This window comes from Streptomyces sp. NPDC004610 (assembly GCF_040609715.1).
GTDB lineage: Bacteria > Actinomycetota > Actinomycetes > Streptomycetales > Streptomycetaceae > Streptomyces.
In genome coordinates this window covers 1-48,547 of the sequence record NZ_JBEXLA010000053.1, presented here as the reverse complement: position 1 = coordinate 48,547, position 48,547 = coordinate 1, and the positions used below count along the sequence as shown (strand labels likewise).

At 71.2% G+C, this 48,547-nt stretch carries 35 protein-coding genes; 22 read left to right on the top strand and 13 right to left on the bottom strand.

Annotation, left to right across the window (positions count from 1 at the left end):
* The first annotated feature begins 240 nt into the window (after positions 1–240).
* The 5 genes from ABZX40_RS38260 to ABZX40_RS38240 all read left to right on the top strand — a co-directional run bounded on the left by ABZX40_RS38260 (position 241) and on the right by ABZX40_RS38240 (position 7,306).
* Positions 241–534: a DUF503 domain-containing protein gene (locus ABZX40_RS38260; protein ID WP_355749689.1), complete on the top strand. Its 294-nt coding sequence runs from the start codon at positions 241–243 to the stop codon at positions 532–534.
* Between the two features lie 72 nt (positions 535–606).
* Positions 607–1,053, top strand: a complete 447-nt coding sequence (gene rbfA / locus ABZX40_RS38255; RefSeq protein ID WP_355749692.1) for a 30S ribosome-binding factor RbfA — start codon at positions 607–609, stop codon at positions 1,051–1,053.
* Positions 1,050–1,955 carry a tRNA pseudouridine(55) synthase TruB gene (gene truB / locus ABZX40_RS38250; protein ID WP_355749695.1) on the top strand — a complete coding sequence of 302 codons (906 nt, stop codon included), beginning with the start codon at positions 1,050–1,052 and terminating at the stop codon, positions 1,953–1,955. Before rbfA ends, truB begins: the two co-directional genes overlap by 4 nt.
* Before the next feature lie 254 nt (positions 1,956–2,209).
* The gene (locus tag ABZX40_RS38245; protein ID WP_355749698.1) at positions 2,210–6,220 is read left to right on the top strand and encodes a hypothetical protein; all 4,011 of its coding nucleotides are present in this window, start codon (positions 2,210–2,212) and stop codon (positions 6,218–6,220) included.
* 129 nt (positions 6,221–6,349) lie between these two features.
* A complete protein-coding gene (locus tag ABZX40_RS38240; RefSeq protein WP_355749701.1) occupies positions 6,350–7,306 on the top strand; it encodes a bifunctional riboflavin kinase/FAD synthetase in 957 nt (318 codons plus the stop codon).
* A 65-nt stretch (positions 7,307–7,371) separates the two neighbouring features.
* Here ABZX40_RS38240 and ABZX40_RS38235 read toward each other — a convergent pair whose 3' ends face one another.
* The 3 genes from ABZX40_RS38235 to eccE form a co-directional block, all read right to left on the bottom strand.
* Positions 7,372–10,488 (bottom strand): SCO5717 family growth-regulating ATPase, encoded by a 3,117-nt coding sequence (locus tag ABZX40_RS38235; RefSeq protein ID WP_355749704.1) that lies wholly within the window; start codon positions 10,486–10,488, stop codon positions 7,372–7,374.
* 279 nt (positions 10,489–10,767) lie between these two features.
* Positions 10,768–11,595 carry a hypothetical protein gene (locus ABZX40_RS38230; protein ID WP_355749707.1) on the bottom strand — a complete coding sequence of 276 codons (828 nt, stop codon included), beginning with the start codon at positions 11,593–11,595 and terminating at the stop codon, positions 10,768–10,770.
* Positions 11,595–12,941: a type VII secretion protein EccE gene (gene eccE, locus ABZX40_RS38225; protein WP_355749709.1), complete on the bottom strand. Its 1,347-nt coding sequence runs from the start codon at positions 12,939–12,941 to the stop codon at positions 11,595–11,597. The genes ABZX40_RS38230 and eccE overlap by 1 nt, the downstream gene beginning before the upstream one ends.
* Positions 12,942–13,182: 241 nt before the next feature.
* Here eccE and eccB point away from each other — a divergent pair, with 241 nt between their 5' ends.
* Entirely contained in the window at positions 13,183–14,712 is a 1,530-nt protein-coding gene (eccB, locus tag ABZX40_RS38220) for a type VII secretion protein EccB (protein WP_355749712.1), read from the top strand.
* A gap of 179 nt (positions 14,713–14,891) precedes the next feature.
* Entirely contained in the window at positions 14,892–16,064 is a 1,173-nt protein-coding gene (gene mycP / locus ABZX40_RS38215) for a type VII secretion-associated serine protease mycosin (protein ID WP_355749780.1), read from the top strand.
* Between the two features lie 76 nt (positions 16,065–16,140).
* On the opposite strand, the gene ABZX40_RS38210 is transcribed toward mycP, so the two are convergent.
* The 6 genes from ABZX40_RS38210 to ABZX40_RS38185 all read right to left on the bottom strand — a co-directional run bounded on the left by ABZX40_RS38210 (position 16,141) and on the right by ABZX40_RS38185 (position 23,670).
* Positions 16,141–16,671, bottom strand: coding sequence for a hypothetical protein (locus ABZX40_RS38210; protein ID WP_355749715.1), 531 nt, complete (start codon positions 16,669–16,671; stop codon positions 16,141–16,143).
* Between the two features lie 32 nt (positions 16,672–16,703).
* The gene (locus tag ABZX40_RS38205) at positions 16,704–19,010 is read right to left on the bottom strand and encodes a DUF6571 family protein (protein ID WP_355749718.1); all 2,307 of its coding nucleotides are present in this window, start codon (positions 19,008–19,010) and stop codon (positions 16,704–16,706) included.
* A gap of 157 nt (positions 19,011–19,167) precedes the next feature.
* Complete coding sequence (locus tag ABZX40_RS38200; RefSeq protein ID WP_355749721.1) at positions 19,168–19,701, bottom strand: hypothetical protein; 534 nt, start codon at positions 19,699–19,701, stop codon at positions 19,168–19,170.
* 359 nt (positions 19,702–20,060) lie between these two features.
* Positions 20,061–20,507, bottom strand: coding sequence for a hypothetical protein (locus ABZX40_RS38195; protein WP_355749724.1), 447 nt, complete (start codon positions 20,505–20,507; stop codon positions 20,061–20,063).
* 371 nt (positions 20,508–20,878) lie between these two features.
* On the bottom strand, positions 20,879–23,185 hold the full coding sequence (locus tag ABZX40_RS38190; protein WP_355749727.1) for a DUF6571 family protein: 2,307 nt from the start codon (positions 23,183–23,185) through the stop codon (positions 20,879–20,881).
* A gap of 14 nt (positions 23,186–23,199) precedes the next feature.
* Positions 23,200–23,670 (bottom strand): hypothetical protein, encoded by a 471-nt coding sequence (locus tag ABZX40_RS38185; protein ID WP_355749730.1) that lies wholly within the window; start codon positions 23,668–23,670, stop codon positions 23,200–23,202.
* A 426-nt stretch (positions 23,671–24,096) separates the two neighbouring features.
* Between ABZX40_RS38185 and ABZX40_RS38180 the strand changes: the two genes are divergently transcribed.
* From ABZX40_RS38180 to ABZX40_RS38160, 5 genes are all read left to right on the top strand, one after another.
* Positions 24,097–24,534, top strand: a complete 438-nt coding sequence (locus ABZX40_RS38180) for a hypothetical protein (protein ID WP_355749733.1) — start codon at positions 24,097–24,099, stop codon at positions 24,532–24,534.
* Between the two features lie 2 nt (positions 24,535–24,536).
* Positions 24,537–26,360, top strand: a complete 1,824-nt coding sequence (locus ABZX40_RS38175) for a hypothetical protein (protein WP_355749735.1) — start codon at positions 24,537–24,539, stop codon at positions 26,358–26,360.
* 102 nt (positions 26,361–26,462) lie between these two features.
* A complete protein-coding gene (locus tag ABZX40_RS38170) occupies positions 26,463–27,662 on the top strand; it encodes a S8 family serine peptidase (protein WP_355749782.1) in 1,200 nt (399 codons plus the stop codon).
* A gap of 60 nt (positions 27,663–27,722) precedes the next feature.
* Positions 27,723–28,070, top strand: coding sequence for a WXG100 family type VII secretion target (locus ABZX40_RS38165; RefSeq protein WP_355749738.1), 348 nt, complete (start codon positions 27,723–27,725; stop codon positions 28,068–28,070).
* A gap of 63 nt (positions 28,071–28,133) precedes the next feature.
* The gene (locus ABZX40_RS38160) at positions 28,134–28,430 is read left to right on the top strand and encodes a WXG100 family type VII secretion target (RefSeq protein WP_355749741.1); all 297 of its coding nucleotides are present in this window, start codon (positions 28,134–28,136) and stop codon (positions 28,428–28,430) included.
* 360 nt (positions 28,431–28,790) lie between these two features.
* Here the strand turns inward: ABZX40_RS38160 and eccCa are convergent, their stop codons facing one another.
* The gene (gene eccCa, locus ABZX40_RS38155; protein WP_355749744.1) at positions 28,791–32,762 is read right to left on the bottom strand and encodes a type VII secretion protein EccCa; all 3,972 of its coding nucleotides are present in this window, start codon (positions 32,760–32,762) and stop codon (positions 28,791–28,793) included.
* Positions 32,763–33,332: 570 nt separating this feature from the next.
* Between eccCa and eccD the strand changes: the two genes are divergently transcribed.
* Together eccD and ABZX40_RS38145 are read left to right on the top strand one after the other, a co-directional pair.
* Positions 33,333–34,841, top strand: a complete 1,509-nt coding sequence (eccD, locus tag ABZX40_RS38150; protein WP_355749785.1) for a type VII secretion integral membrane protein EccD — start codon at positions 33,333–33,335, stop codon at positions 34,839–34,841.
* Between the two features lie 445 nt (positions 34,842–35,286).
* The gene (locus ABZX40_RS38145; protein WP_355749747.1) at positions 35,287–36,798 is read left to right on the top strand and encodes a PQQ-binding-like beta-propeller repeat protein; all 1,512 of its coding nucleotides are present in this window, start codon (positions 35,287–35,289) and stop codon (positions 36,796–36,798) included.
* Between the two features lie 149 nt (positions 36,799–36,947).
* Here ABZX40_RS38145 and ABZX40_RS38140 read toward each other — a convergent pair whose 3' ends face one another.
* The gene (locus ABZX40_RS38140; protein WP_355749750.1) at positions 36,948–37,250 is read right to left on the bottom strand and encodes a DUF397 domain-containing protein; all 303 of its coding nucleotides are present in this window, start codon (positions 37,248–37,250) and stop codon (positions 36,948–36,950) included.
* Between the two features lie 329 nt (positions 37,251–37,579).
* Here ABZX40_RS38140 and rpsO point away from each other — a divergent pair, with 329 nt between their 5' ends.
* The 5 genes from rpsO to ABZX40_RS38115 all read left to right on the top strand — a co-directional run bounded on the left by rpsO (position 37,580) and on the right by ABZX40_RS38115 (position 43,206).
* A complete protein-coding gene (rpsO, locus tag ABZX40_RS38135; RefSeq protein WP_355749753.1) occupies positions 37,580–37,870 on the top strand; it encodes a 30S ribosomal protein S15 in 291 nt (96 codons plus the stop codon).
* 437 nt (positions 37,871–38,307) lie between these two features.
* The gene (locus ABZX40_RS38130) at positions 38,308–40,533 is read left to right on the top strand and encodes a polyribonucleotide nucleotidyltransferase (protein ID WP_355749756.1); all 2,226 of its coding nucleotides are present in this window, start codon (positions 38,308–38,310) and stop codon (positions 40,531–40,533) included.
* Positions 40,530–41,909 carry a pitrilysin family protein gene (locus tag ABZX40_RS38125; protein ID WP_355749759.1) on the top strand — a complete coding sequence of 460 codons (1,380 nt, stop codon included), beginning with the start codon at positions 40,530–40,532 and terminating at the stop codon, positions 41,907–41,909. The genes ABZX40_RS38130 and ABZX40_RS38125 overlap by 4 nt, the downstream gene beginning before the upstream one ends.
* Positions 41,910–41,978: 69 nt before the next feature.
* Positions 41,979–42,731, top strand: coding sequence for a 4-hydroxy-tetrahydrodipicolinate reductase (dapB, locus tag ABZX40_RS38120; RefSeq protein ID WP_355749762.1), 753 nt, complete (start codon positions 41,979–41,981; stop codon positions 42,729–42,731).
* A 22-nt stretch (positions 42,732–42,753) separates the two neighbouring features.
* Complete coding sequence (locus ABZX40_RS38115) at positions 42,754–43,206, top strand: hypothetical protein (protein WP_355749765.1); 453 nt, start codon at positions 42,754–42,756, stop codon at positions 43,204–43,206.
* A gap of 162 nt (positions 43,207–43,368) precedes the next feature.
* Here the strand turns inward: ABZX40_RS38115 and ABZX40_RS38110 are convergent, their stop codons facing one another.
* Positions 43,369–43,926 (bottom strand): hypothetical protein, encoded by a 558-nt coding sequence (locus ABZX40_RS38110; RefSeq protein WP_355749768.1) that lies wholly within the window; start codon positions 43,924–43,926, stop codon positions 43,369–43,371.
* Between the two features lie 148 nt (positions 43,927–44,074).
* The gene (locus ABZX40_RS38105) at positions 44,075–44,314 is read right to left on the bottom strand and encodes a hypothetical protein (RefSeq protein WP_355749771.1); all 240 of its coding nucleotides are present in this window, start codon (positions 44,312–44,314) and stop codon (positions 44,075–44,077) included.
* 327 nt (positions 44,315–44,641) lie between these two features.
* Here ABZX40_RS38105 and thyX point away from each other — a divergent pair, with 327 nt between their 5' ends.
* The 3 genes from thyX (at position 44,642) to ABZX40_RS38090 (ending at position 48,424) form a co-directional block, all read left to right on the top strand.
* On the top strand, positions 44,642–45,445 hold the full coding sequence (gene thyX / locus ABZX40_RS38100) for an FAD-dependent thymidylate synthase (protein ID WP_355749774.1): 804 nt from the start codon (positions 44,642–44,644) through the stop codon (positions 45,443–45,445).
* Positions 45,446–45,658: 213 nt separating this feature from the next.
* Positions 45,659–46,558 carry a 4-hydroxy-tetrahydrodipicolinate synthase gene (dapA, locus tag ABZX40_RS38095; RefSeq protein WP_355749777.1) on the top strand — a complete coding sequence of 300 codons (900 nt, stop codon included), beginning with the start codon at positions 45,659–45,661 and terminating at the stop codon, positions 46,556–46,558.
* Between the two features lie 180 nt (positions 46,559–46,738).
* Positions 46,739–48,424, top strand: coding sequence for a ribonuclease J (locus ABZX40_RS38090; protein ID WP_355749778.1), 1,686 nt, complete (start codon positions 46,739–46,741; stop codon positions 48,422–48,424).
* Positions 48,425–48,547: the final 123 nt, after the last annotated feature.

Here is a 48,547-nt window from a genome sequence, read left to right as displayed (position 1 = left end):
CCTGTGGGGGGGGCCGGCGGGGACTCCTGTCCCGTCGGCCAGCCCGCTTTAGGGGCGCTGGGGGTACCCCCTCTGGGGGAGGAACTGCGCGACCAGCCACCACGAAACCCGCACATACAAACCGTCCGACAGGAACTGCCGGGGCGCAGCCCCAGGCAAAACCCCATAGAGCCGGCGGCAGCCACCCGGTACCGTTCAAAGCCGATACCGATCCCGACCCGGCGGGTGAACCGGCAACACATGTACGTGGGGACTCTTGTCTTCGATCTGCTCCTCGGCGACGTCCACTCGCTGAAGGAGAAACGCTCCCTGGTCCGCCCCATCGTCGCCGAACTGCACCGCAAGTACGCGGTCAGCGCGGCCGAGACCGGCCATCAGGACCTGCACCGCAGGGCCGAGATCGGGCTCGCGGTGGTCTCCGGCGACCCGGCGCACCTCACCGACGTACTGGACCGCTGTGAGCGGCTGGTCGCGGCGCGGCCCGAGGTGGAACTGCTCTCGGTTCGACGCAGGCTCCACAGCGACGAAGACTGAGACGCGGGCACCCGCGCCGCACCCCGGCGCACACCGAAACACCGAGAAGAAAGCACTTAAGGAGACGGACCAGTGGCCGACAACGCGCGTGCCAAGAGGCTGGCGGACCTCATCCGAGAGGTGGTGGCGCAGAAGCTCCAGCGCGGAATCAAGGACCCGCGGCTCGGCTCGCACGTCACCATCACGGACACCCGGGTCACGGGTGACCTCAGGGAGGCGACCGTCTTCTACACCGTGTACGGCGACGACGAGGAGCGGGCCGAGGCCGCCGCCGGTCTGGAGAGCGCCAAGGGCATCCTGCGCTCCGAGGTCGGCAAGGCCGCGGGCGTGAAGTTCACCCCGACCCTGGCCTTCGTCGCCGACGCCCTGCCGGACAACGCGAAGACCATCGAGGATCTGCTCGACAAGGCCCGCCAGTCCGACGAGAAGGTGCGCCAGGCGTCCTCCGGCGCCACCTACGCCGGAGAGGCCGACCCGTACAAGAAGCCCGGTGACGACGAGGACGACGCCGCCGAATGACGCACAAGCCCACCCCGCCCGACGGCCTGGTCATCGTCGACAAGCCGTCGGGCTTCACCTCGCACGACGTGGTCGCCAAGATGCGCGGCATCGCCCGCACCCGCCGCGTCGGCCACGCCGGCACCCTCGACCCGATGGCGACGGGCGTCCTCGTCCTCGGCATCGAGCGCGCCACCAAGCTCCTCGGGCACCTCGCGCTGACCGAGAAGGAGTACCTGGGCACGATCCGCCTGGGCCAGAGCACCGTCACCGACGACGCCGAGGGCGAGATCACGGGGTCGGTGGACGCCTCGAAGGTCACCCGCGACGCCGTCGACGCCGGGGTCGCCGCGCTGACCGGCGCCATCATGCAGGTGCCGTCCAAGGTCAGCGCCATCAAGATCGACGGGGTGCGGTCCTACAAGCGGGCCCGCGAGGGCGAGGACTTCGAGATCCCCGCCCGGCCCGTCACCGTCTCCTCCTTCGGGGTGTACGACGTCCGGGAGGCGGTCGCCGCCGACGGCACCCCCGTCCTCGACCTGGTCGTCTCCGTCGTCTGCTCCTCCGGCACCTATATCCGGGCCCTCGCCCGCGATCTGGGCGCCGGGCTGGGCGTCGGCGGCCATCTGACCGCGCTGCGCCGGACCCGGGTCGGCCCCTACAAGCTCGATGCCGCGCGCACCCTGGACCAGCTCCAGCAGGAGCTGTCCGTGATGCCGGTCGCCGAGGCCGCCGCCGCCGCGTTCCCCCGCTGGGACGTCGATCAGCGCCGGGCCCGGCTGCTCGCCAACGGGGTCCGGCTGGAACTGCCCGAGGAGTACGCGGGCGCCGGTGCGGTCGCCGTGTTCGGGCCGGACGGGGGGCTGCTCGCCCTGGTGGAGGACCAGAAGGGCAAGGCCAAGAGCCTGGCGGTCTTCGTCTGACCTGGTCGGATTCCCGGGAAGTGCCCGTGGAGCGGCGGTCACGGGGTCGTGCCTGTCCGCCGCTCCACGGGGTCCCCCCTCGGTTCCCCCACCCCTAGGGATATCCAGCCGACGCGCCCTGTTCACCCGTTCAGTCGGGCGCTTGGAGTGAACCGAGGGAGTGCAAGGGGGCGCGTTCAGGACACGCCGTGTCGCCCCGATCACCGCCCGCCTACCGTCGTACACAGGTACGTCGCGGGTGGGGAGGTTCGACGGTGGCGGAACAGGCCGGTCGTTCCCGGCCCGGCGGGGCCCTCGGCGCGGCGGACGGACCCGCGCTCGTCCATCTCCACGATCTCGCCGGACGCCCCCGGGGCCTCGGCTTCCTCGCCGACCACCACGGCACCCTGATCACCAGCCACGAGACCGTCGACGGCCTCGGCCGTCTGGTGCTGCGCGCCGCCGGGGACCGCGCCTGCACGGTCACCGCCGACGACATCACCCCCCTGCCCGGCCGCGATCTGGCCCTCGTCCGCACCGACGGCCTCGGCGTCGACCCCCTGCCGATCGGGGTACGGGACCGGATCGGGTCCGGCACCTATGTGCGGCTGGCCGCCGGCTGCTGGCGCGAGGCCCGGGTCCTCGGCACCACCGAGGCCACCTACACCGCCACCGACCGCTTCCACCTCCTGGACGACGCCCTGGAGCTGGCCATCGGCACGGCCGGGCGGGACGCGCTCCGGCTCGGCGGCGGAGCGGCGGGCGGCCCCGTCCTCGACACCGCCACCGGCACGGTCATCGGCGTCATCGGCACCGCCCTGCGCTCCGGGCTGCGGGACAGCGGCTTCGCCGTGCCGCTGCGCCCGGCCGCCGACGGCCCCCTCGCCGACCTCCTCGCCCGCAACGCCGCCACGGTCCCCGCCTACGGCGCCGACCTCAATCTCGCCGGGGTCCTGGAGCTGACCGCCACCTCCGTCGGCTGCGACGCCCCGGCCGACACCCTCGCCGGACGCCCCACCGTCGTCCCCGTCGAACGGGCCGCCGTCGCCGCCGGGTTCACCGCGTTCACCGACGGCGGCGCCGATGTCCTCGCCCTGGTCGGCCCGCCCGGCAGCGGCCGGACCACCGAACTCGCCGCCCTCGCCGCCCGCCGGGGCAGCGGACGCGCACCCGCCCCGACCCTCTGGCTGCGCGGCGCCGACCTCCAGAACTGGGACGCCTCGGTCGCCGACGCCGCCGACCGCGCGTTCGCCCGCGCCGCCCGGATCGTCGCCGCCTCCCGCCCCGAACTCCCCGGACAACTCGGCGATCTCACCCCGGCCCGGCTCGCCCGCCTCGCCCGCGCCGCCGGACGCCCGCTGCTGATCCTGCTCGACGGACCCGAGGAGATGCCGCCGGTCCTCGCCCACCGGCTCGGCGAGTGGACCGAGGGCACGGCCCGCTGGCTGCGCGAGAGCGGCGCCCGGATGGTCGTCGGCTGCCGCGCGGAGTACTGGGAGACGGCGGGGGAGGGCTTCGCCGCCGGGATCGCGCCGGGCGTCGGCCACCATGGCGAGGGCTTCGCCTTCGCCGCCGGGATCGCGCCGGGCACCGGTCGCCATGGCGAGGGTTTCGCCTTCGGCGTCGCGCCGGACACCGGGCACGGAGTCGGGGCGGCGCACGACCCGCGTGGCGGCGCTGAGGGCGATGGCTTTCCGGGCGGTACCGGCTACGGACTCGGGGCGGCCGACGACCTGCGCGGCGGCGTCCCGGGCGACGGCGTCCCGGGCGGCACCGGCTACGGACCCGGGGCGGTCCACGACCCGCGTGGCGGCGCTGCGGGCGGCGGCTTTCCGGGCGCCACCGGCCACGGACCCGGGGCGGCCCGCGACCCGCGCGGCGGCGTCCCGGGCGTCGGGTTTCCGGGCGCCACCGGTCACGGACCCGGCGCGGCCCGCGACCCACGCGACGGCGCCCCAGGCAACGGCTTCCCCGGCGACGGCATCCCCGGCGACGGCATCCCGGGCCGCACCAGCCACCCGCCCGACGCGGTCCACGCCCCCGGCGCCGCCGTCGTCGAACTCCCCGCCCTCGTCCCGCTCGGCGACCTCACCGCGTCCGAGGCCCGTGAGGCCCGGTCGCGCTACGGCATCCCCGAGGGTGCCCTGGCCCCCGCCGACGCCCGCCACCCCCTCACCCTCCGGCTGCTCTCCGAGGTCCGCGCCGCCCTGCCGGACGCCCCCGAACCCCGCTCCCTCGACCGCTACGACGTCCTCGCCGCCCATCTCGACCTGATGTGCCTGCGCATCGCCGTACGGATCGCCGCCGAGAACGGAGTCGCGGGCCGGGCGGTGCGACGGCTCGCCACCAAGGTCGCCGGGCAGGTCCACGAGGCCGCCCGGGGCAGCCTGGGCCCCGGACAGGGCGAGCTGGACCGGGCCGCCTTCGAAGCGGTGTTCCCCTGGGGCCCCGCGCCCCGCCGCCTCGCCGCCGCCACCGGCTGGGCCTCCGCCGTACTCGCCGAAGGACTCCTCGTCCCGGCCGGCGCCGGATACCGCTTCGCGCACGAGGAACTCGCCGACTGGATCCAGGGCATGCACCTCGACCTGGACGAGGCCCTGCGCGCCCTGGTCCACCGCCACCGCAAGCAGGCCGTCGAACCCGGCCCCTTCCCCGTCCCGCACCACCGCATCGGCCCCGTCGTCCAGTCCCTCCTGCTCCTCGCCCGCCAGCAGGGCACCTACCAACTCGCCCTGAAACTGGAGGAACTGGTGGGCGCGCTGGACGCCGACCCCGACTCCTGGTGGGCGGTCCGGCTGCTCGGCGAGGTCCTCCGCCAGGTCCCCGACGCCACCCCGTACGTCCCCGTCCTGCGGCTGCTCGCCGACCGGATCGCGCTCTGGCGCGGCTACGGGCGGCCGGTCCCGGCCGAGTTCGGCCCCGGTCTGTGGACCGGGCTCGCGGTGCCCGGCCCCGAGCGGCTCGATCTGCTGCGGCGGCTGGTCCTCGCCGACCCGGCCCCCGAGGAGAGCGACGGGCGGCCCCGCTTCCTGGACGCCGTCGCCGCCCTGCTCGCCGCCGACCCCGCCGCCGTGCAGCCGCTGCTCATCCGGTGGTTCGACGACGAGCGGGCGCTGCCCGCGACCCCGCACGCCACCGTGGCGATGGCCGCGCAGGCCCTGCTGCACACCCACCGGCGCCGCGCCCTGGACGATCTCACCGAGGCCCTCGCCGACCGGGCGCACCCGCGCGCCGGTGAACTGCTGGCCGTCCTCGCCGAGGAGGAGCCGTCCGCGAGCTGCCGGGCCGTCGACCGCTGGGCCCACGACCCCCGCCCCGACCGCCACGAAACGGCCATGGTCCACGGACTGCGCACCGGCCCCCACGCCCGCACCGACGCCGACCGCGATCTGCTGCGCCACGCGGCCCTGCGCGTGCTCGCCGGGCCCGCCGACGCCCCGCTGCACGGCGCCGCCCTCGGCATCCTGGTCCGCGACCCGCGCAGCCGCGCCCGGCATCTGCCGAAGGCCCTCGCCCGGTTCGGCGCCGGGGACCCCCGGCTGCCCGCGCAGGCCCTGCTGGCCGCCCTGAACACCCACCCCGAACCCGTCCTGGACGCCTTCCGCACCCGGCTGGCCTCCGGCGGCGGCCCGCTCGCCCCGGACGGCGGCGCCGGGGAGGCCCTGCGCACCCTGCTCGACGCCACCCCCGCCGCGCTGGCCCGCCGGGTCGCGGTCCTGATCGGCGAGGCGGTGGAACGGCGACCCGAGTGCGCCGGGGTGGTCGCCCACTGGGCCGACACCCGCCTGGAAGCCCCCGAGCAGGGCCGTACGGTGGTGTTTCCGCTGGTCACCGAGTTGCTGGAGGGCGGCTGCGAGCGGGCTCGGGGGGCGCTGGCCGGGGTCCTGGGCGGCGGTGGGGCCGCCTCCGGCCGACCCCTGCGGGGCGAGCTGCGCGAACTGCTGCTGGCGCGGGAGCGGGAGCCGGAGGTGCTGGACGCGCTGCTGCGGGGGGTGGTGGCGGGATGGGAGGGGGCGGGGTCGGGGGCGGGCGGTGGAACCGAGGATCAGCCGGCCGACCGTGAGCTGGCGCGGACGGTGCGGCGGATCGGGCTGCTGCTGGTGCGGACACCGGAGGGCGCGGCCTGCTTCGACCGGGGCCTGGTCGACCTCGGACGGCATGTCCCCGGCTTCGCCGCGCAGGTCGCGGGATGGCTGACCCGGACGCCGGGGGAGTGGGCGGCGATGGTCGGGCCCAGCACCCGCCGGATGATCGGCAGCCTGGCCGGGGTGCGGGTACCCGCCTGACGCGCCGGGGCGGCGTGCGCCCGGTCACAGCGTGGACGCCGATGCGGGGCGGGGCCATCGGGCATGGCACCCTTAGACCGGCATAAGAAGCGTCCGTTAACGCAGACACGGGTTCGAGGAGCGGTCACAGTGCAACGCTGGCGTGGCTTGGAGGACATCCCCCAGGACTGGGGGCGCAGCGTCGTCACCATCGGCTCCTACGACGGAGTGCACCGCGGCCACCAGCTGATCATCCGGCACGCCGTGGAGCACGCCCGCAAGCTGGGCGTCCCGTCCGTCGTCGTCACCTTCGACCCGCACCCCAGCGAGGTCGTCCGCCCCGGCAGCCATCCCCCGCTGCTCTCCCCCCACCACCGCCGGGCCGAACTGATGGCCGAGCTGGGGGTCGACGCGCTGCTGATCCTGCCCTTCACCGCCGAGTTCTCGAAGCTGTCGCCCGCCGACTTCATCGTGAAGGTCCTGGTCGACAAGTTGCACGCCCGCGCGGTGGTCGAGGGCCCCAACTTCCGCTTCGGCCACAAGGCCAAGGGCAATGTGGAGTTCCTCGCCGAGCAGGGCGAGGTGTACGACTTCGAGGTCGAGGTCGTCGAACTGTCCCTGTCGGGCGAGACGGGCGGCGGACAGCCGTTCTCGTCCACCCTCACCCGGGGCCTGATCGCCACCGGCGATGTGGCCGGCGCCGCCGAGATCCTCGGGCGCCCGCACCGCGTCGAGGGCGTGGTCGTCCGCGGCGCCCAGCGGGGCCGCGAGCTGGGCTACCCGACGGCCAACCTCGAAACCCTCCCGCACACCGCGATCCCGGCCGACGGCGTCTACGCGGGCTGGCTGCACGCCCAGGGCGAGGCGATGCCAGCCGCGATCTCGGTCGGCACCAACCCCCAGTTCGACGGCACCGAGCGCACGGTGGAGGCGTACGCCATCGACCGGGTGGGGCTGGATCTGTACGGGCTGCATGTCGCCGTCGACTTCCTGGCGTTCGTCCGCGGCCAGGCGCGGTTCGAGTCGCTGGACGGGCTGCTGGAGCAGATGGCGGTGGATGTGAAGAAGTGCCGGGAGTGGGTGGCGGAGGCGGAGGCCAAGGGCTGAGCTTCAAGGAGAAAACGGCGGCCGGTGCCTGGTGGGCACCGGCCGCCGTTCGCGTTCTCGGCCGACTACTGCGCGGGGGGCTGCTGCGGCTGTTCGGGGGGCTGTGCTTCCGGGGGGATGGGCCGCCCGTCGTGCGGGGGCTGGGGCTGGTGCTGGGGTTGCGGCGGGGTGCCCGGCTGGGCCGGATGGGCGGGGGTCGCCGGAGGCTGGCCGTAGGGCTGGGGGGACTGCTGGCCGTAGGGCTGGGCGTACGGCTGCGAGGGCTGGCCGGGGTAGCCGTAGGCGCCGGGCTGACCGGGGGGTACGGGCGGCTGTCCGGGCTGACCCGGCTGACCCGGCTGGACGAAGGCGCCCGGGACGCCCTGGGGCTGGCCCGGCACGGGTGCCTGGCCAGGGTACGGGTACGGGTACGGCTGGCCCTGCGCCGGAGGCTGCGGCTGCGGCTGTGAGTGGGGTTGTGCCGGGATCTGGGACTGGGGGTGGGGCTGGGGCTGGGGCTGACCGGCGTACGGCTGCCCGGCGTACGGCTGACCCGGATACCCCGGGCCCGGCATCGGCTGGCCCGGCATGGCCGCACCCGGCATGGGCGGCGCGGCCACCGGGGGCGGATTGCCGTCGTTCGTCCACAGCCCATGCATCTGCTGATGCCGGACGAAGTCCTCCGCGACCATCGCCGCCAGATGGAAGTACGACTCGCGCACCTTGGGCCGCATCATGTCGAGGTCGACCTCGGCACCGGCGGAGAGATGCTCGTCGAAGGGCACCACGACCACCCCGCGGCAGCGCGTCTCGAAGTGCGCCACGATGTCCTCGACCTTGATCATCTTCCCGGTCTCCCGGACCCCGGAGATGACGGTGATCGAACGGGACACCAGATCCTGGTACCCGTGCGCCGACAGCCAGTCCAGGGTCGTACTCGCGCTGGACGCCCCGTCCACGGACGGCGTGGAGATGATGATGAGCTGGTCGGCGAGGTCCAGCACCCCGCGCATGGCGCTGTAGAGCAGACCGGTGCCGGAGTCGGTGAGGATGATCGGGTACTGGTTGCCCAGGATGTCGATCGCGCGCCGGTAGTCCTCGTCGTTGAAGGTCGTCGAGACGGCCGGGTCCACATCGTTGGCGATGATCTCCAGCCCCGAGGGGGCCTGCGAGGTGAACCGCCGGATGTCCATGTACGAGTTGAGATACGGGATCGCCTGGACCAGGTCCCGGATGGTCGCCCCGGTCTCGCGCCGCACCCGGCGGCCGAGCGTGCCCGCGTCCGGGTTGGCGTCGATGGCCAGGATCTTGTCCTGCCGCTCGGTGGCGAGCGTGGAGCCCAGCGCGGTGGTGGTCGTGGTCTTGCCGACCCCGCCCTTGAGACTGATCACGGCGATGCGGTAGCAGGACAGCACCGGGGTGCGGATCAGCTGGAGCTTGTGCTGCCGCTCCGCCTCCTCCTTCTTGCCGCCCAGCTTGAAACGCGAACCGCCGCCGACGGGGCGGCTGCTCTTCGCCTTCTGCCGCCTGTTGTTGAGCAGCCGGTCGGACGACAGCTCCACGGCGGCCGTGTAACCGAGCGGCGCGGCACCGGGGTTGGTCGGCTGCCGGTGATCGTGCTGGAGGGGCTGCGGCCAGGCGGCACCGGTGCGGGGGTCGATGGGGGGTTGGGGGTGGGGGTGTGGGTTGGGCTGGGGTTGGGCGTGGGGGTGGCCCTGGTCCGGTGTCTGAGGCTGATCCGGTGTCTGGGGCTGGATCGGGAACTGGGGCTGGCCCGGTGCCGGTGCCTGTGGCTGCGCCTGGCCGTGCGGGTCCTGGCCGGGCTGGTGAGGCGCCTGGGGCTGCTGGGGCTGCCGCGGCGGTTGCGGGAAGCCGTAGCCGCCCTGGGGGTTGGGGGTGGCGGGAGGCTGCGGGAAGCCGTAACCGCCTTGCGGGTCGGGGACGGCGGGAGGCTGCGGGAAGCCGTAACCGCCTTGGGCGTCGGGGCCGGTCGGCGCGGGAGCCTCCGGCTGGGGCTGCGGCTGCGGCTGCGCCGGGGGCTGCGGGAACCCATAACCGCCCGGAGGGTTCGGCGGCTGCGGGAACCCGTACCCGGCCGCGGCCTGCGGCTGCGCCGGTTGGGGCGGCGGGGCCGGCTGGTACGGCTGCACGGGCCACTGGGCGGCGGCCGGGGGCGCCGAGGGCTGGTACGAGGGCGGCAGCGGGGGTACGCCGGTCGGCGGGGCCGGTGGGGGAGTCCAGGCCGGGGTCTCCGGCTGGGGCGGGACGGGGGGTGCCGGGGGAGTGGGGGAGGGGTCGGTGCTCTCGGCGTCGGCGGGAGGCTGTTCCGGTGCGGTGAGGGGGGTGGGGTCGGGAGCCTCCGAGGTGTCGTCGGAGACATCGGCCTCGCCGGTCGCCGTGTCGTCGGCCTCCCCGGACGCCTCGGGTGCGTCGGCCTCGTCGTCACCCGGCTCGGCGGCGGCCTCCTCGGCGGCCTCGCCCGCGACCTCACCGGAGACCTCGTCCTCACCGTCGTCCGACGAGGGCGCCTCGGCAGCCGTCTCCCCGGCGTCCGCGGTCTCCGGCGGTGCCGTCAGTTCCGCGATCTCGCGCTTCAGCGCCACCGCGGAGAACTTCATCGTGGCGTTGCTCTCCAGATCCCCGTTCTCCGGCTCGGATGCGGCCGTCGACATCCAGGCGGGCGGAAGCCCACTCGGGTGCGGGGCCTGCGGCTCGAACCCGCTGCCCTCCGGAAGCCGCGGTACATCTGCGGCGGGCGGGGGCGGCACCGTGAACGGCGTACCCGCACCGGGCGTGTGCGAGGGCGGGGTTGCCGGGGTCACGGGCGTGGCCGCCGACGGCTCGGGCTCTCCGGCGTCAGCGCCCCCTGAGGAGCCATCGGCATCAGAGGCAACAACGGCATCAGCGGCACCGGCAGACCCAATGGCCGCACCAGCGCCAGCACCAGCGCCAGCACCACCACCGTCACTCGCACCAGTACCCGCACCCGAACCCGCGACGGCACCCGTGCCCGAACCCGCGATCGAACCCGAACCCGAACCCGCGCCAGCCCCCGCCGCCCCGGACGCGTTCTGCGTGTACCAAGCGGGCGGGGCGTAATCGATGGTGAACTCGCCCGTCATCTCCACGGAGGCATCCGTATCGGGCTGGTCATCGTCGGGCGACGCCCAGCCCCCGCGGATCCCGTCCCGATCGCTGCTCACAGTTCCTCCTGGTGTGGTCGAGCACCCTCATACCGTGCGGGGGCGACCCTTGCTCTCGTCCGCCGTCGTCGTCCGCATCACCGCGCAGTCCCCCCGGGTCACTCCCGGAACTCGCGTCACCCGAAGAGGGGTGCTAGCGATGTGCCCACCCCAGCCTAATCATGAAAAGGACGGCCACGGCAGGCCCGCCCGCCTCCGGGCACACGTCCGTGACGAACGGGCGCCCTTCCGCGCGCGCTCTCCCCGGCCCCGGACCCCGGACCGCGCCCAGGGTCCGCCTCAGTCCATCCGCCGGGCCACACCCAGCAACCCGACCTCCGCGTCGGTGGGTTGGGTCATCACATACTGCCGGTCCCGCTCGGTGCACCACAGGGTCACGCCGTCGGCGAGGGTCGGCAGCGACTCGTACTCGGGGCGGGGGAGGCCGATCACCCGGCCGATCTCGCCCGCCTCGTCCGGCGACACCCGCTGCACCCCGACCAGCCGCGCCTGCCGCATCAACCGGGGTGCCACCGGGCTGAGATACGGCAGCAGCGTCAGAACCGACTGCCAGGGTGCCGACACCACCCGGCCGCGCGGCGGGCGCATTCCGCAGTCCCGGATCACCAGCACCGGCCCGCCCGCCGAGGCGCCCAGCGGCGGCACCCGGCCCACCTCGTGCACCGTCATCCCGGACTGGCCGCCGCCGACCGCCTGCACCACCTGCGCCCAGTGCCCCGGACGCCCGGTCTCCACGGCCACCCGCGCGCCGGTGGCCGCCGCCCGCAGCGCCAGCACCTGGGCCGTCCACAGGCCCCCGATGAGCAGGATGTCGTAGGGGGTGGGGCGGTTGACCCCGAGGACGGCCGGGTGCCCCTCGGCGTTGACCCCGACGACCACGCCGTCGTCCCCGATGGGCAGGGACAGCGCGTCGAGCTGGTCGGCCGGGAGGGCGTGCCGCGGATGGCGGGGCCCGAGCAGCCCGAAGCCGGTGCGCAGCCGCTCGGCGAGGCCGGGGCCCTGCGGACGCGCGCCGTCGGAAGCGACGGAGGGCGGCACGGCCGACGAGCCAGGTGTTCCCGGTGCCGCCGTACGGAAGGGCGGCGTGGACGAACCCGTCATGGCCATCAGCGGGCACCTCCGAGCGGCAGGGTGGCGAGGACGCCGGGGAGCTGTTCGCGGTCCAGCCGGGCGAGACCCGTGCGCACTTGGCGGGCGGCGCGCTCCAGATCGCGGCGGGAGGTGGCCAGTTCGCTGCTGCTGCGGCCGGTGATCCGGACATGCCCGGTGACCGTGACATCGCCCTGGCCGCCGCTCGCCAGGGTCAGACTGAAGGTCGTCGCCAGCGCGGGGACGGCCGTCAACTGGGCCACCAGCTGGGGCAGTCCGATGCCGTCGCCGCCGAGCGGGGGCCAGCGGCGCACCCAGTACGTGGTGTGCCGCCGGTTGTCGCAGCGCCAGCTGCGGCTGGACTCCTCCGTGCGCCGCCGGGGCGCGTCGGCCTGCCCGGCCTGGGCGGTGACCATGGGGTTGGCGCAGGCCGAGGTGGCGACGGCGGAGCTGATCTCCTCCTCCGTCAGCACATTGACCCGGAAACCGGCCCCGGTCAGCCGGCTCGACAGATGCTCCGCCGACCGCACCAGGCACTTCTGCGCCCCGGCCAGCCCGCCCCCGCGCGCGGCCACCGCCTCCGGGCACAGCTCGGGATCCAGCTTCAGCGCGATCCACATGATGCGCACGGCGGGGGCGGCGGTCTGCGCCTGGAGCTGGGTGTAGTTGGTGACCACGACCGACTGCTGCGGCAGATGCGGGGCGGGCGCGGGCTGGGTGTGCACCACGATCTGCGCCGACTCCAGCCGGATGCCGTCGACCTCCAGCACATCCCGTACCAGGGCGACGGGCAGCGGTCTGCGGCCCCGCTCGGCGCGCAACGCGCCCGCGTCCGCCTCCACTTGGAGCACGGCGGTCAGAAAGCCGCCGTCGCCCACCATGCCCACCGGACGCCGGTCGTCACCCCGGCCGAAGCTGTACGTGCGCAGGGTCGGGTCGCACTCCACGGCGGGCGCCAGTCCCGCGTCGGTGCCCGGCGGGAGCGGGCTGTCGGCGGCGCGGCGGCGCCGGGCGCGCAGGGCCTGCACCCCGCCCAGCCACTCGGGCAGGGAGCGACCCCGGCGCCGTACCAGCGCGAGGACGACCAGGAGCGCGGCGACGACCGCGGCCGGGACCAGCGCGTACACATCGATGAGCCAGCCGCAGACCAGGAGGGCGGCGGCCAGCTCCAGCAGGACCAGCCGCTGCACCGCGAACGAGCCGCCGCGGCCGGAACGCGACCGCAGATGAGGGACCGCGCCCCCGCCCGTTCCCAGGGCGGGCCCCGCCCCCGTGCCGACGCCGCCTGTTGCTGTCCCTGTCCCTGTCCCAGAGCCCGATGCCCCCGATTGCGATCGCGACCGGGCCCGCCGTGCGGAAGCCATCACTCCGCCATCACTCCAAAACCCCCGAAGTCTGCCGAAATCCCTCGCGAATCCCTCGCGCGCAGGTCCTCTCCAGCCCGCGTCCGGCCCCGCGCACCCTACCCGTGCCACACGCACGGCCACGCAACAGGCATAGTAGGGGCCGGGTCTGACAACCGAGGCACCAGATACGCAACCGAGGGCGGGGGAACGGCTCTTCACGGGTCCCCCACGGCTCCGCACGGGGAGAGAGCGGACACAGATGGCATCACGGCGCGATGAACTCAACGCCTACACCTTCGCGAAGCGCCGCACACTCGCGTCGTTCCTGCGGCCCTCGCCGTCCGGCTCGGAGGAGGGGGCGCCCAGACCGCTCAGCGCGGTGTGGCCGGGGGTGGTCGTGGGGATCGTGATCCTCGCGGTGTTCGGGGCGATCGGCCTGTTCAGCCCCACCGCGCCCAAGGGCTGGGACACCCCCGGCGCGCATGTCATCGTCGCCAGCGACTCCACGACCCGCTATGTGGTCCTGAAGACCGGCGATACCACCCAGCTCCACCCCGTACTGAACATGGCGTCCGCCCGGCTGCTCCTCGACCCGAACAAGGACAGCATCATCACGGTCGACGAGAAGGTCCTCGACAGCGGCACCCCGCCGCACGGCGCCACCATCGGCATCCCCTACGCCCCCGACCGCCTCCCCTCGCCCGACGAGGCCGAGAACGCCAAGCGCTGGGCGGTCTGCGAGCGCCCCGGCGAGGGCGGCCGGGCCATCCAGAAGGCGGCCTTCGTACTCGCCGAGAAGGAGTGGTCCAGGACCGAGGGCGACAACCGCCTCACGGCCGGCGAGCTGATGTACGTAGTCGCCCCCGACGGCTCGACGGAGTACGTGGTCGACGCGACCGGCACCGCGTACGAACTGGGCGACCCGGACGACAACGAACTCCTCAAGGCGCTCGACACCCAGGGCCGCGACCCGCAGCGCGTCTCCCAGGAGTGGCTGGACACCCTGCACCGCGGCGACCCGCTCGCCGTCCCCGCCGTCGAGGGCACCCCGGGCGCCCCCGCCGACGCCTTCGACGCCGCGGCCCTCGACGGCGTCGACAAGGTCGGCATGGTCATCCGCGCCCGGGAGGGCCAGCGGATGCAGTACTACGTCGTCCAGCCCGGCGAGGTCGCCCGGATCTCGGAGTTCACCGCCACGCTGCTGCTGAACAGCAGCGACCTGGTCGCCGTAGGCCAGGCGGGCGAGGCGGAGCAGGTCAGCCCCGGCGCGGTGGCCGAGAGCACCCCGTTCCCCAACGAGCGGAACTGGCCCCAGTACAGCCCCGCGATGATCAACGACACCACCTCCCCCACCGGCCGCAACGCCGTCTGCAACGTCCTGCGTTCGGTGAACGGCGACGACGGCACGACGACCCTCTCCACCTGGGTCGGCACCGACTTCCCCGCCGCCCTGCCCACCGGCTCCTCCAGCGCCTACGTCACCCCCGGCTCCGGCCAGCTCTACCGCCAGTTCCAGGGCACCGAGACCGACGCGGGCAGCGTCTTCCTGGTCACGGACACCGGGCTGCGCTACGCGATGCAGTCCAACAGCGACCGCACCACCGACGACGAGGGCGTCGGCAGCTCGGACGAACAGCGCCAGCAGGCGCTCAACGAGGCCCGGATCGCCCAGACCCGCCTCGGCTACGGGAAGGTCACCGCAGCGCCGATCCCGGCCCAGTGGTCGACCTTCCTGCCGACGGGCCCACGCCTGTCGGAGTCGGCGGCCCGGCAGCCGCAGGGTTCGTGACGGTGAGCGGGCGGGAGAACGAACGCATGCACGACACGAACAAGTCGGTTACAGGGTCTACGAGTTGGGTCTGGGGCAGGGGTAGGGGCAGGGCCCGCGGAAAAGTCTGGGTCTGGGGAAGGGGCTGGCGTACGTCCGCCGCCCTCCTCACCGCCACAGCCTGCACCACGACCACCCTCCTGACCCTCCCCGCCGCGGTACCGTCCGCGCGCGCGGCCGACGGCGGCCGGTGCGTCTTCCCCTCCGAGCCGTACGAGGGCCGCCCCTGGTCCCTGCAACGCGTCAACCTGGACGAGCTGTGGGCCCAGTCGAAGGGCGCGGGGGTCCAGGTGGCGGTGATCGACACGGGCGTGGACACCCGACACCCCCAACTCAAACCGGCGGTGGACGCGTCGAAGGGCCGCAGCGTCCTCCCACCCCGAGACCCCGAGGCCGACGACGAGAAACTGGACTGGGGCAGGGCCGACGGCACCACGGACACGGTGGGCCACGGCACCCGCGTGGCCGGCATCATCGCCGCGCGTCCGGCGGAGGGCACGGGCTTCGTCGGGCTCGCGCCGGAGGCGACGATCATCCCGATCAAGCAGAACGACGCCGAGGGCAACGGCACGGCGGCGACCCTGGCGACCTCGATCCGCTACGCGGTCGACGAGGGCGCCGACGTCATCAACATCTCCCAGGACACGGCGAACGCGGTCCGCCCCGACGAGGCCCTCCAGGACGCGGTGGACTACGCCCTGGGCAAGAACGTCGTGGTGGTCGCCTCCGCCGGAAACGACGGCCTGGGCGGCAACGTCAAAATCACCTACCCCGCGTCGTACGAGGGCGTCCTCGCCGTGGCCTCCTCCGACCGCAACAACGAACGCGCCCCCTTCTCCCAGTCCGGCGAATTCGTCGGCGTGGCCGCGCCGGGCGTCGACATGATCTCCACGGTCCCCGGCAACGGCCACTGCTCCGACAACGGCACGAGCTTCTCGGCGCCGTATGTGGCGGCGGTGGCGGCCCTGCTGAAATCGAAGTACAAGGACTGGACGGCCGCGCAGGTGGTGGCCCAGATCGAACAGACCGCGGAACGCACCATCCCCGGCCATGACCGCCTGGTCGGCTGGGGCGTCGTGGACCCGGTCAAGGCCCTGACGGACGTAGACCCCGAAAACCCCGTGGAAACCCCCCAGCCCGACAACGCCCTCGCCGCGGGCCCGGCCCCGTCGGTGTCCCCGGTCCACTTCGGAGAGACCCCCGACGAACGCAACATGCGGATGGGGACGTATGTGCTGGTCGGGGGGTTGGTGCTGGTGGCGGGGTTGACGGGGGCGGGGGTAGCGGTGCGGGAGTCTCGGCGTCGGGGGTGAGGGGGCGGGGTGAGGAGTGCTCTGGGAGAGACCGCGCACGGTGGCTTCGCCGGCTGCCCCTAGCGCGAACAGAGCCTCACGAAGAACCTTCCGCGCACTCGGCGGACTCCTCGACTTCGCCGGTGTAGGCGACGATGACCTGCTTCATGGCTTCAGCGTCTTTGTGATCTGAATCCGATACCTGGACTGCGGTGTACAACTCCTGGTCGTACTCGTCGTCGACGCAGGTACGTGTCTTTCCGAACGCTTCTGTGTCCGAGTAGCGAAACCGGTTATCGTCGAACGAGTGATCCAACTTTTCGAGGCTAATGCCCTGCGCGAAATACGCGGTTGTCTGACCCCTTTCAAGCCAAACCTGCGTTGTCGTCATGACGACTGTGTTGTCAACCGTGACCTGGCAGGATTTGATTCCCGCATCATCATCTGCCGATGTGGAGATGTTTTGCCCTGATGGGAAGAAGGGGTCCAGTGCATCGGTGCCGATAGAGGTCCCGCAGAGACTGCTCGGCACTGCGTAATCGCGCGACTTCCCGCTTTCGCCGCAACTGGACAGGACGGCCGTGAAAATCAGGATGGCGATGGGTGCAACTGCACGGCGCAGCATCACGAGATTGACTCCATTGCAATGGTTGAGATCTGTCAGTCGCTTGAAATGATGCCGGGAATTTGACCCTCCAAGATCAAGGACGCATTGAGATATCCTTGATGACCTGCCTCTCGTGCAGTCGAGCCGATGTCGGTGGGATTCAGGTCGTACATTTCAGCAGCGTCACGGGCGGCGTTCGCGGTGACTGTCATATTTTGCTGGTACCCATCACGCCAGACGTCGCCCCCGTCCTTTTGGGCGTCCGATACTGCGCGACCTTCGGCGTCACTGAACACGGATTCCAGGACCATGCTGGAAACGGTGCCGGATGCCCCTGCCGCCAGTGCTCCTACCCACGGGGTTGCAACGAAGGATGTACCCACTCCCACGACGGTGCTCACTGTCCCGGAGATGAGGTTCTTTCTCTGTGCGACCGCCTGCGCGTACTCCTGGTCTAGCTTTGCTGCTTCATCACCAATGAGCTCTTTAGCGCCGAGCCTCAGTGTCCCTGAAATCTCCCCAGACCTCGTAGCAATGGGTTCGACGATCCTTTCGTAGTCATCGGAGTAACGGAGTTCCGGAGGTAGGTTGGGGTTCAGGTGATACTCCATCAACTGTCCCATGTATGCCTTCTGTCCGACTTCAACGGCGGCGAACCCTTCGGTGTTCTGGCCGACGGCAAATAGGAGATGGCTTACTTCAGTGGGGTCGAGTCGAGCTTCGGCCCCGTCCAACGGGTAGAGAGCCTTAATTTCCGTCCATTGTGCGACGTCGTCCCTCGCGACGCCGCTGATGCTCCGATTGATGTCGGGCAAATACTCGGACGTAATCTGGCCGATACTGTCGGACATGTAGCTGCTTCCCGTGAGCCGCTCCGGATTGTCCGCGATCGACGAGACGAGGCTCTCCATGAGCCGAGCCTGATCAGGGCTATGGTCCGGCGTATCCACCGTAGGCATCTCCCCCGCCGGATGCCCCGTGGTAGCCGCCTCCAACGCCAACGCCAAGTTGTTCTTCCCCGTATTGAGGTCCTCGCCCGTGAGGCTGGACTCCGGGGGCCAGTTCCGCTCCTCGAAGAGGTACTGGAAGTTGGAGAGCGTGACCTTGCCCTTGTTGCCGTCGCCGTCCGTGTCGCGTTCGAAGGGGTTGTCCGGGTCGTTGCGGGCGATGTACTCCTGGTTGAAGAAATCCGTTGCCGCGGCAGGGCTGTTGGAGAGCCCTTTCAGGAACCCGGTGAGGGGATCGGACCCACTGTCCTCGCCGATCCGGTTCAGCCACGGGTCCATTCCCATGTGCTGCCACACCGTGTTGTCGTGCTCGCCATTGCTCGTCAGCTCACGCTCGGTGGCCATCAGCTTCGTGCCGTACTCACGGAGGAACTGGTCGTCGTAGTTCCCCGTCCGCATCAGATTGCTCATCACCTGGAAGCCCATCGGGCTGCCCAGATTGGTCCCGAGCGGCTTGTCCCCGATATCGACCATCGTGCGCTTCCAGTCCATCATCGCGGCGGAATCGCTCTGCGTGGCGTTCGCCAGCGTCGTACCCAACGAGCGCTGCAGATCGTCGAAGCGTTCCAGACGCTCCTGCCCCAGCTGATAGTTCCCGCCCTGCGGATTGCTCACGCCGGCCCAGAACTCCAGCGTCCGCTCCGGCCCCAGCGCCGTCGCGAACCGTTCCGCGAACAGCGGATCGTCCTCGTACCGCTCCAGCCCCCGCAGCAACTGGTCGAATTCCTCGACGCTCAGATCCCGCGGTTCCTGCGCCGCCAGCCGCGCCAGAGTCTCGGCCTGCCGCAGCGCCTCCTGCGCCGCGTCCCGGTCCCCGTAGTCGGCGTCCGAGAAGCCCAGCTGGCTCTGGTCCGCGATGGCCCGCAGCACCCGCCGTGCCGAATCATCGCTCTCCGTCGCCCCGTCCAGGATTCCCTGGATACGGTCCCGGAGACCGTTGATCTGCGTCTGGTTGTTCCGGTCGGGCTGCTCCCCACCCGCCGGCGGAGCGGTGTTGGTGACCAGGAAGCCACCCTCCCGCGCGATCACCGTCAGCCCCTGCCCCCGGCCGTCCTCGATCGCCTCGGTCAGCTGACGGTGATAGCCCTTCAGCTCACCCCGGGTGTCCTGAAGGATGCTGTGAATCGACTTGGCCTGCGTATGCGCGTCGGCGAACTCACCGGCCGTCTTGCCGATGAACTCCTTCGTCACGTCCGCGTTCACCCCGGCCCAGTTCGCCTGATTGGCCTTCTGGCGCAGTTTGTCCTCGGCGTCCCGCTTCAGCGTGTCCAGGTGATCGACCAGGGTCGACCAGTCCGTCACCGCCTCGTCGAGCAGCGTGAAACTGGCGTCGCGCAGAGTGTCGAGATCCATCGGAGTTCCCTGGTCAGCCGTTGGCGGAAGGAAGAGAAAGGAAGAGAAAGGAAAAGTAGGGAGGGAGGTTGAGGAGACAGGGGGAGTTGAGTAGACAAAGGGGAGTCAAGGGTGGAAGGGGAGGTGAAGAGACAAGGCGGAAGCGCGTCCGTGGCATTCACTTCCCGCCCTCTTTCTCCGACGCCCCACCCGAATCCCCGTACACCGGATTCGCCTTCCCCGGCTCCCCCACCCGTTCGTCGAAACCCGCGTCCAGCGCGGCGATGCTGCTCATCTGGCGCTGGATGTAGTTCTCGTCCCCGGTGTGAATGGTCCGGGTCACCTGGAGATGGTTGGTGATGCGGGCGCACGCGTCCATCAGTGAGCGGAGTTGTTCGTCCCAGCGGTTCGCCACATGCTGAAGGCCGTCGCCGAGGGCGAAACCCTGGCTCGTCAGATTGCCCGCCGCCGCGTCACTGCTGGGGACCGCCACCCGGGCCTTGTCCCACAGGTCGTTGTAGAGCGAGTGCGCCGAGCGACTGATCCCGGTCAGCGATTCGTTCGCGACCGTGAGATCCCCATGCCTGCCGAGCGACCCGCCTCCCGGCGTACCCGGGGAACCGTCCCCGGGATCCAATTGATTCAGCTGCATCCCCGTCGACTGCCGCTCCGACGCCGCCGCCTTCAACTGCTCCCATTCGTCCCACGCCACCTGCGACTCCCCGTCCCCCTCGAACCGGGCCGGCCGCGATGCTCTGCGACCACCGCCTGTGTGGCGTACGCAGCGTGTGCGGCCGTAAGCCCTCTGCCATAGACGCGGGCCAAAGTAGCAGCCCGGCCTGAGGACTTTTCGCGCAGAAAGGATCTGCCGGTCGCTTCCGGCGTGAAGGTTTCGGAAAAGAGGTCGCCGGGTGTCCGGGAGGGGAAGGACTCAGCGGCCCCTGACTCTGTGGCCCCGCCGCCTCAGCGGTCCCCGACTGAGCAGCCCCCTGACTCTGCGGCCCCCGCCCCCTTCACCGCCGAGCCACCACCACATCCGCCCGTCCCTGATCTCCGCCCCGGCCCTCACCCTCACCCCACCCGCGCCACACACTCCCCGTTCTCCTCCAGCACCCCCGCATACCCCGCCACCAGCTCCCGCAGTGCCCCCTCGTCCTCCCGCCCCGGCTCCAGCACCTCCACCAGCGTGCTGATGTCCTCGGGGGTGCCGTTGGAGTCCTGGCAGGTGAGGAGGGAGACGGCGCCGACGGGGGAGTAGGCGATCCGGCCGTTCTCCGCGGTCTTCGGGTCCGTCACCCGCAGCCGGGACTGAAGGATGCCGCGGGCGGAGCCACCGGCGTCGATGCGCTCGCTGCTGAGGGTGAGGACCATCTCGTGACCGTCGACATTGACCTTGCACAGGGCCGAACCCTCGGAGAGTTCACCCTCGTCGTCCAGCGTGAGTTCCTTGCCGGAGGCCGGGAGGAGACGGGAGAGGGCGTCCCGCGGAACCGCGACCCCGCACAGCGCGTCAGGCACCGCGAACCCCCGCGCCGACCCGTCCACTCCACTCGTCCCGTCTGTCCTGCCCGTCCCACCCGTACCGCTCGTCCCGTCCGACCCGGTTCCGGAGCCCGACGACGAGCAGCCCGTCGCCAGCAGCCCCGCCGCAACGCCGAGCGCCACGACCCGCAGGGCGCGCGAGAACCCGTCCCACGGCCCTGGACGCTCAGCCCGCGCACCCGGCTGGACGTCCCACCGCCTCCGACGCTCATCTCGCGCACCCCACTGGACGCCCCACCACCCCGGCCCCTCATCCCGCAGACCCGGCTGGACATCCCCCCGCTCCGCACGCACACCCCACAACCCCGCACGCACACCCCACCACCCCGGAAACCCCCACCCCCGCTTCAATTCCCGTCACTCTCCGAGTTCCACTGCGCCCCGTCCGAATGGCTGACGCCCGCCGCGGTCCGGGCGGCGCGGCGGAGGTCTTCCCGGGTGTCCCCGTCGATGTCGCTGTTGTTGAGGGCGGCGCGGTCGACCGCGTCCTGCGCCGACTGGAGCGCCGCCGACCGCCCGTTGCTGTACTCGCGGGCCGCCTCCGCCTGGGCCTCGGTCGTGGTGTCCTGCCGGATGCTGGCCATCACGGAACTCTGGATGTCCTCGGAGATCCAGCCGACCACCTCCCCGGCGATCGGCACCCGTGCGGTCGCCGCGTCGATGCCCATGCCGAGGATCCGGTCCACCCACTGCTGCTTGCCCTCGGCGGCCTCGTTGAAGGCGGCGTCGTCGGCGGTGTGGAAGCGGTGGATGGCGTCCGCGCGGGAGTCGCTCATGATGCCCGCGATGGCCGAGCCCGGCGCGACCGCGTCCCCCACCCGCTGTCCGAGGTCGACGGACGAGGTCGAGTCGCCGTTGATGACGTGGTCCACCACATTCGTGGTGTACGCCTGCTGGGCGGCGGTGATCGCGGCGTACGCGTCCGGGTCCTGGCCCACCTCGCCCAGGAACTGCTGCACATGCCCAGGGTCGAGATCGGCCGGGGAGCCGAAGGTGGGGAAGAGATCGCTGCTCGACCCCTCCTCGTACATGGCCCGCTGGAAGTCGCCCATGTACTCGGCGGTGATGTCGCCGAGGCTGCCGCGCAGCGCGTACAGGGGTCCGGTGTCGCCGTCCACGTCACCGTTCTCGTTGCGGCGGATCAGCTCCGGGTGCTCACCGAAGCGGTCCACGATGTCCCGCACCAGCCCGGCCCGCTCCGGGGTGTGCGCGAGGGCGTCACCGCCACCGTCGCTGTCGTACGGGCGTCCGGTCGTCGCCGACTCCAGGGCGTGCCCGAGCGCCTCGGGACCGAAGGCGAGGGCACGCCGGGTCTTGTCCTCGTCGGCCAGGACGTTGGTGTCATTGGTGTCGATGGACCACTCGAACTCCTCGTCCGTGAAGAGGTCGAGGTAGGAGGTGAAGCCCGGGTCGCCGTCGCGCTCGACCGTGCCGTCGTCGTGGTAGGCGGTCGGCGGCTGGGTGAAGAATCGTTCCGAGGCCTCGGGGCTGTGGCCGAGGGCCTCCAGCACGCTGTTCAGCGGGTCGTTGCCGGTGCCGAGCCGCCCGGAGGGGTTGAACCCGTAGATGTCCGGGCTGCCCGACGGCTTGTTCATCATGAACCGGTACGGATCGTCCCGGTGGAGCTGGGTGACGTGCTCGGCGATCGGGGTGAGGAAGCGGGCGTCGTAGGTGCCGTGGCGGAGCAGGCCCCCGAGGACCTGATAGCCGTACGGCTTGTTGGTCTGGCCCGGCAGCCAGCCGATCTCCTGGGTGCCGAGCCGCCGGAAATCGTTGCCCCAACTGGCGGGCAGATGCTGCCGGTTGTCGGGGTCGGTGGCGTTGGCCAGGGTGTACCCCATCACCCGCTGGAGATCCTGTACGGCGTTCAGCCGGGTCTCGGTGGCCTCGCCGTCGGTGCCGTCGATCGACATCTCGGCGTAGAACCGGAGCGCCTGCTCGGGCCCGCCGAGCCCCTGGTAGAACTCGGTGGCGAACTCGCCGTCCGGCTCCGACGCGTTGAACTGGAGCAGCCGGTTCAGCTCGCGCAGCTCGGCGTCGGACATCTCGTCGCCCCGGCGCGCGAGCTCCAGGGCGCGCTCGACCTGGGCGTCGTTCAGGGACTCGTACGCGCTGTGGCCGGCGTTGTGGGGGTCGTTGCCGTGGCTCTTGGCGAGGGCGCGGGCGACCATCGAGTCGATCTCGGTGGCGTGGGTGAGGATCCGCGCGATCCGCCCCTCCAGCTCCCTCTTGCCGTCCAGCTGGCTCTGCGTCCGCTCATCGGTGTCGCCGCGGATGTGGGGGAAGACGCAGCGGACGGTGCCGTCGCCGTTGTCCTCGACGCGTACACCCAGCTCGGCGGCGTCCACGTCCACCGCCTGCTTGATCTGCTGCTGGAGCGCGAGCAGCTCGGTGTGGCCGTCGTCCAGGACCCGGTGGATGCTGTTGGCCTCGATATGGAGGTCGGAGATCTCCTTGGTGGTCTTGTCGATGAACCCGCGGGTCACCGCCGCGTTCACCCCGGCCCACACCGCCGCGTCCGACCTGGTCTTCATACCGGTCCGGGCGCTGTCCGCGGCCTCCTTGAGATCGTCGACGGTGTTCTGCCAGTCCGTCACGGACGTGGCGAGCCTGCCCAGGTCTATGCCGACCAGGTCCGTCAGGGTGAGAGCCATCGTGGGACCGCCCGTCACTTGAAGTACTCGTTGAGCTGGGACACCGGCATCGCCGAGCCGTCACGTCCGCGAACGACCGCCGCGATCCGGGCGTCGTCGTCGGCGTGGCGCCGCCGGCTGTAGTCCAGGTGGTTGGAGATGTGCGCGCACGCCTGGAGCACCGACTTCAGCTGCGACGTCCAGACGCTCACCGTGGTCTCCAGGGCGGCGCCGGTGGCGAAGTTGCGCGACTTCAGCGCGGCGGCGGCCCGCATCGTCGAACCGGCCCCGCCCTGATCGGCCCCGGCGCCCGCGATGTCGCCGCCGCGGTTCAGCCGGTCGTACAGCGCGTAGGCGTCGTGCCCGACGGCGCCGAGGTCGTCCTGACGGGCGACGAGATCACCGCCGGCGCTCCCTTCCTCGGGGAGTTGGTCGAGCTGCATCCCCGTCGGCGGCTGCCGCCCGGTGGCGTCGGACTTCAGCTGCTCCCATTCGTCCCATGCCATCCGCGGCACCTTCCCCCGTGACCGTTCGTCCGTTCGCCCCCCGGTACGTCCCGGGTCCGGGCGCGAGCACGCTAGCAAGCCCGCGTGGAGTTCACAGGCCCCGGCCGGGATCCATTCCGGGTGGGTGAGTGGAGGTCCGGTGAAGATCACGCCCCCGCCCGCGTGTCCTCCTGGCGCCAACCCACCCCCTTCCACCCGCGCCACCAGCAAACCGGCGAACCGGGCATTTGGTGGACGCTGGTACCGGCTTGTAACTGAGTTGGGGCACACCGTGGTTGGAGTCGATGGGGTGGTTGTCTACAGTGGTAAAGACGTTGTTGGGTGCGGGTCGGTTTGCGATTGTGTGGTCGGTGGGAGGCCGATCGCGGTGAGCGGCCACGAAGGATGCAACGCACAACGGGGTAACGGGGAACGGGGTGGAACGTCGTGCTTCCGGCGGACATGGGTGGAAGCGGGGCCGCGGACCTGGAGGTCAGCGGTGAATTGCTCAAGAACTTCGTCTCACGGGTCGACGCCGTGCTCAGCGACCTCGAAGGGTCGGCCGGCGACCCGGCCAAGGTACGGGCGCAGACGATCAGACAGACGTCCCTGAGCCAAGGGGCCGGCGGCGTCTTCATCGAGGCCGAGGCCCTCTACAGCCAGTACAACATCGTCCACGAACAGCTGACCAGCCTCTCCCGGACGCTGCACCTCCAGATCGAGGCGATCGGGATCGCCGTCAAGGGCGCGTCGAACGGCTTCGACGCGCTGGAGGAGGAGCAGCGGCGGAGGTATTGGGAGATTCGTGCGCAGATCGGCATGCTCCAGGGCGAAGGAAGCACTGAGTTCCAAGGGCCCGAGAACGAGTCCGGAATGGGAGGTTGAGCATGTCCGACGACCAGCACGAGGCGGACCTGGAGCGCGTCTCCAACCAGAACTCCTTCGCGGATGTGGCGCGCGTCGTCGAGAACCCGCAGGGCAACGGGCTGTTCATCAGGATGTTCACCGACCCGCTACGTGCGGTCGTCGGCGCCACGGGCCAGGGACAGGCCGTCTTCGGAAGTACCGACTTCGACGAGAAGGACCTCGACCTCAACCAGATGGTGGCCCTGGTCGAGCAGACCGACCCGGAGGACCTGGAATCCTCCGGCAGGGCTCTGTGGGAGGCGCGCGACGCCATCAGAGCGGCGGCCGACGAACTCAACGGCCGCATCACCCATCTTGCCTGGAAGGGTCAGGCGGGCAGTGATTTCCGGGAGTACGGCGCCCTGCTCGTCGACGCCACCGTGGAGCTGAGCAACTTCGCGGGCAGCGCCGGCGACCAGATCACCGCCGCCGCGGTGGGCCTCGCGTCCGTACGCAGCGCCATGCCGCCGCGCGATCCGACCAACCGCAAGCGCCCGGAGGGCTTCACACCAGCCGAGCGCACGGCGGACGACAAGGAGTACGCGGCGGCCGTCAAGGTCGAGAAGGACCGCCAAGAGGCGATCAACCAGATGAACCGTCTGGCGTCCTACTACGCGGTCTCCAGCCAGCAGCTCCAAGTGCTCCAGGAGTCGCCGCCCACGTTTCCGAACATGCCCAATGTCGGCGTGCCCGAGCCCGAGCGGGTGCGGGGAGGGGCGGACGAATCAGGCTCTCCGGCGCGAACGCAGAAGGACGACCCGGCCCGGCCCTCACCTGACCGCGCTGACCCGCCCGGTCAGGTCGACCCCGTACGCCCCCGGCCCGACGGCGACAACAGGGTCACGACCCCCGGCGATCCGTCGCGCCCGGACGTCCCTCCAGCACGCCCCGACGTCAACACCGAACTCGACACCGTGGGCACGCTGCCCACCACGACCACACCGCCGACCGCCGCACCACCGGCGATCGGCACCCCGCCCGTGAACGGCCAGCCCAATCCCTTCCCGACCGGCGGCCCGCCCGTCCCCAACGCCTTCTACGGGAAGAACCAGGGCGGTACGAGCGGACAGCGCGCCCCGATCTCGGCACAGGGCCGTGCCCGGCCGATCGACCCGGCGACCGGACGCACCACTGGGCCCGGCGCCGGCAATGTGATGGGCCGCCCGACACCGGGCGGCGGCACGGGCGCGACGGGGCGTCCCAATCCGGCGGGCGGCACCAACGCCATGGGGCGCCCGACACCGACCGGCCCGGGAGGGCGGCCGTACCCCATGGGCGGGCAGGGAGTGACCGGCGGAACGCCGCGCCCCGGCGGCGCCCAGGGACAGCGCACCCCGGGCACCCCGGCCACCGGCGCGGGCCGGAACAACGGGGTGGTCGGAGGCCGCCCCGCCACTCCCGGCGGCACTCCGGCACGCGGCGGCTCGAAGATCCCCAGGGGCACGGTCGTCGGCGCCGGCGGCACACCCACATCCCGCCCCCCGGCGCGGCAGCAGCCCGGCCAGCGCGGAGTCATCGGCGCGCCCCAGCCCTCACCCCGGAACGGAACGCCCCGCCCCGGCGGGCGCGGCAACTCTCCGTCCGTCACTGGCAACCCGACAGGCCGCAACACCCCCGCCGGTGCCGAGCGCAACGGTATGACCCGCGGCGGGGCCGGACTCGTACGAGGACTGTTCCGCCGCAACCGGAGGCGGGACGACGACCGGGACCAGGACGAGACCCGGCGCCCCGATGACCCGACCGGCAACGAAGAGACCCAGCAGCCCGATGGGCCGCGGCGCGATCTGCCCCCGGCCGCCAACTGAGCATGAGCGAGGACTGACCACACCATGACGTCAGGGACGACCGGCCGACCGGCCGAGCGGGCGAACCTCCTCCGGACCCGCCGGGGCAGGCGCGTACGTGCCGTGGGCGCACTCGTCGGCGCACTGGCCGCCGTGAGCACGGCCAATGCGCCGGCCGCCATGGCCGACACCCAGGCCGACCAGTGGTACCTGGCCGAGATGCAGGCCGAGAAGATGTGGCAGGTCAGTACGGGTGAGGGGGTGAAGGTCGCGGTCATCGACAGCGGGGTGAACGCCGACACTCCCTCCCTGAAGGGCCAAGTGCTCGTCGACGATGTCCCCGAATCCGTCGCGTACAACGCCACCAAGGACTACTCCGGCCACGGAACGAGCATGGCGGAGCTGATCGCCGGTACGGGCGCGGGAGGCGGCGTGAAGGGTCTGGCTCCCGGAGCAGGGATCGTGCCCTACCGGGTGTCGCTGGAAGGGCTGGAGGAGGGCCCTGAACTCGACAAGACCCCTGAGCCCGCTGAGGCACTGCGCGCCGCGGCCGACACGGACGCGAAGATCATCAACATCTCGTTCGGCGGTATGGCGAGTGACGAGGATCAGGAGGCTGTCAGGTACGCGGCCTCAAAGGGGAAGCTGGTGATCGCCGCCGTCGGCAACGACGGCTTCACGGACCAGCCCGCCATGTACCCCTATGTGATCGGTATCGGCTCCGTCAACGCCTCTTTCGAGGTCTCGGACTTCTCGTCACACGGCTTCGCGGACCTGATGGCGCCTGGCGAGGGCATTCCCACGTGGTGTGACGAGACGTTCACCTCGTACTGCAAGACCGACGGCACCAGCCAAGCCACCGCCCTCGCCTCCGCCGCCGCGGCCCTGGTCTGGTCGGCACACCCGGACTGGACGGTCAATCAGGTCACCCGTGCCCTGCTCGACACGGCCAGCCGCGGCTGGCCCAAGGACGAGCCGAGCCGGAGCGCCGGCTACGGCTTCATCCGCCCTCGGGTGGTCCTGGCGGACCCCTCGTACGACGCCGGCGCGCCCGATGTCGACCCGCTTGAGAAGGTGAACAAGGGCGACCTCCTCTCCAAGTCCGCCCAGCAGTCCCCCTCCTCACCCGCCCCCTCGGGCGCGTCGCAGGCCCCGGACGACAACACCTCGGCCGACGGCCCCGAAGCGGCCGGATCCAGCACCGAAGCCACCGCCTCCGGCGACGACAGCAACACCCTGTGGATCACTCTCGGCGCCGCAGCCGCCGTCATCGTGGTCGGCGGGACCGCCTTCGCCGTCCTGCGCGCACGCCGGGCGGGCTGACGGCGTCGTCGCCGACCTCGCACACACCGAGCACAACAGACAAAGAAAGGGCAGGTCACCATGGCTACCGACCAGAAACTCGAAGATGCCGCAGTAGTCCAACTGCAGAAGCAGATGTTCGAGAAGTACGAGGGCATCCGCACGCGGGTGAGCCGTCTGCAGGGCGTCATCGACGCGCTGGAAGGTCAGTGGCAGGGCATCGGCCGTGCCGAGTTCGACCGCAAGCAGTACGAGATCAACGAGTCCCTCAAGGGCATCGGCGGAATCCTCGCCGAGGTCATGGAGGCCATGACCTCCGCCCGCAACATCAAGGACAGCAAGGAAGACGAGGTGCGCGCCTCGGTCAACCGGATCAACATCAACGAGGGTGCGCCCACGGTGCAGTCGTCCGCGTTCAACTCCATGTGAGCCCCGGCCCGCACGGCGCCCACGGCACGCACCGTACCCACCACTGAGACCAGGGGAGACACCATGCGCAACAACGAGGGGCTGTCCGTCACTTATGACGGTCTCGACATCGCCGCCACCAACATCGGCAACGAGGCCAAGCAGCTCGAACAGGACCTCCAGGAGCTCCGCTCGCTGGTCGAGCGCAGCCGCGAGTACTGGGCCGGCCAGGCCCAGGACCAGTTCGGCGAGAAGCTGCGCCGCTGGGACAAGGAGGCCAACGACATCCACACGGCCCTGATGGGCATCGGCCAGGTCGTCGCCCAGTCCGGCGGTACGTACATGGAGGGCGACCGCCGGGCGGCCAGCTACTTCATGTAGCACGCCTTTCGCGCGGCACGGCGAACAGCGAAGCGAACCGTGCCTCCGTGAAACCGGTGGTGGCAAGGTGACAAGCAGACCAGGGTGGGCGCGCGCGGGAGGCGCCCACCCTGCTGCTGTTCCAGTGGGGCGGCGGCCGGGACCAGGGCCGGGGCCGGGGCGAACCTCGCCCCCCGATCTCAGGAGGCGGGGGCCTCGATGATCCTTACCCGTCATCCCCGGTAGGCGGTCGGCGGCGGACATCAGCCATCCCAGCCCACAGGCGGATAGGCGCGCGACAGCCCGACGTCAGCCGGCCCAGCCCCCAACCTCCAGTCCCCCACCCCCCACAGCCGGCCGGCACCCGGCCGCCACCCGACCTCAGTGCCCTTCCTCCCCCAACCCCACCTGAACCAACGGCTTCCCCCGCTTACGCGACACAAAGACCCCCCGCCCCGGCGGCATCGCGCGCGGGCGGATGCCGCCCAGCAGGTCGCCCTCGCCGGGGTCGCCCGCCAGGACCACTCCCTGGGCGCCCAGTTCCTTCATCCGCTGGATGAACGGCTCGTAGCCCGCGCGGCCCGCGCCCGCCGTGGAGCGGGCGATGATGAAGCGGACGCCCACGTCACGGGCGAAGGGGAGCAGCTCGGTCAGGCCGGACAGCGGGTTGCCACTGGACGTGGCGACCAGGTCGTAGTCGTCGATGACGATGTAGACGTTCGGCCCCTGCCACCAGCTGCGGTCGCGCAGTTGCTCCGGGGTGACGTCCGCCGTCGGGGTGCGGCGCTGCATCAGGTCGGCCAGGGCGTCCATGTGGTGCTGCATCTGGTTCGACATGGGGATGTACTCGGCCAGATGCGTGGCCGGGGTGACGCCCAGCAGGGAGCGCCGGTTGTCGACCACGAACAGCTTGCAGTTGTCGCCGGGATAGCGCTCGGTGAGCCGCTTGACCAGCAGCTTCAGCAGGTTGGACTTGCCGGACTCGCTCTCCCCGTAGACCAGGAAGAACGGGTCGGTGTCGAAGTCGACGAAGACCGGCTCCAGATTGTCCTCGTCCAGCGCGAAGGCGACCCCCCGCTGCGGGAAGCGGTCGCCCGGCGGGAGCTGCGCGGCCGGGAACGCACGCGGCAGCAGCCGTACCTCGGGCGCGCCCGGCTGCTGCCAGTGCCGGGTGACCTCGGCGGCCAGCGCCTGGGTGGCCTCCGCGAGGTCCGTGTCGGAGGACAGGCCGTCGATGCGGGGGACGGCCGCCATGAAGTGCTGCTTCTGCGGGGTCTGGCCGCGGCCGGGGACCCCGGTCGGGACGTTCGCCGCGACCTTGCGGTCGAACTCGGAGTCCATGGGGTCGCCGAGCCGCAGCTCCAGCCGGTTCATGAGGTGGTCCTTCATGTTCGAACGGACCTCCATGGAGCGCGAGGCGGTGAGGATGACGTGAATGCCGTAGCCCAGCCCGCGCGCGGCGATGTCCAGGATGAACGGCTCCAGCGCCTCGTAGTCCGAACGGAAGTTCCCCCAGCCGTCGACGACCAGGAACACATCGCCCCACGGCTGGTCCGTCACCGCGATGTCGCCCCGCGCACGGCGGGTGCGGAACTCGGCGATGGAGGAGATCCCAGCGGTGCGGAAGTACTCCTCGCGCCGGGTCAGGATGCCGTACACCTCCGCCGCCGTCCGGCGGACCTTCTCCGGGTCCAGCCGGGAGGCCACCCCGCCCACGTGCGGGAGCCCGGCGACGGCCGAGAGACCGCCACCGCCGAAGTCCAGCGCGTAGAACTGCACCTCGTGCGGGGTGTGGGTGAGGGCGAAGGAGGCGATGAGCGAGCGCAGCAGCGTCGACTTGCCGGACTGCGGGCCGCCCAGGATCTGCATATGCCCGGCCGCCCCGCCGAAGTCCGTCCACAGCGGGTCCCGGCGCTGCTCGTACGGCTTGTCGACCAGGCCGACCGGGATGACCAGCCGCCCCGCGCCCTCGTACCCCGGCTGGGTCAGACCGCGGCCCGGCACCGCCGCCAGGCCCGGCAGCAGGGAGTCCAGGGAGGGCGGGCTGTCCAGCGGCGGGAGCCACACCTGGTGGGCCGCCGGGCCCTGCGCCTCCAGCCGCCGCACGATCACATCCAGCACGGTGTCCGCCAGCGCGTCGTCCTGGCGCTGCGGCTCCTCCTCGCCGCGCTGCGGCGGCACCGCCGCGTACCGCACGGGCACCTGCGCCGCCGTGAACAGCACCGGCCTGCGGTCCACCGGCAGCGGCCCGCCGTACGACGCGGCCTGCTGCGCGCTGGTGCGGTACACCCCGGAGACATACGCCGCCTTGAAGCGCAGCATCTCGTCCGTGCCGAACTTCAGGAACCCGGAACCGGGCACATTGGGCAGCTCATAGGCGTCCGGAACGCCGATCGCCGCGCGCGACTCGGCCGCCGAGAACGTCCGCAGACCGATCCGGTACGAGAGGTACGTCTCCAGGCCGCGCAGCCGGCCCTCCTCCAGGCGCTGCGAGGCCAGCAGCAGATGCACGCCCAGCGAGCGGCCGATCCGGCCGATCTGGACGAACATCTCGATGAAGTCCGGCTTGGCGGTGAGCAGTTCGCTGAACTCGTCGATCACCAGGACGAGGGACGGCAGCGGCTGGAGCGGGGCGCCCGCCGCGCGGGCCTTCTCGTAGTCGTGGATGTTGGCGTAGTTGCCCGCGTCGCGGAGCATCTCCTGACGGCGGTTCAGCTCCCCGCGGATGGAGTCGCCCATCCGGTCGACCAGGGTCAGATCGTCCGCCAGGTTGGTGATGACCGCCGCCACATGCGGCATCTGCGCCATGCCCGCGAAGGTCGCGCCGCCCTTGAAGTCGGCGAGGACGAAGTTCAGGGTCTCCGAGGAGTGCGTCACGGCCAGACCGAGGACCAGGGTGCGCAGCAGCTCCGACTTGCCGGAGCCGGTGGCGCCGACACACAGCCCGTGCGGGCCCATGCCCTCCTGCGCGGCCTCCTTGAGGTCCAGCATCACCGGACGGCCGTCCTCGCCGAGCCCGATCGGCACCCGCAGCCGCTCCGACTGCGAACGGGGCCGCCAGGTGCGCCGCGGGTCCACGGAGGCCGCGTCGCCCAGGTTCAGCAGATCGGTGAACTCCAGATTGGCCAGCAGCGGTTCGTCGTCGTCCCCGCCCGAGGCCATCCGCAGCGGCGCCAGCTGCCGCGCCAGCGCCTCGGCCCCCTCGTACGCCAGCACGTCCGGAGCGCCCTCGTAGACCATGCCGTGCGCCGACTCCAGCCGCAGCTCGCGCGGGTGGACGACGATCGAGAGGTCACCGCGCCCGCTGGTCAGCTCGCCCGGCACCACCTCCAGGACCGTGACCCCCTGGAGGCCCTCGGGGCTGGCCAGGAGCGAGGTCGGCGGCAGGGAGACCCCGTCGAGGACGACCACCACCTGCGGCTGCTCCGGCACCGGCGGGCCGTCCGGATGGAACCGCGGACGGCCCTGGAGCCGGGCCCCCAGCAACTCCTCCAGCTCCATCGGGTTGGTGGTGATCAGCCGCAGGCTGCCCGCGCCGTCGGCCGTCCCGCGCGCCTGCGCGTGGGGCAGCCATTTCGCCCACTCCCACTCGGCCGCCGCGTCCCGCCCGGTGGCGACCGCGATGACCAGGTCCTCGGGGGACTGGAGCGAGGCGAGGGAGGCGGTCACCGCGCGCGCGGCGCCCCGTACGGTGACCGGCTCCCCGCTGATCGTCACGTGGTAGAAGGCCCGCAGCGAGACCGCCATGGGCAGGCTCTCCACGGTGGCGTGGGTGGCCAGGAAGCGCTGCATCGCGCCCGTGGTGAGCGGCTCCAGCTGGTCCACCGGCGCGCTCTGCGGCGCCAGCAGGGGAGTGGCCAGCGACTGCGGGCCGAGACCGACCCTCACCTGGCCGAAATCCTCGTCACCGGTACGGCGTTCCCACACCCGGCTGCCCTCGGCGACCAGCGCCCACAGTTGCTCCGGCGAAGGGTGGAGGTAGTACTGCGCGTCCCGCTGGGCCTGCGCGGTGCGCTGCGCGTTGCGACGGGTCTGGGACAGATAAAGCAGGTAGTCGCGGCGGATGTCGGCCAGCTGGCCCTGGTTGCCCCGGCGGTAGCGGATCAGCATCGCGATGCCCATGGCGATCGTCGAGGCGATCATCACCATGCCCATGATCCTCATGAAGGGCTGGGCCTGCGGATTGAAGAAGAACACCACCGAGCCGCCCATGCCGAGCATGGGCAGCAACTGCATCAGCGCGCCCTCCTGCTGCCCCCGCGGCAGTTCGGGCGGCGGCTGGACCACCACCTCACTGGTGGGCACTTCCTTCGGCAGTGCCCGCGGTGGGCGCTTGACGACGATGTGGCTCACTTCGCACCAATTCCCTTGCCGACCCGACCCGTTCCACCCGCCGCCCCGTGTCCGGCGAGCGTCGATCGCGCAGCGCGATCCTACTGACCGCCACTGACAGTGGCGGGCGGTAGGGTGCCCGTGAGACCTGTGAACAGTTGCGAATCGGACCGGGTAAACCGGGCAATCCGCACCGTTCACCACGAGCGTTCCCGCCTGCTCCCGGCCACGGTGACGTACCGCACCGGCGCGGCGGGCAGGGCTCGGCGGCATGTACGCGACGGCTACGCGGGGATACGCAGGGGATACGCAACAGAGCGCAGAAGGTACGCACGACGTGCACAGGATCGCCACAGGCGGTCGCGCGCCCGGCAGCCAGCCCGGCGCCCCGGCCGCCGACGCGAACGCCCCGCACGACCCGAGCGCCCCGCACGAACGAAGTGGTCCGCACACCGGGAACGACGCAAGAACGAAGACAGCGACACACAAGAACGAAGACAGCGACACAAGCGACACAGGCAAAGCAAGCGACACAGGCAAAGCAAGCAACGCAAGCGATGCAAGCGACACAAGGGGGAACAGCAGGTGAGCATGACGGCCTCCGCGCCGGCCGGCCGGACCGGCGGAACGGGCAGCGCGACCCCTGCCGGGTCGGGCACCGGCTACGGCTTCTGCCGGGTCACCATCGTGGCCCCCGACAGCCGCATCGACGTGGCCCTGCCCGACGACGTACCGGTCGCCGATCTCTACCCGGAGATCCTGCGCCTGTCCCAGCAGCGCCCCACCGAGGGCGCCCCGGTCGGCTACCACCTGGTCCGGCGTGACGGCACGGTCCTGGACGGCTCCCGCTCCTTCGCCGCCCAGCGCATCCTGGACGGCGAACTGCTGACCCTGCGTCCGTTCGCCGAGTCCCTCCCGCCCGCCGTCCACGACGACGTCTCCGAGGCGGTCGCCTCCGCCGTCACCCAGGACCGCACCCTGTGGAGCGCGGACCTCACCCGCGCGGCCGGTCTGATCGCCGGCGGCGTACTGCCCGCCCTGCTCGCCTTCGTCGCCTGGCGCTCCCAGCTCCGCCACGACATGCACAGCCTCCAGGGCATCCTCGCCGCCGTCACCGGAGTCCTGCTGGTCACCATCGCGTGCGTCCGCGCGCGGGTCTACGACGACCGCGGTTCCGCCATCGCCCTGGGCCTCGGCGCGCTGCCCAACCTGGCCGTCGCCGGCTCCGGGCTGCTGCCGCTCGCCGACGGACAGGGCATCGGGCGGCTCCAGTTCCTGCTGGCCTGCGCGGCCGTCCTGGTCGCCGCCGTGGTCCTCACCCTGATCTCGCCGGGCGGCGACGGGCCCTTCGTGGCCTTCGTCCTCGCCTCGATGATCGGCCTGATCACCACCTTCATCGCGATGCTCACCGATCTGCGGCCCATCGAGACGGCCGCCGTCTGCGCTCCGCTCGCGGTCTGCGCGTTGGCCTTCCTGCCCGGCCTGTCCATGCGCTTCGCCCGGCTGCCCATCGGCTTCGCCCAGCCCAACCCCGCGCGCGGGTACAGCACCGACGAGCCCACCACCCCGGAGCCCGTCGACGCCGAGCGCATCGTCGCCCAGGCCCGCCGCGGCCATGAACTCCTCGTCGGACTGGTCGGCGGCTGCGCGCTGGTCACCGTCGGCGCCGCGATCGTGCTCAGCTTCTCCAGCGACCTCTGGGCCCAACTGCTCGCCCTGGCCACCGGCATCGCAATGCTGATGCGGGCCCATCTGTTCCGCTACACCGGCCAGGTGGCCGCGACGCTCACCGCCGGGCTCGCCTGCCTGGTCTTCCTCGGCCTCGGCCTCGCCCTGAACCCGCCGCAGGACTACATCCGCGACGCCCTCATCGGCGACACCACCGCGCTCGACATCCGTACGGTGTGGCTGGTGGCGGCGCTGGGCGCGGCGACGGCGCTGGTCACGGCGATCGGGCTGATCGCCCCCCGCCAGGGCGTCACCCCGTTCTGGGGCCGCTTCATGGAGATCGCCGAGGCTTTCGTCCTGCTGACCCTGGTACCGCTGGCCCTGGCCGTCTTCGAGGTGTACGCCTCGGCGCGGTCGATGACGGGGGATTGAGGGGCCGCGTCCGCACCGAGGCATGGGGGGCCGTACGGGGCGGGGGACGGCCCTGCGTCCACCGCAAGGGGCCCGTACGGGGGTTGACGGGCCTGCGCCCACGCCCACAGCCCGGGGACCGCACGGAGGCGGACGGGCCTGCGTCCACCGCATGGGGCCGTACGGCGGGACTGGTGACCTGTGCCCCCCCGTATCGGCGGTCCGGCCAACGGCCGCCCGGCAATCCCACCGACACCCGCCCCGGCATCGCCGCTCCACCCCCAAAGCAGCACGGCACCCCCACACCGGCGTACCGCGGCCCCCGGCCAGAGGCGCACCCCACCCCCGTACCCCGCCACCGGCCATCCGGCCGGAGGCCCACCCCACCCCCGCACCCCCCGTACCCCGCCACCGCCCCCCCCGGCCGGAGGCGCACCCCACCCCACCACCAAGAAAGGCACCCCGAGTGAGTTTCGGCCCGCCCCCCTCGATCTACACCGAGTCCCACCGGGCCGCCGAAGGCCGCCGCAGCCGGCGTCGCCTGCGGTGGTTCGGCGTGGCCGGAGCGCTCGCGCTGCTCGCCGGGGCCGGCATCGGCACCTGGCTCCTGGCATCCCCCGGCTCCTCCGGCGACACACCGGCCGACGACCGGCCCGCCGCCGTCGCCCAGCAGCCCGACGAGATCCGCGAGACCGTCGAGAAGCCCCCCGCCTCACCCGAGGGACGGCTCATGCTGTACCAGCAGGAGACCGGGCTGGAGGAGTTCAAGAACGGCGGCGATCGCTACGCGCCCGGCACCTGGGCCACCGGCGAGATCTTCGCCAAGGGCACCGCCGACAAGATCCTCGGCTACGACATCGCCCCGGACTCCGAGGACCCCGCCTGGACCCTGGACCTCGACGGCCACCTCTGCGCCACCAGCGAGCATGTCACCGCCGACGGCCGCACCGCCGTCGTCGTACAGCCCCCGAAGCCCGACGGCGCCGACACCGAGGGCGTCTGCGACCAGGTGGTCTTCTTCGACATAGACACCGGCAAAAAGCTATGGCAGTCCACCATGCCCTCGGCCGGTTCCGCCTTCGTCACCAACACCAACCTCACCCTCACCCGGGGCGTCGTCGCCATCGCCTGGGGCCAGGGCTCCGTCGCCTACGACATGAAGGACGGCCGCAAGCTCTGGGACGGCACCTCCGTCTCCAGCTGCGAGGACCGGGGCTTCGCCGGCGGACGCGCCCTGCTGGCGCTGCTCACCTGCGGCACCGGCGCCAACGCCACCTACCGCGTCCAGCGCCTCGACCCCCGCACCGGCGAGCCCGAATGGACCTACGAGGTCGCCCGCGGCGTCCAGGACGTCTACCTCCCGTCGTCCGAGCCACCCGTCCTCGCCGTCGCCGCGGGGGACACGTCCGTCACGGAACTGATCACCCTCGACGACGACGGCACCTATCTGGCCACCGTCCCGATGTCCGGCCGCCACGACCCCAAGTGCGGAGACCGCTACTTCTCCTCGCCCTTCTTCGGAGTGGTCGAGCACTGCGACGCCCTGGTCGTGGACGACGACCGGCTCTATGTCGCCACCAAGGAGGAGCCCACCCCGGCCCAGCCCGCCAACTGGATCGTCGCCTTCGACACCGCCACCGGAAAGACCACGGGGAAGTTCGAGGGCCGTCCCTACCAGCCGGTCTACCCGCTCCGCACCAGCGGCGACGAACTGCTGATCATCCGCGAGAGCCTCAGCGAGGTGGAACCGACCGCCGTCGTGGCCTGGAACCCCGAGACCGACAAGGAGACCCCCTACCTCCTGTTCGGGCTCCCTGAGGAGGAGATGGGCCAGCTGGCCGATCTGGAGTGGTCGGACATCGTCGTCGAACAGGGCCGTCTCTTCCTCTCCAGGCGCCAGATCGAGCCGGACGCCGAGGACCCCGAGGCCCCGGTACTGGCCTCGATAGCGATCGGCAGCTTCGGGCTGGAGCACTAGCGGGACGCGGCACCCTGGATCCCCCCCCGCGCTTCCGCACCCCCGCACAAACGCACCCCCGCACCCCCGCCGAAACGCCCCCCGTACCGCCGCACAAAAAAGGGGCGGCACCCGCAGGCGCCGCCCCTCCACAAGATCCCTAAGAACCCCTACTCCTGCCCCAGCCCCCCACCCCCACCGCCCGGCGCCGGAGTCACATCGAACTCCCCGTCCCGCGCCCCCAGCACGAACGCCCGCCACTCCGCCTCCGTGTACCGCAGCACGGTCCCGGGATCGAGCGAGGACCGCATGGCCACGGCGCCGTCCGGCAGATAGGCGATCTCGACACGCTCCTCGTGCTGCTCGGTGCCCGGCGCGCTGTGCCATTCCACGCCGGAGATGTCGAGCCCGTACAGCTCGTCCCGCTCCCGCTCCTTGCGTGCCCTGACGTCCTCGTGCACTTCCTCCGCCATCGCGAAGCGACCCCTTCCCGGCATGCGGATCTTCCCGCGGATCTTCGCCGCGGACATTCCGATCGGTCCATTCCGATCGGCTCACCCTAGTGGGCGTAAGGGACCCGACGACGATGTTCGGACACCGCGGTCAGGGGCGTCGCCGCCTGCTGGTACTCTGGGTGACGGCCGTTTGTGTACGCATCCCCGGATGCTCCGAGGATCCCGCTCAGGGATCGCGGTGCCCCGGCGGTCGCGCCCAGCGGATCCCGCCTTCCGAGTCGTGGAAGCTCCCCCGAGACAGAGACCGGGGGCACTCGGTGGCCACTCACTCATCACAAGGAGTACGCGTGTCGCTCGACGCCGCTACGAAGAAGCAGATCATGACCGAGTTCGGCACCAAGGAGGGCGACACCGGCTCCCCCGAGGTCCAGGTCGCCCTGCTGTCCCGGCGGATCTCGGACCTGACCGAGCACCTCAAGACCCACAAGCACGACCACCACTCGCGCCGGGGTCTGCTGATCCTGGTCGGTCAGCGCCGTCGCCTGCTCCAGTACCTGGCGAAGAAGGACATCCAGCGCTTCCGTGCGCTGGTCGACCGCCTCGGCATCCGCCGCGGTGCGGCGGGCGGCGCCAAGTAGGACGCCACGAAGGGGAGCGGTTCCCGTGACCAGGGAGCCGCTCCCTTTTGCCGTACGTACGCGGGCTTTACCGTCCGTACGGAAACGTGCGCGGTGTCACTGCCGCTTTGTAGTGTGGTGAGCAGAAGGTGTGTCGGCGCTCCCCGCAGGCACGAGCACGAGATACGAACAGAGCGTGATGTCCCGTACCCGAAGGGGTAGGGCGACAGCATGCGACGCACGACCTGAGCGAATCAGACGAATTAGACGAACCAGATGAACGAGGAGAAGCGCGCCCAGCCGCCGCCGGTCCTCGGTAGTGGCCCCCGGGGGGAAGCGAGCCCCGGGTGCTTCGATCGAAGACCGGCCCGCATCGGACGGTGTGCTTCTCCGAGGCCGTCCCCCGCGCCACACGGGCCCGGTGGGACGAAAGACGACAAGTATCGGAGAAAACGCTAGTGGAGAACGAGACCCACTACGCCGAGGCCGTCATTGACAATGGCGCCTTCGGCACCCGCACCATCCGCTTCGAGACGGGCCGCCTGGCCAAGCAGGCCGCCGGCTCCGCCGTGGCGTACCTGGACGACGACACCATGGTGCTGTCGGCCACCACCGCCTCCAAGAACCCCAAGGACCAGCTCGACTTCTTCCCCCTCACGGTGGACGTCGAGGAGCGGATGTACGCCGCCGGCAAGATCCCCGGCAGCTTCTTCCGCCGTGAGGGCCGTCCCTCCGAGGACGCCATCCTCACCTGCCGGCTGATCGACCGCCCGCTGCGCCCGTCCTTCCGCAAGGGCCTGCGCAACGAGATCCAGGTCGTCGCCACGATCATGGCCCTCAACCCCGACCACCTGTACGACGTCGTGGCGATCAACGCCGCCTCCGCGTCCACCCAGCTGGCCGGTCTGCCCTTCTCCGGCCCGATCGGCGGCGTCCGCGTCGCCCTGATCCGCGGCCAGTGGGTGGCCTTCCCCACCCACAGCGAGCTGGAGGACGCCGTCTTCGACATGGTCGTCGCGGGCCGTGTCCTGGACGACGGCGATGTCGCGATCATGATGGTCGAGGCCGAGGCCACCGAGAAGACCATCAAGCTGGTCGAGGGCGGCGCCGAGGCCCCCACCGAGGAGGTCGTCGCGGCCGGTCTGGACGCCGCGAAGCCCTTCATCAAGGTCCTGTGCAAGGCGCAGGCCGACCTCGCCGCCAAGGCCGCCAAGCCGACCGGCGAGTTCCCGATCTTCCTCGACTACCAGGACGACGTCCTGGAGGCCCTCACGGCCGCCGTCCGCCCCGAGCTGGCCCAGGCGCTCACCATCGCCGGCAAGCAGGAGCGCGAGGCCGAGCTGGACCGCGTCAAGACCCTCGCCGCCGAGAAGCTCCTGCCGGAGTTCGAGGGCCGCGAGAAGGAGATCTCCGCCGCCTACCGCTCCCTGACCAAGGCTCTCGTCCGCGAGCGCGTGATCAAGGAGAAGAAGCGCATCGACGGCCGCGGTGTCACCGACATCCGCACCCTGGCCGCCGAGGTCGAGGCCATCCCGCGGGTGCACGGCTCCGCGGTGTTCGAGCGCGGCGAGACCCAGATCCTGGGCGTCACCACGCTGAACATGCTCCGTATGGAGCAGCAGCTGGACACCCTCTCCCCGGTGACCCGCAAGCGCTACATGCACAACTACAACTTCCCGCCGTACTCCACCGGCGAGACCGGCCGCGTCGGCTCCCCCAAGCGCCGCGAGATCGGCCACGGCGCCCTCGCCGAGCGCGCCCTCGTCCCGGTCCTGCCGACCCGCGAGGAGTTCCCCTACGCGATCCGCCAGGTCTCCGAGGCGCTCAGCTCCAACGGCTCGACGTCCATGGGCTCGGTCTGCGCCTCCACCATGTCGCTGCTGAACGCCGGTGTGCCGCTGAAGGCCCCGGTCGCCGGTATCGCCATGGGCCTGATCTCCCAGGAGATCGACGGCGAGACGCACTACGTCACCCTCACCGACATCCTCGGTGCGGAGGACGCCTTCGGCGACATGGACTTCAAGGTCGCCGGCACCAAGGAGTTCGTCACCGCCCTCCAGCTCGACACCAAGCTCGACGGCATCCCGGCCTCCGTGCTCGCCGCCGCCCTCAAGCAGGCGCGCGACGCCCGGCTCCACATCCTCGACGTGATGATGGAGGCCATCGACCGGCCCGACGAGATGTCCCCCAACGCGCCGCGGATCATCACCGTGAAGATCCCGGTCGACAAGATCGGTGAGGTCATCGGCCCCAAGGGCAAGATGATCAACCAGATCCAGGAGGACACCGGCGCCGAGATCACCATCGAGGACGACGGCACGATCTACATCGGCGCCGCCGACGGCCCCTCCGCCGAGGCCGCCCGCTCCACGATCAACGGCATCGCCAACCCGACGATGCCCGAGGTCGGCGAGCGCTACCTGGGTACGGTCGTGAAGACCACCACCTTCGGTGCCTTCGTCTCTCTGCTCCCGGGCAAGGACGGCCTGCTGCACATCTCGCAGATCCGCAAGCTCGCCGGCGGCAAGCGCGTGGAGAACGTCGAGGACGTCCTCGGGGTGGGCCAGAAGGTCCAGGTCGAGATCGCCGAGATCGACTCCCGCGGCAAGCTCTCCCTGATCCCCGTGATCGAGGGCGCCGACGACGCCGAGGGCGACGACAAGAAGGACGCTGCCGACCAGTGACGTCCCTTGGCTCCCAGGCGACGGCCCGCCCCTCCTCGGAGGCGCGGGCCGTCGCCCGTACCCAAACCCTCATCAAGGGCACCGCAGGGATCGGTACGGTCCGCAAGACCACTCTTCCGGGTGGTCTGCGCATCGTCACCGAGACCCTCCCCTCCGTGCGCTCCGCCACCTTCGGCATCTGGGCGCACGTCGGCTCCCGCGACGAGACCCCCGCGCTCAACGGCGCCACCCACTACCTCGAACACCTGCTCTTCAAGGGCACCGGCCGCAGATCCGCCCTGGACATCTCCTCCGCCCTCGACGCCGTCGGCGGCGAGATGAACGCGTTCACGGCCAAGGAGTACACGTGCTACTACGCACGCGTGCTCGACACCGATCTGCCGCTCGCCATCGACGTCGTCTGCGACATGCTGACCGGCTCGCTGATCCTCGAAGAGGACGTCAACGTCGAGCGGGGCGCGATCCTCGAAGAGATCGCCATGACCGAGGACGACCCGGGCGACTGTGTGCACGACCTGTTCGCGCACACCATGTTCGGCGACAACCCCCTCGGCCGCCCCGTCCTCGGCACGGTCGACACGGTCAACGCCCTCACCGCCGACCGCATCCGCCGCTTCTACAAGAAGCACTACGACCCCACCCACCTGGTCGTCGCCTGCGCCGGCAACATCGACCACCACAAGGTCGTACGACAGGTCCGCGCGGCCTTCGAGAAGGCGGGCGCCTTCCGGAACGCCGAGGCGGCCCCCATCGCCCCGCGCGACGGAAGCCGCCGTATCCGCACCGCGGGCCGGGTCGAGCTGATCGGCCGCAAGACCGAGCAGGCCCATGTCGTCCTCGGTATGCCCGGCCTCGCCCGCACCGACGACCGCCGCTGGGCGCTCGGCGTGCTCAACACCGCCCTCGGCGGCGGAATGTCCTCCCGCCTCTTCCAGGAGGTCCGCGAGAAGCGCGGCCTGGCCTACAGCGTGTACTCGTACACCTCCGGCTTCGCCGACTGCGGTCTCTTCGGCGTCTACGCGGGCTGCCGCCCCTCCCAGGTGCACGACGTCCTGAAGATCTGCCGCGACGAACTCGACCAGATCGCCGAGCAGGGCCTCACCGACGAGGAGATCCACCGCGCGATCGGCCAGCTGCGCGGCTCCACCGTCCTCGGCCTGGAGGACACCGGCGCGCTGATGAACCGTATCGGCAAGAGCGAGCTGTGCTGGGGCGAGCAGATGTCCGTGGACGACATGCTGCTGCGGATAGCCTCGGTCACCCCCGACGACATCCGCGCGGTCGCCCGCGACATCCTGGGGCAGCGCCCGTCCCTGTCGGTCATCGGCCCGCTCAAGGACAAGCAGGCGTCCCGGCTGCACGACGCGGTGGCCTGACCCCGCGAGGCCACCGCCACCGAACTCCCGTATCCGGCAAGGAAACCCGGCAAGGAAACAGAGACGAAGATGAGCAAGCTGCGCGTGGCGGTCCTCGGTGCCAAGGGCCGCATCGGCTCCGAGGCGGTACGGGCGGTCGAGGCCGCCGACGACATGGAACTGGTCGCCGCCCTCGGCCGCGGCGACTCGCTGGAGACGCTCACCGACTCCGGCGCCCAGGTCGCCGTCGAACTGACCACCCCCGACTCGGTGATGGCCAGCCTCGACTACTGCGTCGGCCACGGCATCCACGCCGTGGTCGGTACGACGGGCTGGACCGACGAACGTCTCGCGCAGCTCACCGGATGGCTCGACCGCGCGCCCGCCACCGGCGTCCTGATCGCCCCGAACTTCTCCATCGGCGCCGTCCTGACCATGAAGTTCGCCCAGATCGCGGCCCCGTGGTTCGAGTCGGTGGAGGTCATCGAGCTGCACCACCCGAAGAAGGTCGACGCCCCCAGCGGCACCGCCACCCGCACCGCCCAGCTCATCGCGGCGGCCCGCGCCCAGGCCGGCTCGCCCCCGGCCCCGGACGCCACGGAGACCGCCCTGGACGGCGCCCGCGGCGCGACGGTCGACGGCGTCCCCGTCCACGCGATCCGGCTGCGCGGTCTCCTCGCCCACCAGGAGGTCCTGCTCGGCGGCGAGGGCGAGACCCTCACCATCCGGCACGACTCCCTCCACCACAGCAGCTTCATGCCGGGCATCCTGCTCGGCGCCCGCCGGGTGGTCACCACCCCGGGCCTCACCTACGGCCTGGAACACTTCCTGGACCTGAACTGAAGCCTACGGACCCTGATCCCTCATGCGCGCGAAACTTACCTACGCCCTCACCGCCGCCGTCCTGGTCTTCTACTTCGTCCTGGTCGGCAGCCGGGGCGTGCTGCTGATCAAGGCCGGGACACCGCTGACCGTCACCTTCGGGCTGGCGGTACTGATCCTGCCGGTCATCGGCGTCTGGTTCCTGTGGAAGAACACCCAGTTCGTCCACCGGGCCAACGCGCTGGCGGCCCAGCTCGACGCCGAGGGCGGCCTGCCGGCCGATGAACTGCGGCGCCTGCCCAGCGGCCGGGTCGACCGCGACTCGGCCGACGAGGTCTTCGCCCGCCGCAAGGCCGAGACGGAGGCCGCCCCCGACGACTGGCGCACCTGGTTCCGCCTCGCCGTCGCCTACCGCGACGCCCGCGACACACCGAGGGCCCGCAAGGCGATGCAGCGTGCGATCACCCTGCACCGGGACCCCGGCGAGGCGACCTGACCCCGGCGGGACTGCACCGGGGCCCCGGCGAGGCGACCTGACCCCGGCCGGAACGGCCACCCGGAACACCACAGAGCCCGGTCCGACCCTCCGGACCGGGCTCCTCCGCGCTCAGCTCACCCGCAGGCGCCGACGACTACCGGCGATACGTCCCGCCGCACCTCAGCCCCGCCGCCCGTACTCGTCCGCCCAGACCTCCACCGAATCCGCCGCCCGGTCGAACGCCTCGACCCGGGCCAGGAAATCCGCGTTGTGCGTGGTCAGCAGCGTGGGTGTGTCCCCGCCGCTCCGGTCGCGCCGGACCAGCACCAGGGCCTGGCCCTGCACCGTACGGGGCAGCCCCAGCCAGCGCACCGGCTGCTGCACCGTCCGTACCGCCCCGACCTTGTCCCAGGGGACCGTCCGGGTGAGGTGGAAGCGCACCTGGCGTAGCCCCTGGGCGCTCACCCAGACGCCGGAGCGCAGCAGCCGCAGCGCGACGGCGATCAGCGCCAGCGCGATCCCGAGGACCACCCCCGCCCCGGACACGGTGCCGGTGAGGGCGATGATGACCGCCGCGAACAGCACGAAGGAGGCGAGCAGCAGCCAGACGGCGGCGATACCGACCCGCCAGGGCCCGGGGCGGTAGGGGCGCCGCCAGCGGTCGCGGTCGTCGAACGGCAGCGCGGTGTCGTCCGTCGTGTCGAAGGCACGGTCGGCCGTCAGGAAGGGCAGGGGCACGGCTGGTCCTCACTCGTCCATGCATGGGCTGTGCCCGGTGAGGCTATCGACCCGTGTCGCGGCCCACCACCTTAGGGGGGCCAAGGGGGTACCGCCCACGCCATTCGGGGGTGGGGGAGGAACGGACGGGCCGCCGCTCAGCGCCCGCTCATCGGCCCTCTGTCGCCTGCGACTGCTGGAGTTGTGCGGTCGACTGATCCAGCTCCAGCGCCGGCATACCGAGGATCAGCGACCCGACCAGGGCGGCGACGATCGTGACCCCCAGCAGCGAGCGCCCGGCTATCTGCCCCGCCGTGGGGCGGGTACGGGGTGGGGGAGTGACATTGCTGCGGAACTTGTCGGCATCGGCGATGAAGGCGAAGGGTACGGGCTCGCGCCGGCGGAACATGGGTGGTGCTTCTCCTCTCGGGCTCGTCGCCCGACGGACGGCTCTCGGCTCGCCGTCCGCCCGGACTCGGGCGTTCGACCCACGCGGGTTCGAACGCCTCGCGCTCACCAGTACAGACGAGCGAACGCCCCAGAACGTGCCCGCATTCACCGAATTGACAGAAGTTCGCAGGAGTTCACAGCGATTCACAGGCATTCACAGACATTCACCGGAGTTCGCAGAGCTTGCCCCGGATGTCATGGCCGCGCACCGAAAGACCGGCTGTCAGTGCCGGGCCGTAGAGTGGGCGCCGCCCGAGTGAAGTGGATGGAAGGGAACCCTCCGACCGTGACCGACACCCCCACCGACGCGACCCCGGACGCCCCGGCCGCCCCGGATGCCTCGGCCGCCCCCGGCGTCCCGGCCGCCCCGGACGTCAAGCCGAGCTTCCGCGGCGATGTCACCGTCGAGCTGGTCAAGCACACCGCGTCCGACGCCGATGTGCTGTTCGCCGCGCGCGTGTCCACGGCGGGCGAGAAGTCCCTGGACGAGCTGGGCAAGGACCCGGAGCGCTCCAAGGGCCTGATCAACTACCTGATGCGGGACCGGCACGGCAGCCCCTTCGAGCACAACTCGATGACCTTCCTGATCAGCGCCCCGATCTTCGTCTTCCGCGAGTTCATGCGGCACCGCGTGGGCTGGTCGTACAACGAGGAGAGCGGTCGCTACCGCGAGCTCCAGCCGGTCTTCTACGTCCCCGACGAGTCCCGCAAGCTGGTCCAGCAGGGCCGTCCGGGCAAGTACCGGTTCGTGGAGGGCACGGTCGCCCAGCAGGAACTGGTCGGCCGCGTCATGGAGGACTCCTACCGTCACTCCTACGAGGCGTACCAGGAGATGCTGGCGGCCGGTGTCGCCCGCGAGGTGGCCCGCGCGGTCCTCCCGGTCGGCCTCTTCTCCTCGATGTACGCCACGTGCAACGCGCGCTCGCTGATGCATTTCCTCGGCCTGCGCACCCAGCACGAACTGGCCAAGGTGCCGTCCTTCCCGCAGCGCGAGATCGAGATGGTGGGCGAGCTGATGGAGGCCGAGTGGGCCCGGCTGATGCCGCTCACCCACACCGCCTTCAACGCCAACGGACGCGTCGCCCCGTAACCGCACGGCTGTACGGCCCATCGGGCACAGATGTGCGGGTCAGCCTCACGAGGTGTCCGGATTGCGGCATTTAGAGAAGTTCATCTAGCCTGATCAAACGGACCCGGCACTGCTTGAACCCCCGAGCAGGCAGTGCCGGGCTCCATCTTTGTCATGACCTATCCGACACCCCAAGGGCAGACCGTGCCGTGAGCAGCGAGTAGCGTGTAACCCATGGCTCCGACCTCGACTCCGCAGACCCCCTTCGGGCGGGTCCTCACCGCCATGGTCACGCCTTTCACGGCGGACGGCGCACTCGATCTCGACGGCGCTCAGCGGCTCGCCACCCACCTGGTGGACGCAGGCAACGACGGCCTGATCATCAACGGCACCACCGGCGAGTCCCCCACCACCAGCGACGCGGAGAAATCGGACCTGGTACGAGCCGTACTGGACGCGGTCGGGGACCGCGCGCACATCGTGGCCGGCGTCGGAACCAACGACACCCGCCACAGCATCGAGCTGGCCCGCACCGCCGAGCGCACCGGCGCCCACGGCCTGCTCATCGTCACCCCCTACTACAACAAGCCCCCCCAAGAGGGCCTCTACCAGCACTTCAAGGCCGTCGCCGACGCCACCGACCTGCCGGTCATGCTCTACGACATCCCCGGCCGCAGCGGCGTCCCCATCAGCACCGAGACCCTCGTCCGGCTCGCCGAGCACCCGCGGATCGTCGCCAACAAGGACGCCAAGGGGGACCTCGGCCGCGCCAGCTGGGCCATCGCCCAGTCCGGCCTGGCCTGGTACTCCGGCGACGACATGCTCAATCTGCCGCTGCTCTCCGTGGGCGCGGTCGGCTTCGTCTCCGTCGTCGGCCATGTCGTCACCCCCGAGCTGCGCGAGCTGGTCGACGCGTACACCAGCGGTGACGTACAGAAGGCCACCGAGATCCACCAGAAGCTGCTGCCGGTCTACACCGGCATGTTCCGCACCCAGGGCGTCATGACCACCAAGGCCGCGCTCGCCCTCCAGCACCTGCCCGGCGGACCGCTGCGCGCGCCCATGGTCGCCTGCTCACCCGAAGAGATCGAGCAGCTCAAGATCGATCTTGCCGCAGGCGGGGTACAGCTCTGACATCGGACTTCGCGAGGCACGACCGCCTCGCACCAGGCTCCACAACTGAATACGACGGATCAGCGGGCCACCGGTGCCCGCACCAGCACAGAACACCGACAACGACAATTGCGTCTTGCACGAACGTCACGCGCGCCACGTGCCACACCGGTACGTGGCGTGCGTGGTGAGGAGAGTCTTTTGAGTCATCCACACCCGGAACTCGGCCCGCCCCCGCCGCTCCCCCAAGGTGGCCTCCGGGTCACCCCCCTGGGCGGCCTCGGCGAGATCGGCCGCAACATGACGGTCTTCGAGTACGGCGGCCGTCTGCTGATCGTCGACTGCGGAGTGCTCTTCCCCGAGGAGGAGCAGCCCGGAATCGATCTGATCCTGCCGGACTTCTCGTCCATCCGTGACCGTCTCGACGACATCGAGGGCATCGTCCTCACCCATGGTCACGAGGACCACATCGGAGGCGTCCCCTACCTCCTGCGCGAGAAGCCGGACATCCCGCTGATCGGCTCCAAGCTCACCCTCGCCCTGATCGAGGCCAAGCTCCAGGAGCACCGCATCCGCCCCTACACCCTTGAGGTGGCCGAGGGGCACCGCGAGCGCATCGGCCCCTTCGACTGCGAGTTCGTCGCCGTCAACCACTCCATCCCGGACGCCCTGGCGGTCGCCATCCGCACCCCGGCCGGCATGGTGGTGCACACCGGCGACTTCAAGATGGACCAGCTCCCGCTGGACGGCCGGCTCACCGATCTCCACGCGTTCGCCCGGCTGAGCGAGGAAGGCATCGACCTTCTCCTCTCGGACTCGACCAACGCCGAGGTCCCCGGCTTCGTCCCGCCCGAGCGGGACATCTCCAACGTCCTGCGCCAGGTCTTCGCGACCGCCCGCAAGCGGATCATCGTGGCCAGCTTCGCCAGCCATGTCCACCGCATCCAGCAGATCCTGGACGCCGCCCACGAATACGGCCGCCGGGTCGCCTTCGTCGGCCGCTCCATGGTCCGCAACATGGGCATCGCCCGCGACCTCGGCTACCTCAAGGTCCCCCCGGGCCTGGTCGTGGACGTCCGAAGCCTGGACGACCTCCCGGACAACGAGATCGTCCTGGTCTGCACGGGTTCCCAGGGCGAGCCGATGGCGGCCCTGTCCCGCATGGCCAACCGCGACCACCAGATCCGGATCGTCGACGGCGACACGGTGATCCTTGCGTCGTCCCTGATCCCCGGCAACGAGAACGCGGTCTACCGCGTGATCAACGGCCTCACCCGCTGGGGCGCCAACGTCGTCCACAAGGGCAACGCCAAGGTCCATGTCTCGGGCCACGCCTCCGCGGGCGAGCTGCTGTACTTCTACAACATCTGCCGCCCGCGCAATCTGATGCCGGTCCACGGCGAATGGCGCCATCTGCGAGCCAACGCCGAACTGGGCGCCCTCACCGGAGTCCCGCACGACCGCATCGTCATCGCCGAGGACGGCGTCGCCGTCGACCTCATCGAGGGCAAGGCCAAAATCTCCGGCAAGGTCCAGGCGGGATACGTCTACGTCGACGGACTCTCCGTCGGCGATGTGGGCGAGCCGGCCCTCAAGGACCGCAAGATCCTCGGCGACGAGGGCATCATCTCGGTCTTCGTGGTCATCGACTCCTCCACCGGAAAGATCACGGCGGGCCCGCATGTCCAGGCCCGGGGCTCCGGTATCGAGGACTCGGCCTTCAATGTGGTCCTCCCGAAGATCAACGAAGTCCTGGAACGCTCGGCCCAGGACGGCGTCGTCGAACCGCATCAGCTCCAGCAGCTCATCCGCCGCACCCTGGGCAAGTGGGTCTCCGACACCTACCGCCGCCGGCCGATGATCCTGCCGGTGGTCGTGGAGGTCTGACGGACCGCCAGGATCCGGACAGCGCATCCCAGGAGCGGGGGGGGGGGGGGGGCCCCGGCGTGCGGCGCCCCCCCCAACGGCAAGGAGGGAGACGCCCCCCCCCCCCCCCCCAACACCAGCGGC

What these genes read in the sequence shown, in the direction of transcription:
- ABZX40_RS38260 (WP_355749689.1), top strand. Translation starts at nt 241, where the DNA reads ATGTACGTGGGGACTCTTGTCTTCGATCTGCTCCTCGGCGACGTCCAC.
- truB (WP_355749695.1), top strand. Translation starts at nt 1,050, where the DNA reads ATGACGCACAAGCCCACCCCGCCCGACGGCCTGGTCATCGTCGACAAG.
- ABZX40_RS38230 (WP_355749707.1), bottom strand. Translation starts at nt 11,595, where the DNA reads ATGGCCATGACGGGTTCGTCCACGCCGCCCTTCCGTACGGCGGCACCG.
- eccE (WP_355749709.1), bottom strand. Translation starts at nt 12,941, where the DNA reads ATGGCTTCCGCACGGCGGGCCCGGTCGCGATCGCAATCGGGGGCATCG.
- eccB (WP_355749712.1), top strand. Translation starts at nt 13,183, where the DNA reads ATGGCATCACGGCGCGATGAACTCAACGCCTACACCTTCGCGAAGCGC.
- ABZX40_RS38205 (WP_355749718.1), bottom strand. Translation starts at nt 19,010, where the DNA reads ATGGATCTCGACACTCTGCGCGACGCCAGTTTCACGCTGCTCGACGAG.
- ABZX40_RS38190 (WP_355749727.1), bottom strand. Translation starts at nt 23,185, where the DNA reads ATGGCTCTCACCCTGACGGACCTGGTCGGCATAGACCTGGGCAGGCTC.
- ABZX40_RS38185 (WP_355749730.1), bottom strand. Translation starts at nt 23,670, where the DNA reads ATGGCATGGGACGAATGGGAGCAGCTGAAGTCCGACGCCACCGGGCGG.
- ABZX40_RS38175 (WP_355749735.1), top strand. Translation starts at nt 24,537, where the DNA reads ATGTCCGACGACCAGCACGAGGCGGACCTGGAGCGCGTCTCCAACCAG.
- ABZX40_RS38165 (WP_355749738.1), top strand. Translation starts at nt 27,723, where the DNA reads ATGGCTACCGACCAGAAACTCGAAGATGCCGCAGTAGTCCAACTGCAG.
- ABZX40_RS38160 (WP_355749741.1), top strand. Translation starts at nt 28,134, where the DNA reads ATGCGCAACAACGAGGGGCTGTCCGTCACTTATGACGGTCTCGACATC.
- eccD (WP_355749785.1), top strand. Translation starts at nt 33,333, where the DNA reads ATGACGGCCTCCGCGCCGGCCGGCCGGACCGGCGGAACGGGCAGCGCG.
- ABZX40_RS38140 (WP_355749750.1), bottom strand. Translation starts at nt 37,250, where the DNA reads ATGGCGGAGGAAGTGCACGAGGACGTCAGGGCACGCAAGGAGCGGGAG.
- dapB (WP_355749762.1), top strand. Translation starts at nt 41,979, where the DNA reads ATGAGCAAGCTGCGCGTGGCGGTCCTCGGTGCCAAGGGCCGCATCGGC.
- ABZX40_RS38115 (WP_355749765.1), top strand. Translation starts at nt 42,754, where the DNA reads ATGCGCGCGAAACTTACCTACGCCCTCACCGCCGCCGTCCTGGTCTTC.
- ABZX40_RS38105 (WP_355749771.1), bottom strand. Translation starts at nt 44,314, where the DNA reads ATGTTCCGCCGGCGCGAGCCCGTACCCTTCGCCTTCATCGCCGATGCC.
- dapA (WP_355749777.1), top strand. Translation starts at nt 45,659, where the DNA reads ATGGCTCCGACCTCGACTCCGCAGACCCCCTTCGGGCGGGTCCTCACC.